Annotated in this window: 59 protein-coding genes, 4 pseudogenes and 1 riboswitch; of the genes and pseudogenes, 41 read left to right on the top strand and 22 right to left on the bottom strand. The window is 63.2% G+C overall.

The window, feature by feature from the left end; translation table 11 throughout:
• The first annotated feature begins 49 nt into the window (after positions 1-49).
• The 4 genes from FJ938_RS22980 to FJ938_RS22965 all read left to right on the top strand — a co-directional run bounded on the left by FJ938_RS22980 (position 50) and on the right by FJ938_RS22965 (position 2243).
• The gene (locus FJ938_RS22980; RefSeq protein ID WP_140611026.1) at positions 50-808 is read left to right on the top strand and encodes a F0F1 ATP synthase subunit A; all 759 of its coding nucleotides are present in this window, start codon (positions 50-52) and stop codon (positions 806-808) included.
• Between the two features lie 67 nt (positions 809-875).
• Positions 876-1100, top strand: coding sequence for a F0F1 ATP synthase subunit C (locus FJ938_RS22975; RefSeq protein WP_140611028.1), 225 nt, complete (start codon positions 876-878; stop codon positions 1098-1100).
• Positions 1101-1159: 59 nt separating this feature from the next.
• Positions 1160-1741: a F0F1 ATP synthase subunit B gene (locus FJ938_RS22970; protein WP_140611030.1), complete on the top strand. Its 582-nt coding sequence runs from the start codon at positions 1160-1162 to the stop codon at positions 1739-1741.
• 10 nt (positions 1742-1751) lie between these two features.
• Complete coding sequence (locus FJ938_RS22965) at positions 1752-2243, top strand: F0F1 ATP synthase subunit B (protein ID WP_140697714.1); 492 nt, start codon at positions 1752-1754, stop codon at positions 2241-2243.
• A gap of 144 nt (positions 2244-2387) precedes the next feature.
• On the opposite strand, the gene FJ938_RS22960 is transcribed toward FJ938_RS22965, so the two are convergent.
• On the bottom strand, positions 2388-3287 hold the full coding sequence (locus FJ938_RS22960) for an AraC family transcriptional regulator (RefSeq protein ID WP_246673469.1): 900 nt from the start codon (positions 3285-3287) through the stop codon (positions 2388-2390).
• Between FJ938_RS22960 and FJ938_RS22955 the strand changes: the two genes are divergently transcribed.
• Both FJ938_RS22955 and FJ938_RS22950 read left to right on the top strand, forming a co-directional pair.
• A complete protein-coding gene (locus FJ938_RS22955; protein ID WP_140697711.1) occupies positions 3286-3837 on the top strand; it encodes a carboxymuconolactone decarboxylase family protein in 552 nt (183 codons plus the stop codon). The genes FJ938_RS22960 and FJ938_RS22955 overlap by 2 nt on opposite strands.
• Positions 3838-3915: 78 nt before the next feature.
• Positions 3916-4302 (top strand): hypothetical protein, encoded by a 387-nt coding sequence (locus FJ938_RS22950; RefSeq protein ID WP_140697709.1) that lies wholly within the window; start codon positions 3916-3918, stop codon positions 4300-4302.
• 214 nt (positions 4303-4516) lie between these two features.
• On the opposite strand, the gene FJ938_RS22945 is transcribed toward FJ938_RS22950, so the two are convergent.
• Positions 4517-5212 carry a ribonuclease HII gene (locus FJ938_RS22945; RefSeq protein ID WP_140697706.1) on the bottom strand — a complete coding sequence of 232 codons (696 nt, stop codon included), beginning with the start codon at positions 5210-5212 and terminating at the stop codon, positions 4517-4519.
• Between the two features lie 153 nt (positions 5213-5365).
• Entirely contained in the window at positions 5366-6520 is a 1155-nt protein-coding gene (locus FJ938_RS22940; protein ID WP_140697703.1) for a PA0069 family radical SAM protein, read from the bottom strand.
• Between the two features lie 148 nt (positions 6521-6668).
• Between FJ938_RS22940 and FJ938_RS22935 the strand changes: the two genes are divergently transcribed.
• Positions 6669-7196, top strand: a complete 528-nt coding sequence (locus FJ938_RS22935; RefSeq protein ID WP_140697700.1) for a glycosyltransferase — start codon at positions 6669-6671, stop codon at positions 7194-7196.
• 112 nt (positions 7197-7308) lie between these two features.
• Here the strand turns inward: FJ938_RS22935 and moaB are convergent, their stop codons facing one another.
• From moaB to FJ938_RS22905, 6 genes are all read right to left on the bottom strand, one after another.
• Complete coding sequence (gene moaB / locus FJ938_RS22930; RefSeq protein WP_140611040.1) at positions 7309-7863, bottom strand: molybdenum cofactor biosynthesis protein B; 555 nt, start codon at positions 7861-7863, stop codon at positions 7309-7311.
• Between the two features lies 1 nt (position 7864).
• Complete coding sequence (locus FJ938_RS22925) at positions 7865-8752, bottom strand: 4-(cytidine 5'-diphospho)-2-C-methyl-D-erythritol kinase (RefSeq protein ID WP_140697697.1); 888 nt, start codon at positions 8750-8752, stop codon at positions 7865-7867.
• Positions 8753-8778: 26 nt separating this feature from the next.
• Positions 8779-8964 (bottom strand): hypothetical protein, encoded by a 186-nt coding sequence (locus FJ938_RS22920; RefSeq protein ID WP_140697695.1) that lies wholly within the window; start codon positions 8962-8964, stop codon positions 8779-8781.
• A 140-nt stretch (positions 8965-9104) separates the two neighbouring features.
• Positions 9105-9968: a S49 family peptidase gene (locus tag FJ938_RS22915; RefSeq protein WP_140611044.1), complete on the bottom strand. Its 864-nt coding sequence runs from the start codon at positions 9966-9968 to the stop codon at positions 9105-9107.
• Positions 9969-10046: 78 nt separating this feature from the next.
• Complete coding sequence (locus tag FJ938_RS22910) at positions 10047-10850, bottom strand: methyltransferase (protein ID WP_140697692.1); 804 nt, start codon at positions 10848-10850, stop codon at positions 10047-10049.
• Positions 10851-11075, bottom strand: coding sequence for a DUF2007 domain-containing protein (locus tag FJ938_RS22905; RefSeq protein ID WP_140611048.1), 225 nt, complete (start codon positions 11073-11075; stop codon positions 10851-10853).
• A 291-nt stretch (positions 11076-11366) separates the two neighbouring features.
• Between FJ938_RS22905 and FJ938_RS22900 the strand changes: the two genes are divergently transcribed.
• From FJ938_RS22900 to FJ938_RS22880, 5 genes are all read left to right on the top strand, one after another.
• Positions 11367-12383, top strand: a complete 1017-nt coding sequence (locus FJ938_RS22900) for a polyprenyl synthetase family protein (RefSeq protein WP_140697689.1) — start codon at positions 11367-11369, stop codon at positions 12381-12383.
• A gap of 103 nt (positions 12384-12486) precedes the next feature.
• Entirely contained in the window at positions 12487-13155 is a 669-nt protein-coding gene (locus FJ938_RS22895; RefSeq protein ID WP_140611052.1) for a GntR family transcriptional regulator, read from the top strand.
• Between the two features lie 190 nt (positions 13156-13345).
• Positions 13346-13939: a biotin transporter BioY gene (locus FJ938_RS22890; protein ID WP_140697685.1), complete on the top strand. Its 594-nt coding sequence runs from the start codon at positions 13346-13348 to the stop codon at positions 13937-13939.
• A gap of 38 nt (positions 13940-13977) precedes the next feature.
• Positions 13978-14427 (top strand): DUF1284 domain-containing protein, encoded by a 450-nt coding sequence (locus FJ938_RS22885; RefSeq protein WP_140697683.1) that lies wholly within the window; start codon positions 13978-13980, stop codon positions 14425-14427.
• 143 nt (positions 14428-14570) lie between these two features.
• Positions 14571-16346 carry a tetratricopeptide repeat protein gene (locus tag FJ938_RS22880; protein ID WP_140697734.1) on the top strand — a complete coding sequence of 592 codons (1776 nt, stop codon included), beginning with the start codon at positions 14571-14573 and terminating at the stop codon, positions 16344-16346.
• A 76-nt stretch (positions 16347-16422) separates the two neighbouring features.
• On the opposite strand, the gene FJ938_RS22875 is transcribed toward FJ938_RS22880, so the two are convergent.
• On the bottom strand, positions 16423-16884 hold the full coding sequence (locus FJ938_RS22875; protein WP_140611058.1) for a GNAT family N-acetyltransferase: 462 nt from the start codon (positions 16882-16884) through the stop codon (positions 16423-16425).
• A 257-nt stretch (positions 16885-17141) separates the two neighbouring features.
• Between FJ938_RS22875 and FJ938_RS22870 the strand changes: the two genes are divergently transcribed.
• On the top strand, positions 17142-18122 hold the full coding sequence (locus FJ938_RS22870; RefSeq protein WP_181169166.1) for a glycine--tRNA ligase subunit alpha: 981 nt from the start codon (positions 17142-17144) through the stop codon (positions 18120-18122).
• Here the strand turns inward: FJ938_RS22870 and FJ938_RS22865 are convergent.
• A complete protein-coding gene (locus FJ938_RS22865; RefSeq protein WP_140697680.1) occupies positions 18119-18298 on the bottom strand; it encodes a hypothetical protein in 180 nt (59 codons plus the stop codon). The two genes, FJ938_RS22870 and FJ938_RS22865, sit on opposite strands and share 4 nt — an antisense overlap.
• On the opposite strand from FJ938_RS22865, the pseudogene FJ938_RS30445 reads away from it, so the two are divergent.
• From FJ938_RS30445 to FJ938_RS22850, 4 genes and pseudogenes are all read left to right on the top strand, one after another.
• A pseudogene (locus FJ938_RS30445) lies at positions 18297-18716 on the top strand (DUF559 domain-containing protein); the annotation flags it as partial. The gene FJ938_RS22865 and the pseudogene FJ938_RS30445 sit on opposite strands and share 2 nt — an antisense overlap.
• 86 nt (positions 18717-18802) lie before the next feature.
• On the top strand, positions 18803-18919 hold the full coding sequence (locus tag FJ938_RS30085) for a hypothetical protein (RefSeq protein ID WP_246673470.1): 117 nt from the start codon (positions 18803-18805) through the stop codon (positions 18917-18919).
• 196 nt (positions 18920-19115) lie between these two features.
• Positions 19116-21425, top strand: coding sequence for a glycine--tRNA ligase subunit beta (gene glyS, locus FJ938_RS22855; protein ID WP_140697677.1), 2310 nt, complete (start codon positions 19116-19118; stop codon positions 21423-21425).
• A 107-nt stretch (positions 21426-21532) separates the two neighbouring features.
• Entirely contained in the window at positions 21533-21856 is a 324-nt protein-coding gene (locus FJ938_RS22850; protein ID WP_140697674.1) for an ATPase, read from the top strand.
• 75 nt (positions 21857-21931) lie between these two features.
• Here the strand turns inward: FJ938_RS22850 and FJ938_RS22845 are convergent, their stop codons facing one another.
• Together FJ938_RS22845 and FJ938_RS22840 are read right to left on the bottom strand one after the other, a co-directional pair.
• Positions 21932-22321, bottom strand: a complete 390-nt coding sequence (locus tag FJ938_RS22845; RefSeq protein ID WP_140697672.1) for a hypothetical protein — start codon at positions 22319-22321, stop codon at positions 21932-21934.
• Between the two features lie 126 nt (positions 22322-22447).
• Positions 22448-22990: a hypothetical protein gene (locus tag FJ938_RS22840; protein WP_246673468.1), complete on the bottom strand. Its 543-nt coding sequence runs from the start codon at positions 22988-22990 to the stop codon at positions 22448-22450.
• Between the two features lie 78 nt (positions 22991-23068).
• Between FJ938_RS22840 and FJ938_RS22835 the strand changes: the two genes are divergently transcribed.
• From FJ938_RS22835 to FJ938_RS22825, 3 genes are all read left to right on the top strand, one after another.
• Positions 23069-24043, top strand: coding sequence for an L-threonylcarbamoyladenylate synthase (locus FJ938_RS22835; RefSeq protein WP_181169165.1), 975 nt, complete (start codon positions 23069-23071; stop codon positions 24041-24043).
• A 9-nt stretch (positions 24044-24052) separates the two neighbouring features.
• Positions 24053-25483, top strand: a complete 1431-nt coding sequence (locus FJ938_RS22830; protein ID WP_140697663.1) for an FAD-binding oxidoreductase — start codon at positions 24053-24055, stop codon at positions 25481-25483.
• A gap of 184 nt (positions 25484-25667) precedes the next feature.
• The gene (locus FJ938_RS22825; protein ID WP_140611076.1) at positions 25668-26234 is read left to right on the top strand and encodes a DUF6101 family protein; all 567 of its coding nucleotides are present in this window, start codon (positions 25668-25670) and stop codon (positions 26232-26234) included.
• A gap of 242 nt (positions 26235-26476) precedes the next feature.
• Here the strand turns inward: FJ938_RS22825 and ubiA are convergent, their stop codons facing one another.
• Positions 26477-27460, bottom strand: a complete 984-nt coding sequence (gene ubiA / locus FJ938_RS22820; protein WP_181165675.1) for a 4-hydroxybenzoate octaprenyltransferase — start codon at positions 27458-27460, stop codon at positions 26477-26479.
• A gap of 37 nt (positions 27461-27497) precedes the next feature.
• Between ubiA and FJ938_RS22815 the strand changes: the two are divergent.
• A pseudogene (locus FJ938_RS22815) lies at positions 27498-27665 on the top strand (phytanoyl-CoA dioxygenase); the annotation flags it as partial.
• A 157-nt stretch (positions 27666-27822) separates the two neighbouring features.
• Complete coding sequence (gene purD / locus FJ938_RS22810) at positions 27823-29100, top strand: phosphoribosylamine--glycine ligase (protein WP_140697660.1); 1278 nt, start codon at positions 27823-27825, stop codon at positions 29098-29100.
• 15 nt (positions 29101-29115) lie between these two features.
• Here purD and FJ938_RS22805 read toward each other — a convergent pair whose 3' ends face one another.
• Together FJ938_RS22805 and FJ938_RS22800 are read right to left on the bottom strand one after the other, a co-directional pair.
• A complete protein-coding gene (locus FJ938_RS22805) occupies positions 29116-30249 on the bottom strand; it encodes a glycoside hydrolase family 25 protein (RefSeq protein ID WP_181169164.1) in 1134 nt (377 codons plus the stop codon).
• A 210-nt stretch (positions 30250-30459) separates the two neighbouring features.
• The gene (locus FJ938_RS22800) at positions 30460-31902 is read right to left on the bottom strand and encodes a caspase family protein (RefSeq protein ID WP_140697654.1); all 1443 of its coding nucleotides are present in this window, start codon (positions 31900-31902) and stop codon (positions 30460-30462) included.
• A 420-nt stretch (positions 31903-32322) separates the two neighbouring features.
• On the opposite strand from FJ938_RS22800, the gene FJ938_RS22795 reads away from it, so the two are divergent.
• Entirely contained in the window at positions 32323-33429 is a 1107-nt protein-coding gene (locus FJ938_RS22795) for an autotransporter domain-containing protein (protein WP_140697651.1), read from the top strand.
• 58 nt (positions 33430-33487) lie between these two features.
• On the opposite strand, the pseudogene FJ938_RS30080 reads toward FJ938_RS22795, so the two are convergent.
• Positions 33488-33728 (bottom strand): annotated as a pseudogene (locus FJ938_RS30080) (hypothetical protein).
• A 206-nt stretch (positions 33729-33934) separates the two neighbouring features.
• On the opposite strand from FJ938_RS30080, the gene FJ938_RS22785 reads away from it, so the two are divergent.
• Positions 33935-35704 (top strand): acyl-CoA dehydrogenase family protein, encoded by a 1770-nt coding sequence (locus tag FJ938_RS22785; RefSeq protein WP_140697648.1) that lies wholly within the window; start codon positions 33935-33937, stop codon positions 35702-35704.
• Positions 35705-35731: 27 nt separating this feature from the next.
• The gene (locus FJ938_RS22780) at positions 35732-36484 is read left to right on the top strand and encodes a crotonase/enoyl-CoA hydratase family protein (RefSeq protein ID WP_140611090.1); all 753 of its coding nucleotides are present in this window, start codon (positions 35732-35734) and stop codon (positions 36482-36484) included.
• 9 nt (positions 36485-36493) lie between these two features.
• Here FJ938_RS22780 and pdxH read toward each other — a convergent pair whose 3' ends face one another.
• Positions 36494-37111, bottom strand: coding sequence for a pyridoxamine 5'-phosphate oxidase (pdxH, locus tag FJ938_RS22775; protein WP_140611092.1), 618 nt, complete (start codon positions 37109-37111; stop codon positions 36494-36496).
• Positions 37112-37151: 40 nt separating this feature from the next.
• Here pdxH and FJ938_RS22770 point away from each other — a divergent pair, with 40 nt between their 5' ends.
• The 4 genes from FJ938_RS22770 to FJ938_RS22755 all read left to right on the top strand — a co-directional run bounded on the left by FJ938_RS22770 (position 37152) and on the right by FJ938_RS22755 (position 40211).
• Positions 37152-37613 carry an RT0821/Lpp0805 family surface protein gene (locus FJ938_RS22770; protein ID WP_140611094.1) on the top strand — a complete coding sequence of 154 codons (462 nt, stop codon included), beginning with the start codon at positions 37152-37154 and terminating at the stop codon, positions 37611-37613.
• Positions 37614-37713: 100 nt separating this feature from the next.
• Positions 37714-38646, top strand: a complete 933-nt coding sequence (locus FJ938_RS22765; RefSeq protein ID WP_140697645.1) for a DnaJ C-terminal domain-containing protein — start codon at positions 37714-37716, stop codon at positions 38644-38646.
• A gap of 107 nt (positions 38647-38753) precedes the next feature.
• Positions 38754-39572: an enoyl-ACP reductase FabI gene (gene fabI / locus FJ938_RS22760; protein WP_140611098.1), complete on the top strand. Its 819-nt coding sequence runs from the start codon at positions 38754-38756 to the stop codon at positions 39570-39572.
• A gap of 51 nt (positions 39573-39623) precedes the next feature.
• Positions 39624-40211, top strand: a complete 588-nt coding sequence (locus FJ938_RS22755) for a histidine phosphatase family protein (protein ID WP_140611100.1) — start codon at positions 39624-39626, stop codon at positions 40209-40211.
• Between the two features lie 78 nt (positions 40212-40289).
• On the opposite strand, the gene FJ938_RS22750 is transcribed toward FJ938_RS22755, so the two are convergent.
• Both FJ938_RS22750 and FJ938_RS22745 read right to left on the bottom strand, forming a co-directional pair.
• Positions 40290-41009, bottom strand: coding sequence for a carbonic anhydrase (locus FJ938_RS22750; RefSeq protein WP_140697642.1), 720 nt, complete (start codon positions 41007-41009; stop codon positions 40290-40292).
• Between the two features lie 232 nt (positions 41010-41241).
• Positions 41242-41496, bottom strand: a complete 255-nt coding sequence (locus FJ938_RS22745) for a DUF1344 domain-containing protein (RefSeq protein ID WP_140611134.1) — start codon at positions 41494-41496, stop codon at positions 41242-41244.
• 183 nt (positions 41497-41679) lie between these two features.
• Between FJ938_RS22745 and aroC the strand changes: the two genes are divergently transcribed.
• The 3 genes from aroC to FJ938_RS22730 all read left to right on the top strand — a co-directional run bounded on the left by aroC (position 41680) and on the right by FJ938_RS22730 (position 45364).
• Positions 41680-42801, top strand: a complete 1122-nt coding sequence (gene aroC / locus FJ938_RS22740) for a chorismate synthase (RefSeq protein WP_140697639.1) — start codon at positions 41680-41682, stop codon at positions 42799-42801.
• Positions 42802-42887: 86 nt separating this feature from the next.
• On the top strand, positions 42888-43988 hold the full coding sequence (ribB, locus tag FJ938_RS22735) for a 3,4-dihydroxy-2-butanone-4-phosphate synthase (protein ID WP_140611106.1): 1101 nt from the start codon (positions 42888-42890) through the stop codon (positions 43986-43988).
• Between the two features lie 392 nt (positions 43989-44380).
• On the top strand, positions 44381-45364 hold the full coding sequence (locus FJ938_RS22730) for a hypothetical protein (protein WP_246673466.1): 984 nt from the start codon (positions 44381-44383) through the stop codon (positions 45362-45364).
• 164 nt (positions 45365-45528) lie between these two features.
• Here FJ938_RS22730 and bluB read toward each other — a convergent pair.
• Positions 45529-46038, bottom strand: a pseudogene (gene bluB, locus FJ938_RS30075) (5,6-dimethylbenzimidazole synthase); the annotation flags it as partial.
• Positions 46039-46158: 120 nt separating this feature from the next.
• Positions 46159-46341: riboswitch (cobalamin riboswitch) on the bottom strand.
• 178 nt (positions 46342-46519) lie between these two features.
• Here bluB and FJ938_RS22720 point away from each other — a divergent pair.
• From FJ938_RS22720 to FJ938_RS22695, 6 genes are all read left to right on the top strand, one after another.
• Entirely contained in the window at positions 46520-47446 is a 927-nt protein-coding gene (locus FJ938_RS22720) for a histone deacetylase family protein (protein ID WP_140697633.1), read from the top strand.
• Between the two features lie 3 nt (positions 47447-47449).
• Positions 47450-47701: an exodeoxyribonuclease VII small subunit gene (locus FJ938_RS22715; protein ID WP_013532792.1), complete on the top strand. Its 252-nt coding sequence runs from the start codon at positions 47450-47452 to the stop codon at positions 47699-47701.
• A 111-nt stretch (positions 47702-47812) separates the two neighbouring features.
• Positions 47813-48079 (top strand): DUF2277 domain-containing protein, encoded by a 267-nt coding sequence (locus FJ938_RS22710; RefSeq protein ID WP_140611136.1) that lies wholly within the window; start codon positions 47813-47815, stop codon positions 48077-48079.
• Positions 48080-48118: 39 nt separating this feature from the next.
• Positions 48119-49039, top strand: coding sequence for a pirin family protein (locus FJ938_RS22705; RefSeq protein ID WP_140697630.1), 921 nt, complete (start codon positions 48119-48121; stop codon positions 49037-49039).
• An 87-nt stretch (positions 49040-49126) separates the two neighbouring features.
• Positions 49127-51040: a 1-deoxy-D-xylulose-5-phosphate synthase gene (dxs, locus tag FJ938_RS22700; protein ID WP_140697627.1), complete on the top strand. Its 1914-nt coding sequence runs from the start codon at positions 49127-49129 to the stop codon at positions 51038-51040.
• A gap of 148 nt (positions 51041-51188) precedes the next feature.
• Entirely contained in the window at positions 51189-51476 is a 288-nt protein-coding gene (locus FJ938_RS22695; RefSeq protein WP_140697624.1) for a hypothetical protein, read from the top strand.
• 58 nt (positions 51477-51534) lie between these two features.
• Here FJ938_RS22695 and FJ938_RS22690 read toward each other — a convergent pair whose 3' ends face one another.
• Positions 51535-51936, bottom strand: a complete 402-nt coding sequence (locus tag FJ938_RS22690) for a GFA family protein (protein ID WP_140697621.1) — start codon at positions 51934-51936, stop codon at positions 51535-51537.
• 152 nt (positions 51937-52088) lie between these two features.
• Between FJ938_RS22690 and FJ938_RS22685 the strand changes: the two genes are divergently transcribed.
• From FJ938_RS22685 to FJ938_RS22675, 3 genes are all read left to right on the top strand, one after another.
• Positions 52089-52853 (top strand): TlyA family RNA methyltransferase, encoded by a 765-nt coding sequence (locus FJ938_RS22685; protein ID WP_140697618.1) that lies wholly within the window; start codon positions 52089-52091, stop codon positions 52851-52853.
• On the top strand, positions 52850-54091 hold the full coding sequence (locus FJ938_RS22680; RefSeq protein ID WP_140697615.1) for a class I SAM-dependent RNA methyltransferase: 1242 nt from the start codon (positions 52850-52852) through the stop codon (positions 54089-54091). Before FJ938_RS22685 ends, FJ938_RS22680 begins: the two co-directional genes overlap by 4 nt.
• 194 nt (positions 54092-54285) lie before the next feature.
• A partial coding sequence (locus FJ938_RS22675; protein ID WP_181169163.1) for a caspase domain-containing protein occupies positions 54286-55553 on the top strand: 1268 nt, incomplete at its 3' end.

Genomic DNA, 55553 nt, shown 5'->3' with positions numbered 1-55553 from the left:
CTCGCGGCAATGGTAATTTGGCCGTACGCGGCATTGACGGGGTTAGAACGTGGCAGCTGACAAGGTCGATCCGATCCACCAGTTCCATATCATCAAGCTGATTCCGATTAATATCGGCGGCTACGACCTGTCCTTCACCAATTCGGCGCTGTTCATGGTCGCGACCGTGTTCGTGGCGGCGGCGTTCTTGTTCCTGACGACGTCGAGCAGGAGCCTGGTTCCCGGCCGGCTGCAGTCGGTCTCCGAAATGGCCTATGAATTCGTCGGCAACATGTTGCGCGATGCCGCCGGCACGCAGGGCATGAAGTTCTTCCCGTTCGTGTTCTCGCTGTTCATGTTCGTGCTGGTCGCCAATCTGCTCGGCCTGTTCCCCTATTTCTTCACCGTTACCAGCCATATCATCGTGACCTTCGGCCTGGCCATCCTGGTGATTGGCACCGTCATCGTCTACGGCTTCATGAAGCATGGCCTTGGCTTCCTGAAGCTGTTCGTGCCGAAGGGCGTGCCCCTCGTGATGATGGTGCTTGTTGTTCCGATCGAGGTGATTTCCTTCGTATCGCGCCCGGTCAGCCTCTCGGTTCGTCTGTTCGCGAACATGCTCGCAGGTCACATCACGCTGAAGGTGTTTTCGGGATTTGTCGTCAGCCTGAGCGCGCTGGGTGCGCTTGGCGTTGCGGGTTCGATCTTGCCGCTGGCCATGGCAGTGGCGTTGACGGCGCTGGAGCTGCTCGTGGCGCTCTTGCAGGCCTATGTCTTTGCGGTGCTGACCTGCATGTATCTGAACGACGCCCTGCATCCTTCGCACTAATTCGAGTTTCCGGCATGGCTGCCGGATGGAATCGCAACGGAATTTTAGATCCAAAGGAGTTGAACAAATGGACGTGGAAGCAGCAAAGTACATCGGCGCCGGCATCGCTTGCTTGGGCATGGGTGGCGCGGGTATTGGCCTGGGCAACATCTTCGGCAGCTATCTCTCGGGCGCGCTGCGCAATCCGTCGGCAGCCGATGGCCAGTTCGGCCGTCTGATCTTCGGTTTTGCCGTGACCGAAGCTCTGGGCATTTTCTCCCTTCTCATCGCGCTTCTGGCCCTGTTCAAGTAAGCCTTGCGCCATCTGGCCCAACGCCACGGCGTTCGGGGCTTGAATTTCGGGGATAGTCCATGTTCGTGACATCTGCCTTTGCGCAAGAGTCCGCGCCTGCCACCACGGAAGGCGACACGCATTCCGGTACCGGCGTGCCTGCGGAAGCACACGGCGCGTTCCCGCCATTCGATCCTGCGACGTTCCCGTCGCAGCTTCTGTGGCTGGCGATCACGTTCGGGCTGTTCTACCTCTTCCTGAAGAGGGTGGTGATGCCGCGTGTCGGCGGCATCATCGACGTCCGCAATGACCGCATCAGTCAGGATCTCGACCATGCGGCCAGGTTGAAGGGCGAGGCCGACGCTGCCGTCGCTGCTTACGAGCAGGAACTGGCGGAAGCCAAGAAGAACGCCAACTCGATCGGTCAGCAGGCCAACGATGCGGCCAAGGCGGAAGCCGAGACCGCTCGCAAGAAGATCGAGGCCGCCCTCGATGCGAAGCTTGGCGAGGCCGAGGCGCGCATTTCTTCCATCAAGGCCAACGCCATGAAGGAAGTCGGCACCATTGCCGAGGATACCGCTTCGGCAATTGTCGAGGCACTTGTCGGCGGCAAGGCCAGCAAGGCCGAGATCGCGGCCGCGGTCAAATCCGTGGCCCGGTGAGGAGCGCATCATGGACGCTACATCTCTCGCAACGCTTTGGGCCACGATTGCCCTCGTCATTTTCGTGGCCATTGCCATCTACATCAAGGTGCCCGGGCTGATCGCCAAGGCCCTTGATGCGCGCGCCGCCAGGATCAGCAGCGAGCTCGACGAGGCACGCAAGCTGCGTGACGAGGCCCAGCAATTGCTCGGCCAGTACCAGAAGAAGCGCAAGGAAGCAGAGCAGGAGGCTGCCGCCATCGTCGCGGCCGCCAAGCGCGAAGCCGAACTGCTCGCCGCCGAGGCGCACAAGAAGACCGAGGACTATGTCGCCCGGCGCACCGCGCTGGCCGAACAGAAGATCGGTCAGGCCGAGCGTGAGGCGATCGGCGAAGTGCGTGCCAGCGCCGTCGACATCGCCGTCGAGGCCGCCCGCGCGCTGCTCGCCGCCAAGGTCGACGTCAAGGCCGGGGCCGACCTGTTCAAGGCTTCGCTCGCGGATGTGAAGGCCAAGCTGAACTGAGCGGTTCTTGAACCGCAGACATGAAGCCGCCCGGGCAACCTGGCGGCTTTTTTGTTGTGCGCGGATAATCTCCCCCGTTCCGACCGCGAGATCGACTGCGAGGAGGCAATGGAGTCGCCGCCTTCGAAGGTTTCGGCGAGCGTCCTACTGTGGTTGGCTAATATCGCGCGGCGGGTGCCCGGTGACTCGGCTGAACACCCGCGAGAAGGCGGCCGCGCTGTCGTAGCCGACCTGTGCTGCGACGGTCTTGACAGGTTTGCCCTTACCAAGAAGCTGGCGCGCGATCGTGATGCGCCAGACCGTCAGGTATTCAATCGGTGGCCGACCGATCAGCTTCCGAAAATGCTCGGCGAAACGCGTGCGTGACATGCCTGCGACTTCGGCGAGCTCCTCGAGCTTCCAGTGCTTCTTCGGCGCTTCGTGTATGGCCGTCAGCGCTTTGACGAGACGTGGGTCGGCGAGCCCGGCGAGAACGCCGGTTGAGACAACGCCGCATTCGATGACGTGTCGCACGATCAGGATCAGGAGATACTCGAAGAGCCGGTCGAGCGCCGTCTGGCGGCCACCGCCTTCCGCGAACGCTTCGCCGACCAGCAGGTCACAAACCGGCCGCAGCGCCGGATGCTCTGCGAGCGGCAGGACCACGCAGTCTGGCAGGCCAAGTGCAATGGGATTGCCCTCCGCACCCCCGAGTTCGACGGTTGCGCAGACGAGGTCGGCCCCGCGCATGGAATCAACCGCGAAGTCATGGGTCCGCCCACGCGGAAAAAACAGCAGGGTTGGCTCAAGGAATTCGAGATCGGCCTCTCCGCTTCGGCTGACCCTGAGCTCGCCAGCCTTGAGCATGTGCAGATGACCCACACCAGTGAATTGCAGCGCTTGGCAGAGCGTCCCGGTGAAGAACGTCTGAGCGGTTGGCGTGACATGGGTAAAGAGGGCGGCCAACGGGTCCATTGGAACGATCAGCAAAGTTATTGGCACCGAAGAGTACCTGGAGTGCTGCATATAGGAGTGGCGTGCAATCAACACAAGGAACTCTGACATGCCCCGTATCGCTCCTATCGACACTGCCCATGCCGACGCTGCCGTCCAGACCACGCTGGCGGGAGTCAAAGCCAAAATCGGCATGGTGCCGAATCTTTTTTCCACCTTCGCCCAATCGCCCGCCGTGCTGAACGGCTACCTCGCTTTGTCCGATGCCCTTGGCAAGGGTGTGCTCACGGCGAAGCAACGCGAGATCATTTCGCTCGCTGTCGGGCAGGCGAATGAATGCTCTTATTGTCTCTCAGCCCATACGCTGATGGGCAAGGGCGCAGGCTTGTCCCCGGAAGGTATTCGCAAAGCCCGCGAGGGCAGCGCTGAAACCGCGCTGGACACGGCCGTTGTCTCATTGGCGCGTCGTCTCATCGACGTGCGGGGGCAGGTCCTGGATGGGGATCTTGTCGCAGCGCGTTCGGCCGGTCTCGGCGATGCGCACATCGTCGAGATCGTCGCAAATGTCGCCATCAATGTGTTGACCAACTACACCAACAACGTCGCGTTGACGGAGATCGATTTCCCCAAGGTCGACGTCGAACTGCGCTCTGCCGCCTGACCCGATGGGCGCGGCGCACAACCGGTCCGGCGCCGCGCCCGTTTGCCCCAAAACCTTCAAACGCAATCGGAGAGTGTCATGAATTTTCGTTTCGTCACAAAGACCGTTCATGCCTTCCTCGACTATCCCGTTGCGCTGAGCCTGGCGGCCACGCCGTTCCTGCTCGGACTTGGCCGCGGCAATCAGCCGGCGCTCTGGGTGTCGGTCGCAGCCGGCGTGGCCGCGTTCATCCTGACCCTGTTCACCGATCACAGGACCGGTGTGTTCCGTGTGCTGCCATATTGGCTGCATTTGGCGGTTGACCGTCTCGTCGGAATTGTCTTCGTCGCAGTGCCCTTCGCGCTCGGCCTCCAGGGTCTGGACGCCTTCTACTACTGGGCAAACGGCGCTGCGGTTCTCCTGGTCACCCTCCTATTCAACGCTCCCAAGGGTGAGAATCGCGCGATGGGGACGGTGCACACCTGAAAGCTGGTGGGAAATCACTGGACAGCGGCCGAGTTGTCTTGGGCCGTTGCTGCTGTGACAAGGTCGGCGCTAAGCCTAAGCCTTGGCGGTACATCCTATGAAATCGCGACCCCTGCCGGTCAGCGCCGGTCGATCCCGTTATTGGCTAAGCGAAACCAGAAGCAGCCATTCGGCTGTGCGTTATGCGGGAAGTGACCGATAGCGGACTAAGTGTTTAATCCAACCCAGCGAGGACCTCTTCTTCAATGACCTCGGCACCGCCCAGCCTGAATGGCGCGAACGATACGCGGTGAAGTCGCGCGACCGGGCCATGCGCCTCGATCGCCGTGCGATGCCGGGCCGTGGCGTAGCCCATATGGACCTCGAACCCGTATCGTTCGTGGTGGTGGCCGCAGCCGCACATCATGCGGTCGCGCATCACCTTGGCAACGATGGAAGCGGCCGCGATCGACTGCGAGCGCTGATCGCCCTTGATCAGCGCGCGCCCGTCGCACGGCAGTCCCGGCGGCACGTCGCGTCCGTCGGCGAGCGCGAGCTTGGGTTTTACCGGCAGGCCGACCAGGGCACGGCGCATCGCTTCCAGGCTCGCCTTGAGGATGTTGCTGTTGTCGATGCCTTCAGCGCTGATCGACGCCATCGAAACCCCAAGCGCCGAACCGATGATACGCAGGAAAAGCGCTTCGCGCTGCAAATGGCTCAGCCGTTTGGAATCATCTAGCCCTTCGGGGATATTGACGGGATCGAGCACCACCGCGGCGGCGACGACCGGCCCGGCCAGCGGGCCACGGCCGGCCTCATCCATCCCCGCGACCGGCCACAGGCCGTCGGCCATCGCCTTCGTCTCGAAGGAGAAATCGGGCTTCTCGACGATTTCGAAGAGAAGCGGAGAATCGGAACGCGCGCGAGCCATGTTGCGGCGAGGTTCGCATCGGCTCCGATTCTCCGCAAGTCCCTCCGGGTCGGGTGGGGCGCCGGACCGGGAGGGCACCGTCTGCAGGCCGGGGCAGGCCGGACGGGATTTTTTGCTTGGCAGCAATGAAACTGCCGCAGCGCTTTGGGATCTTCAGAGCAGCATCAACTGCTCCTGGTCCTTTCCGGCAGCGACGAATTGGTCGGTCCGCAGGGTGCGCCGTTCGGCGTTGAGTCCGAGTCGTTTGGCGGTGATCTCGAAGCGGCGGCCGATCTGCCAGGCATAGGGTCCGGCGCCCTTCATGCGCTTGCCCCATTCCGAATCATAGTCCTTGCCGTCACGCATCGAGCGGATCAGCGACATCACGTGGCGATAGCGGTCGGGATAGTGGCGCAGCAGCCAGTCCTTGAAGATCGGGCTGACTTCCAGCGGCAGGCGCAGCACGACATAGCCCGCCTCGCGCGCGCCGGCGGCACGCGCCGAATCGAGGATCCGTTCCATTTCCTGGTCGGTAAGACCGGGGATGATCGGCGCCACCATCACCGAAGTTGGAATGCCGGCATCCGAAAGCTGCCTGATCGCTTCTAGCCGCTTGGACGGCGTTGACGCCCGCGGCTCCATGGTCCTGGCCAGCATGCGATCCATTGTCGTCACCGACAGCGCCACCTTGGCGAGCCCACGTTCGGCCATGCGCGACAAGATATCGATGTCGCGCGTCACCAGAGCGGACTTGGTGACGATGCCGACCGGATGGCCGCGCGCTTCCAGCACTTCGAGGATCTCGCGCATGATCCGGTACTGCTTCTCGATCGGCTGGTAGGGGTCGGTGTTGGTGCCGATGGCGATGGTGCGCGGCTGGTAGCCATCCTTAGACAGTTCCTTGTCGAGCAAGCGTGCCGCATCCGGCTTGGCGAACAGCTTGGATTCGAAATCCAGGCCAGGCGACAGGCCCATGAACGCGTGTGTCGGTCGCGCGAAGCAATAGACGCAGCCATGCTCGCAGCCGCGATAAGGGTTGATTGACCGGTCGAAGGAGATATCGGGCGATTCATTGCGGGTGATGATGGTGCGCGGTTTTTCCACCTGCACCTCGGTCTTGAACGGGGGCAGTTCCTCCAGGGAACTCCAGCCATCATCGAAAACATGCCGGCTGACAGGTTCGAACCGGCCGGACGGATTGATGCCCGCCGACCGGCCGCGGTTGCGGTCCGGACGGATGCGCATGCCGCTCTGCTCGATCATCGCATTGGCCATCTCGGCTCTTCCTGCCCCAAAGGCGGCAATGTCGGCACGCATGATCGGTTCCATCTTTGCCCGCTCCCAAGGAGTGTCCATGTTGTGTCGAATCGCTCTGCTCATGAAATTATTCCTATTTCGCCTATGAGAACAAAGCAAGAACTTTCTATGTTGCGTTGCAAAACTGGCGCTGTGCGCGGGTTTCCGCTATTCGGCTGACATGCTCAGTGTTCTCATCGAAACCCGCAATGACGAGGAGGCTCTTGCCCGCACGCTCGGCTCGTTGATTGGCGGGGCGGTCGAGGGCGTGGTGCGCGAGGTCGTCGTCTGCGACACAGGTTCCACCGACCAGACGCATTATGTCGCCGAGCACGCCGGTTGCCAGTATGTGGCGAGCGGCGGCATCGCCGCCGGCATCCGGCAGGCCAAGGGTGATTGGCTGTTGCTGCTGGAACCGGGCTCACGGCTGGTGGAGGGCTGGATCGAGGCGGTCGTCGTCCACACGGCCAGGCAAACCATGGCGGCGCGCTTCTCACGCGCGCGGGGCAGCCGCGCGCCGTTCCTGGCCCGCGTCTTTTCGGGAAACCGGGCGCTCGCCGAAGGGCTGGTGATCAGCAAGCGTCAGGCCGCGTCCCTGTCGAAGAACGCCGGCAGCGCCGCGGCTCTTGCGCGCGGCCTGGCGACAAAGAAACTCGACGCCGAGATCTGGGTCGCCCCGGCCAAGCAGGAACACCGCTCTTCGAAGTGATATTTTGCAACGGCTGTTTCGCATTGCAGAAAATGTGACGCGGGTTAGCGGAGGCGCCGCTGCCGTTCCGTTTTTGGAAATGGCGCTTGGAAAGCCATTCAGCCTTTGGTTTTCATGGAGCGGCTTTTCCGCGCCGCAGATGCTCGTCCAGGCGCGGCATGATCTCGACGAAGTTGCAGGGCATGTGCCGATAGTCGAGTTGCGCCTTGAGGATGCCGTCCCAGGCGTCCTTGCAGGCGCCGGGCGAGCCCGGCAGCACGAAGACGAAGGTGGCGTTGACGACGCCGCCGGTCGCCCGGCTCTGGATCGTCGAGGTGCCGATCTTGTCGTAGGAGATGCGGTGGAACACTTCCGAAAAGCCGTCCATACGCTTTTCGAAGATCGGCTCCAGCGCCTCCGGCGTCACGTCTCGGCCGGTGAAGCCGGTGCCGCCGGTGGTGATGACGACGTCGATCCCCGTGTCCTTCGACCAGCCAAGCACCTTGTCACGGATTTTGTCACGGTCGTCGGTAACGATATCGCGGGCGGCCAGGATGTGGCCGGCCTCGGTGATGCGGTCTGCCAGCGTCTGGCCGGATTTGTCGTCGGCGAGGCCGCGCGTGTCCGAAACGGTCAGCACCGCGATGCGCACGGGAATGAAAGAACGGCCCTCGTCAGTCGTGGCCATCTCACTCAGCCTCCGATGTCATGCTGCGCGTTGCCGCGACGAACCAGTCGGGCTGGCGGCTTCGGATCTCGGCGGCCGCGCGCTTGGCGACATTGCCGGTCTCGAACAGGCCGAAACATGTCGCGCCCGATCCGGACATGCGCGAAAATCCTGATCCGGCCTTGTTCAGCCATGAAAGCGCCCTGCCTATGGCGGGCTGCATGGCAACGGCCGCCGGCTCGAGATCGTTGCGGGTGACCTCCAGCCAATTGCGCAGGCTGTGAAAATCGATGCTGCGCGGCAACGGCGGCAATGGCTCGTTGTCGCGATGGGAAAGCGCCGCGAAGACGTCCGCCGTCGGGAGCGGCACTCCAGGATTGACCAGCACCAGTCCCAGCGCTGAAAAGTCCGGCACCATCGACAGTTCGTCACCAATGCCGCGCGCCACCAGCGGCTTTGCCGCCAGGCACATCGGTATGTCGGCGCCAAGCGAGAGGCCGATCCGCGCCAGTTCGGCGCCATCGATGTCCAGGCTCCATGTCCGTGCCAGCCCGCGCAGGGCCGCCGCCGCGTCGCTCGATCCGCCGCCGACGCCGGAGGCGACCGGCAGGTTTTTCTCGAGCCTGATGACGACGGGCGGAGTTCTTTCGGATGCAGCCGATTTCCGCAAGGCATCGCGCGCCTTGAGTACGAGGTTGCTGTCGTCCAGGGGAACTGCCGGCGCATAACGGCCGGACACGATGAAATCGTCGCTGTCGGCGAGCGCGATCTCGACCCGGTCGCCAAAACGCGTGAACACTGCCAGGCTTTCTATCAGGTGATAACCGTCGGGGCGCCTGCCGGTGATATGCAGCGCCAGATTGATTTTGGCATGCGCATGCCAGGTGCGCGAACCGATGTCGGTGTCCACGGCGTCAGTCGTATGGGGGATGATGTTCAGTCCTTGGCCAGCCGGTATTCGCCGGTCTTCGGATCCTTGACCAGCGTTCCCATCGCGCCGTTGGCCGCCTGCTTTTCGGTGCGCCGCACCTTGGCCGTCACGCGTTCGGCTTCCCTGACGAAAGTGCGGTAGCCGAAATAGGCGGCGACGGCAACGACGGTGAAGAAAATGATCTGCGGCATGTCAAAACTCCTCCCACGCTGGGCCGGCGAATGCGACCGGTCGGGTCGGTTATGCATGTTGTCCAAAAGTGTGTTCGGTTTCGGGAAGACAACAATGCATTAGACTTCAAGCCTTCATGCTAGACGGTTTTACCGGCTTTTCAAAGCCCGAAGCGAGCCCACAATGCGCGCTCTTCCGCCGCATCGATGACGCCGCTGGCGGCCGCGGCGGCGATGTCAGGCGCCGAAAAGCCCTTGCTTGAGCCGAACAGGCCGAAGCGGCCGAGGAAACCATGCGGCGCCGACACCAGTCTGAGTTGCGTCTTCGTCCCGAACCGGGTCTTCAGCACCGTGCGCATGTCGCCGAGCGCGTCGACGAGGCCAAGCTCAAGACCCCTTTTGCCGGTCCAGAACAGGCCGGTGAACAGGTCCGGATCGTCCTTCAGCCTGGTACCGCGCCGCTCCTTGACGAGATCGATGAACGTGCCGTGCACCTCGAGTTGCAGTGCCTTCAGCCGCTCGACGTCTTCCTTCTTCTCGGGCTTGAACGGATCGAGCACCGCCTTGTTCTGGCCGGCGGTGTAGACACGGCGCTCGACGCCGATCTTCTTCATCAGCTCCGGAAAGCCGAACGAGGCCGAGACGACCCCGATGGAGCCGACGATGGAGGACGGATCGGCGAAGATCTCGTCGCCGGCGACCGCGATCATATAGCCGCCCGAGGCCGCGACGTCCTCGACGAAGACCAGCACCTTCTTGTTCTTTTCGTTCGCCAGGTCGCGAATGCGCTTGAAGATCAGCCGCGACTGCACTGGCGAGCCGCCGGGCGAATTGATCGAGATGGCGACTGCCGGCGCGTCGAACGAAAAGGCCTTCTCGATGAGGCCAGCGGTGGAGGCCAGCGACAGGCTCGGCCGGAACGGACCGCCACCGGCCATGATGGTGCCATGCAGCCGGATGACCGGAATGGTGACGACGGTGGAGCGCCAGGATTTCGGCAGCAGTCGGTTGAAAAGACGTTTCACGAGAGGACGGTCTCCGGTCGATGGTTGCAGGCATGTAGGGATTTCCCGGCCAACGGCAATGTGGCGGCCAGGAATAGCTCAATCTCCAAACAGCGAGGCGAGACCATTGGTGATCATTTCGCTGCGCTCGTCAGGGCCGTTGCCCGACTGCGCGTGAAGCATCAGCGGCGGGCGGATGGCGAGTTTTCCGCGCGCGCCAAGCGATGCGCGCACGACGATGCGGATCGCAGTCGCGTCGGGGCGAGGGTGCACGGCCAGCATCTCGGCGTCGCCGAAACGGCCGGCGATCGCATCGAGAATGGCGCCGAGCTGTTCGGGTCGCGCGATGACGGCAAGCCCGCCGCGCGGCCTGACCACCGCCGCCGCGCTGCGGATCCAGCTTTCGAACAAGCCGTCTTCCATGACATGGGCTTCCTTCCGCAGGCGCTCTGGCGTGGCGCGGTCCCGTGCGGCGTTGAAGGGCGGGTTCATTATGACGAAGTCGAAATCATTGTCGGCGAGGCCGGCGGCGGCCCGGGCGCGGCCCGACACCGTGACATCGGCGACAAGCACGGCTGCGCGATCGCTGAGATGCGCATTGCCGGGATGGGCAAGCGTGGCTGAGGCGAATGCCGCCATTTCCGGCGCACGTTCGACAAGCACGGCCGCCGCCGCACCCGGGCAGCGCGACAGCACCGCGAGGCCGGCGGCTCCGGCGCCGGCGCCGAAATCGGCGAGGCGTCCGCCAAAGGCGGACGGCACGGAGGCCGCCAGCATCATCGCATCCATGCCGGCGCGGTGGCCGCCATGCTTGGGCTGCACGAGCCAGAACCGGCCGCGATGGAAGGCGTCGACCGTATGGGCCGGTGTGTCCGGGGCGAGGGCGGCTGGCGCGGCCGACATCTATTTTCCGCGAATCTCGTTGGCGATGCCGGCGTCCCTCAGGATGCGCCGCGCGGCGTCGGCCTGCTCGGCGTCGACCATGACGCGCCGCGGCAGGATGCCCAGAGAACCGTCCAGCACGCTCATGTTCTGGTCGGCGACGAAGCAGCCGATGCCGGCATCGCGCATCAGCGATTCGACAAAGGAGATGATGACGGCGTCGTTGGTGCGGATGAGCTCTATCATCGGGTGAAACTCTCAGTTTGCGGCGCTGATGTAAACGGGGACGTGGATTCCCGGCATTTCCAGCACCCTGACTTACCTCTGAGCGACGGCATGGTCGCGGCCCCACCCTATCGACCGCTTGCTGTCCAACCTCGCATCCTCGGCAGAGCCTCGCGCCCTGCGGTACCGGTTGACACGCTGTCATCGCCGCCGCGCCAATTCGCCACTTGCCGTGGCCATGTCCGCCGCCCTAGAGTCACACTGGAACCAAGGGTGCCGTCGCACGCGTTATACCAAGGCGGGAGAGTTGTCGTGGGTGTCGTTCTCAACATGGAAAATGGGAAGCGGGAACCCGCCTCCATCAAGGATCTGATCGATCTAACGGCGGGCGATATGGGGCGCGTCAACGAATTGATCCTGTCCAAGGCCGGCTCCGACGTCGAGATGATCCCGGAGGTCGCCAACCACCTGATCTCGTCCGGCGGCAAGCGGCTGCGGCCGATGCTGACGCTGGCCGCCGCGCAGATGTTCGGCTATGCCGGCGAAGGCCACGTCAAGCTCGCCACCTCGGTCGAGTTCATGCACACGGCCACGCTTCTGCACGACGACGTCGTCGACGAGAGCGGCATGCGGCGCGGCAAGAAGACCGCCCGCATGATCTGGGGTAACCAGGCGAGCGTTCTGGTCGGCGACTTCCTGCTCGGCCAGGCCTTCCGCATGATGGTCGATGTCGGCTCGCTCGAAGCGCTCGACATCCTGTCGAGCGCCGCCTCGATCATAGCCGAGGGCGAGGTCATGCAGTTGGCGGCGGCCAAGAATCTAGAGACGACCGAGGACGAGCACTTCGCCGTGATCAAGGCCAAGACCGCCGCGCTGTTTTCGGCCGCTGCCGAGGTTGGACCGGTCATTGCCCTGGCGACCCGCAATGATCGCGCCGCACTTCGCTCCTACGGCATGAATCTCGGGCTCGCCTTCCAGCTCATCGACGACGCGCTGGACTATGGCGGCACCAGCAAGGACCTGGGCAAGAATGTCGGCGACGATTTCCGCGAGGGCAAGGTGACCTTGCCGGTCATTCTCGCCTACCGGCGCGGCACCAAGGCCGAGCGCACCTTCTGGAAACGCGCCATCGAGGACAATGTCGTCGATGACGCCGGCCTGGAAAAGGCGATCGGCCTGATGACCCGACACGGCGCCATCGCCGATACGATCGGGCGCGCCCGCCATTTCGGCGAGATCGCCCGCGACGCGCTGGCGCCGCTGGAAGAGACGCCGCAGAAATCGGCGCTGATCGACGTCATCGATTTCTGCATCAGCCGGGTGAACTGAGCGGCGTTTCTCCGGAGTTTCCCCGGCATTGTGTTGGGAGAATGTCGGCAACAACGGTCTCGCCGTCTCGACAAGCTGCCATGTCGCAAATTATCTATAAAACATGGCAAAGGGCACGGACGACACCATAGCGGTGCGCATCAGCAAGGCGCTCGCGGACCGCATCATCTCGGGCGCGATCGAGCCTGGTGCCCGGCTGCGCCAGGATCATGTCGCCGAGGAATTCCACACCAGCCATGTTCCGGTACGCGAGGCCTTTCGCCGCCTGGAGGCGCAGGGGCTCGCCGTCAGCGAGCCGCGCCGCGGGGTGCGCGTCGCCGCCTTTGATCTCGGCGAGGTCAAGGAGGTCGCTGAAATGCGGGCAGCACTCGAAGTGCTGGCGCTGCGCCATGCCGCGCCGCATCTGACGTCGGCCATTCTCGATCTCGCCGAGGAAGCCACCAAGGCCGGTGACAAATCCCGCGACGTCAGGTCATGGGAGGAAGCCAACCGCGCCTTTCATCGGCTGATCCTGGCGCCATGCGCCATGCCGCGGCTGCTCGCCACCATCGACGACCTGCACGCCGCGAGCGCCCGCTTCCTGTTCGCGGCATGGCGATCGGAGTGGGAGACGCGCACCGACCAGGACCACCGGGCAATACTGACCGCCTTGCGGCAGGGAAACACCGAATCGGCCGCTGCGACGCTGGGGCGGCATGTCCAATGGATTGGCCGCAAGCCGGTCAGGACGGCCTCGGGAGCGACGCGCGAAGCTTTCGCGATCGTGGGTTGATGCATGTCGCCCGCAAGGGGCCTCGGTTTTTGGCCGAGCGACATCCATAAAACAAGGACCTGAAGCGCGTCGTGACGTGCTTCAGACAGTCTTTGCCGTGGAGAGGCTTGCTATCTCCGGAGAAATGTGGATTCGACAATAGATCAAAAGTCGAAATTATCTATAATTTCCATCGGTCGAAGGAATCCCCATGACAGACATCGCATTCACGTCCCGTAAGCCATTCTTCAGCCCACTCCGGCTCCAGGACCGCTCCCTTGGCTGGCAGGCCGGCGCCGTGGTGCTCGGCACGCTGTTCCTGGCGCTGTCCTCCTACATCGAGGTGCCGATGGTGCCTGTCCCCGTGACCATGCAGACCTTCGCCGTGACGCTCATCGGCGCGCTCTATGGCTGGCGGCTTGGCGCGCTCACCATAGCGGCATGGCTGGTCGAAGGCGCGGCCGGCTTTCCCGTCCTGGCCGGAGGCGCTGCCGGTTTGCAGCATTTCGTCGGGCCGACCGGCGGCTATCTCTTCGCGTTCCCGGTCACCGGCGCGCTGGTCGGCTGGCTGGCCGAGCGTGGCTGGAACGGCAATAGGGTGGTGCTTGCCTTCGCCGCCATGCTGCTCGGCAACCTTGTCTGCCTTGCGCTCGGCACGGCCTGGCTTGCCGTCATGATCGGTGCCGGGAAGGCCATCACTTTCGGCTTCCTGCCGTTCATCGTCGGCGGGTTGTTGAAGTCGGCGCTCGGTGCGGCGACGCTCATGGCGCTTCGCGGCGGCAAGGCGAAGCCGGTCAATCCGTGAAGATCGGGCCATGAAGATCGGGCCATGACGATCAGGCCATGACAATCAGGCTGCGCGCCCATCACCTCCTTTGCCTGCTCACCTATGTAGGCAAGGGATACAGCCCCGCCTTCACCGCCAATTACGACGGGATCGCGGAGCGCCTGAACTGGGGCGAGGACATCCTCCTCGTTTCCGGTCCAGACGATATCTGCGCTCCATTGCTTGACGAGCCTGAACCGCACTGCCTGGGCGACAGCGCGGCCGCACGCGACCAGCTGGCCGCGCAGGACGTGGAGGAACTGCTGGCCCGGTCAATCCATGCCGGCATCCGCCTCGATCTCGATGCCACCATGCTGATACGGATGCGGCAGGCATTTTCGACCGGCCTCGTGCGCACGGCGTGCGGCGGCTGCGAATGGAGCGGGCTGTGCGGCACCATCGCCGCCGGCGGTTATCCCGATACGCGGCTGCAGCGGCCCGTTGACGCGCAAGATTGTCCCTTCTAGCCATGGTTTGTTAATCGGGTGACCCGATTGTGAATTTCATGTGGATTGAAGCGCGACCCCAAAAAGGCCATGCTTTGCCTGGAAAGATCGAGTCTACGTCGATCCCGCTGACGCGGAGATGGCGCCTGGCTGAAAGGGATATGATGCAGCAAGGACGTGCGCGCTGGCTGACAAGGCTGGCAATTGTGACCGGCATGGCGATTTCGGCTTTGCCGGCCTATGCCAAGCAATCCACTGAACCGGTCAAGATCTCGTCGTTCTCCGGCGCCTATCTGGCTGCCAGGATCGCCGAAGGCGACAACGACCTCGATAGCGCCATCGCCTACTACAAGCAGGCTCTGGCCTTTAACCCGGGCGACACCGGCCTGCAGCAAAGCCTGATGCTGTCGCTGGTCGCGCAAGGACGCTTCGACGAATCCCTGGTCTATGCCGACAAGCTCAAGGAAGTGCCCGATGTCGAGCGCTTCTCGCGCCTGGCGCTGGCCGTCGATTCCTTCCACAAGAAGGATTTCACCAAAGCGCAGTACTGGCTCAAGCTATCGCTGGAATCCGATCTGGACCGGCTGATTTCAGGCGTTATGTCCGGTTGGGCGCAGCAAGGCGCCGGTGAGACCGCCGACGCGATGGCATCGATCGACAAGCTGCAGGGACCGGACTGGTTCGGCCTGTTCAAGTCCTTCCACCGCGCACTGATCGCCGACGCCTCCAACATGCCCGAAAAGGCCGAGGCGATCTATACCGCGACGTTGCAGGATACCGCCGCCGGCGGTGCGGCTCCCGAAACCTGGATGCGCAATGCGCAGGCCTATGCCTCGTTCCTGGCCCGCAAGGGCGACAAGGCCAAGGCGATCTCGGTGCTCAACCAGGCCGAGGCGTTTTCGCCGGGCAAGCTGGAAATCGTCGCCTTGCGTGACAGGATTGCCAAGGGCGACAAGATTGCGCCCTTCGTTTCCGGCCCGTCCGACGGTGCCTCCGAGATCCTGCTCGATCTCGCCACCGCGCTCAATCGTGGCGGCGGCGAGCCGTTCGTTCGTCTCTACCTGCAATATGCTCTCGCCTTGAAGCCCGACAGCGATGCGGCGCTTGTGCAGCTTGCCGCGGTCGCCGAGCAATTGAAGGACGGCGAGGGCGCCATCGCGCTTTATCGGCGGATCCCCGATTCTTCGCCGCTGAAGGAGCTTTCGGACCTGCAACTCGGCCTCAACCTTGCCGATCTCGGCCGCCATGACGAGGCGATCACGCATCTCAAGGCATTCGTCGATGCCCATCCCACCGACATGCGCGCCTATCTGGCGCTTGGCGGGGTCTATTCCTCGAAGGATGATTTCCGCTCGGCCGCCAATCTCTACGACAAGGCTGTCGAGGTGCTGAAGACGCCGACGGCGGCCAACTGGAACATCTTCTACCAGCGCGGCATCGCCTATGAGCGCCTGAAGGAATGGCCGAAGGCCGAGCCGAATTTCCGCAAGGCGCTGGAGTTGCAGCCGGATCAGCCGCAGGTGCTCAACTATCTCGGCTATTCCTGGGTCGACATGAATACGAACCTGAAGGAAGGCCTGGCGATGATCCAGAAGGCCGTCGATCTCAGGCCGAGCGACGGTTATATCGTGGATTCGCTGGGCTGGGCTTATTTCCGGCTCGGCAGGTTCGATGACGCGGTGCGCGAGATGGAGCGCGCCGTATCGCTGAAACCGGAAGATCCGGTGCTGAACGACCATCTCGGTGACGCCTACTGGCGCGTCGGCCGCAAGCTGGAGGCCACCTTCCAGTGGAACCAGGCCCGCGCCCTGAAGCCCGATCCCGATGTGCTGGCCGCCCTGCAGCAGAAATTGATGAAGGGCTTGCCGCCGATCGAGTCCAACACGGCGCAGGAAACCCCGAAGGTCAAGCCCGAGCCGGTGCCCGCCCCGAAGGGCTGAGATCGTCTTTTGAATGCGGACGGGGCTCTTTTCAGGGCCCCGTTTTCGTCTGGAAAGGTGTCGATACGCTGCTGTCTCAGAACAGCTTGCGATAGACAACAAAGCCGGACCGTTCGCCGACCTTGTCATAGAGCTTCATTGCCGTGTTGTTGGTTTCTTGCGTAAGCCAGTATACCCGGCCCGAACCGGCGGCTTGGGCGCGCTCATAGACGCCTTCGATCAGGGCGCGGCCGATGCCCTTTCCACGCGAGGCTTTCGAGGTGAAAAGGTCTTGCAGATAACAGTTCGGCGCGATCGCCGTCGTGCTGCGGTGGAGGAGATAGTGCACGAGGCCGAGAAGCCGTCCGTCGCTTTCGGCAACCAGGGCATGGACCGGCTCATAGGCATCGAAGAAGCGCGACCATGTCATCGCCGTGATCTCGCTTGCCAGCGCCGTCTCGGCCGAGCGGCCATAAAAGGCATTGTAGCCATCCCACAGCGGCAGCCATCGGTCGAAATCCCGCCGTGTGACGGGGCGGACGATGATGGAACTGGGCATGGCTGAACCTGTGTCGCTGTTGTGAGGGATCGAACAGACCTCAGGCTCTCCGAGCCGGCAATGGGCCAGTCCCCTGCAAAACCTTCACTATCATGCGGTACACTCACGCCGGCCTGCATCCGAAACGCCTTGCTTGACGCTTCGCCGCCATGTCTCTAGGACGGGCCGGCAAGAGCATGATCCCAAAAAGTGGGTACCGGTTTTTGGGAAAGATCATGCTCGAACAAATAGATAGAGCCCGTCCCGATTGCGTCGGGATGGAACAGGCTCTAGCCGTTGCTGTCGAGGCCACCGTGACCATTGAAATCCCCGCCCACATGCACCCCAGCCGTTCGTTCCAGGGGCTGATCCTGACCCTGCACAACTACTGGGCCGCCTATGGTTGCGTCATCCTCCAGCCTTACGACATGGAAGTGGGCGCTGGCACGTTTCATCCGGCAACGACGCTGCGCGCGCTTGGCCCCCGGCGCTGGAACGCCGCCTATGTCCAGCCCTCGCGCCGTCCCAAGGATGGCCGCTATGGCGAGAACCCGAACCGGCTGCAGCATTATTATCAGTATCAGGTGATCCTGAAGCCGAACCCGCCGAACCTGCAGGAACTCTATCTCGGCTCGCTGGCGGCGATCGGCGTTGACCCGCTGCTGCACGACATCCGCTTCGTCGAAGACGACTGGGAAAGCCCGACACTGGGCGCCTGGGGGCTCGGCTGGGAATGCTGGTGCGACGGCATGGAAGTGTCGCAGTTCACCTATTTCCAGCAGGTCTGCGGCATCGAATGTGCGCCGGTGGCGGGCGAACTGACCTACGGGCTCGAGCGCCTGGCCATGTATGTGCAGGGTGTAGACAATGTCTACGATCTCAACTTCAACGGCCGTGAAGGCGCCGACAAGGTGACGTATGGCGACGTCTTCCTGCAAGCCGAGCAGGAATATTCGCGCCACAATTTCGAATACGCCAATACGGCGATGCTGCTCAGGCACTTCGAGGATGCCGAGGCCGAGTGCAAGGCGCTGCTCGATGCCGGCGCCCCGGCTTCGAACGACAATCTGCCGATGCACAGGATGGTCTTCCCCGCCTACGACCAGTGCATCAAGGCCAGCCACGTCTTCAACCTGCTCGATGCGCGTGGCGTGATCTCGGTCACCGAGCGGCAGAGCTACATCCTGCGGGTGCGCAACCTGGCGAAGGCCTGCGGCGAGGCATTTTTGAAGACGCAGGCAGGTGGGTTGGCGGCTTAGCCAACTGCTTTCGGGAATACGGCGGAGATCCTGATCGGCGCCACGTTCTGACCGCTTGCGCTGTCGATCGTCCGCAATGCTTGCCGCACGCCCGGCATCGAGAAAGCGCCATGGACCTGCGCGCCGAAACAGGCGCTGAGCGCGAGGATCTGCAGAAGTCTGGATGCCGTTTTCATGGTCGTTCAGCCAATAGTTTCCTGCCTGAGCGTGGGTCGCTTCAGCGCTGCGTTCGGTTCATGGAAATCTTTGATCCAAGGACGGGTCGAACCACCTTGCTCCGACAGTGCGGGCAAAATTTCTGGAAAGGGTGATAGCGGGCAGCCGAGTTGCTATGCGCTCTTTACCTCCCCCTGGATGGGGGAGGTCGCCGCGAAGCGGCGGGTGGGGGTGACAGCGCGATTTCCCATGCCAAAACTCGATCGGTTCAAGCTGCGTTCCGCTCAACGGCTTCGTGCGGCAATGACCGACGAGGAACGCATCCTGTGGCGACATCTATGGCGCATTCCAGTCGAAGGCACCCATTTCCGCAGACAGGCGTCGGTCGGTATCTACTTCCCCGATTTCATCTCACACCGGCTAAAGCTGATCGTCGAAGTGGACGGCGCCCACCACAGCTTCGATGATCAGCAGCGCCATGACGAGCATCGAACAAATGGTTCGAGAGTCAGGGTTATCGCGTCATCCGCTTCTGGAACCACGAAATCAAAAACGAACTGGATTCCGTGCTCGATACGATTTATGCGGCGGTGGAAGAACGAAAATCACACCTTGGCCCGCGAGACGCCGAAGGCGCTTGAGGCTGAGACGCCGCCACCCCACCCCGGCGCTAACGCGCCGACCCTCCCCATCAAGGGGAGGGTGAGGAGCCACCCCGATGCCCGACCTGCTTCTAGAACTTCGTTCCGAGGAAATCCCGGCCCAGCCGCGCGCCCGCAGCGCCGAAGGCGCGAGGATGCGCAAACAGGAAAACGGCATGCGGGTGGAGAGACTGTGATGCCGGATCTTTTGCTCGAACTTCGTTCCGAGGAAATCCCGGCCCGCATGCAGCGCAAGGCGGCAGGGGATCTCAGGAAGATGCTGACCGACGGGCTGGTCGAGGCGGGCCTGATCTATGAGGCGGCGCGCGAGTATTGGACGCCGCGGCGGCTGACCCTCGACATCCGTGGCCTCACCGCGCGCTCGAAAGATATTCAAGAGGAGATCAAGGGGCCGTCGACCACGGCGCCTGAACAGGCGGTGCAGGGATTCCTGCGCAAGGCGGGGCTGGCTTCGATCGCCGAGGCGCATGTCCATTCCGATCCGAAGAAGGGCGATTTCTATGTCGCCCACATTTCGAAGCCGGGCAGGGCGGCCGAAGAAATCATCGCCGAACTGGTGCCGGGTATCATCCGCAATTTCCCCTGGCCGAAATCGATGCGCTGGGGGCCGGCCTCGGCCAAGCCGGGTTCGCTGCGCTGGGTGCGGCCGCTGCAATCCATCCTGTGCTCCTTCGGCCCGGAGACCGAGGAACCGGTCGTGGTCGATTTCGAGATCGACGGCATCCGCTCCGGCAACGTGACCTACGGCCATCGCTTCCTCGCGCCGGGCCAAATCACCGTGCGTCGCTTCGATGACTATGTGAGCAAGCTGGAAGCCGCGAAGGTCGTTCTCGATGCCGACCGGCGCAAGGAGATCATCCTCGCCGACGCCCGCAATCTTGCCTTCGCCAACGGGCTCGACCTTGTCGAGGACGAAGGCTTGCTTGAAGAGGTGTCCGGGCTGGTCGAATGGCCTGTCGTGCTGATGGGCGAGTTCGAGGAGGCTTTCCTGGCCATTCCGGCCGAGGTGATCCGGCTGACTATCCGCGCCAACCAGAAATGCTTTGTGACGCGGCCGCAAGGCGCCGGCGATGCGCTATCCAACCGCTTCATCCTCACCGCCAACATCGAGGCCAAGGACGGTGGCAAGGAGATTGCCCACGGTAACGGCAAGGTGGTGCGCGCCCGTCTCTCGGACGCGCTCTATTTCTGGACGACCGACCAGGGCGATCTGCCTGATCTCGGCGAGCTCGACGCATCGGCGAAGAAGTTCGGCCTCGACCTGAAAAAACCGCTCGACCAGCGCATGGCCCGGCTCGACCATCTCGGCGTCACCTTCCACGCCAAGCTCGGCACGCAGGGCGAACGGGTGGGACGCATCATGCGGCTGGCGGAAGAACTGGCGCCGATGGTGGCGAAGTTGATCTCCCCCCTTGAGGGGGAGATGGCCGGCAGGCCAGAGGGGGTCGCTTCGCATGAAGCGCCTGCGTCCTCTGTCGGCGATAAGGCGTCGCTCCCCGTCGGACCGACCTCCTCTGTCGCCTTCGGCGACATCTCGCCCTCGAGGGTGGAGATGTCCGCGCTCGCACGCCGCGCTGCCGTCCTGGCCAAAGCCGATCTCACCACCGAAGTGGTTGGCGAATTCCCCGAACTGCAGGGCGCCATGGGCCGCAAATACGCGCTGCTACAAGGCGAGCATCCATCCGTGGCTGCCGCCATCGAGGAACATTACAAGCCGCAAGGCCCGTCTGATTATGTGCCGAGCGATCCGGTGTCGGTGGCTGTCGCGCTGGCCGACAAGCTGGATACGTTGGTCGGCTTCTGGGCCATCGATGAAAAGCCGACGGGGTCGAAGGACCCCTATGCCTTGCGTCGCGCTGCACTGGGCGTGGTCAGGATTTTGGTCGAAAACCGAATTCAATTGCGGCTGGCTTCCCTTTTCGCGAGCGCTGGCGCACGTTATTCAGGAAGTGGGGCGGATCAGATAAGCGACCTCCTCGCCTTCTTCCACGATCGCCTGACGGTTTATCTTCGCGACCAGGGCGCCCGCCACGACCTCATCGACGCGGTGATCACCCCGCAGTCCGACGACCTCCTGCAGATCGTCCGCCGCGTCGAAGCGTTGGGTTCGTTCCTCGACAGCGAGGACGGCAGGAATCTGCTCGCCGGCACCAAGCGTGCGGCCAACATCCTGGCCGCCGAGGAGAAGAAGAAAACGCTCGTAGCCGAAACCGTTGAGCCGGCACTGTTCAGGGAAGAGGCCGAGAAATCGCTGTTTGCGGCGGTGAATCAAGCTGAGAAGCAAGCCGGCGAAGCGATTCAAAATGAAGATTTTTCGGCTGCCATGCTGGCGCTTAGCGCGTTACGCGAACCCGTTGATTCATTCTTCGAGCATGTTCTCGTGAATGATGAGGATCAGGCGGTGCGCGCCAACCGCCTGGCGCTGCTCGCTCGCATCCGCGAGGCCACCGGCAAAGTCGCGGATTTCTCGAAAATCGCTGGTTAAGAGCCCGGAAAATATCTTCCGGCCGGCCGTTCGAGCCGGCTTACAGTCATATGACGATGATCTCTCCATGGCAAAAGGGACATGTTCCCAACCCAACGGAGGCTTCCATGAATTCCGATCACGACATCGAAGTGACAGAAGAAACCTCGGCTCCCGCCGAGGCGCTTGAATCCGCTTCCGAAAGCGATCGCGCCGACGCCGCTGCGATCGAAGCCGCCGATCATTCTGACGAGGACAGCGACGAGGAAGATGGCGACGACGAAGAGTCTGACGACGCCGAAGCCGCCACACCGTCGGGTGACGACGAAGAAGAGGACGAGGACGAAGACGACACCGAGGGCGCGGTGAAGCCCGAAGGCGGCGACGACGAGAGCGAAGAAGAATCCGAAGACGGCGAGTCGGAAGACGACGACAAGGAAGAAGCCGCCTGAGATTCCAGTACGGCCTGTCGGGAAGAAAGGGCGGCGCATCGGCGTCGTCCTTTTGTCTCCCAAACGCTGGTTTGATCAGTTTTCCAGGATGCTGACGCGCACGCTGTTTTCGTAGACGTCGACCTGGACCAGCGGTTCGCCATCGACGATGGCGCGCTTGGTCGAGGAACTCATCGCGCCGGGACGCTCCAGCATGCGCTGCAGATCCGCGCGTTGATCGTTGGTCCTGAACCAGGCGTCACTCTCATCGCCGCTGTCGCGACGATGGAATTTGTGCCAGTTGGCGCGGTCCTGCCGCACCATCTGCGCCGCGTTGTCCAATGCATAGCCGTCGCTTGCCTGATGATCGCGATCGGAAATACGCGCCACATAGGATCCGAGCATCTCATCCGCATGGGCCGCGCCGGCGCTCAGAAATGACGCGAACAAAAGCCCCGCCGCGTTGATGGTTCTGGACTTTCTCATGATCAACCCCCTTTGAAACGAAGAAATCCCGCCCGCCAGACCCGCCTGGCCAAAGCGCAGTCGGCAGCGGGCGCCGAAGCGTCATCAAGCTGTCAACGTCTTGGCACGTCCGCTGGCCGCTGGCGGCTACTTGACCTTGCCGACCCCCGAGGCGGGTGGCGTCGGTGCGGCCGCCGGTGCGATTGGCTTCTTCTGCGTGCCCGACGCCGGAGCGGCCGAGGCGGTTGCCTTGGCAGGCGTGGGCGCAGGAGTGGCCGCAGCCGGTGCCTTGCCCTGTGCGGGCGTCGAGAACGCGCTGCCGACGACCCCGCCACGAATGATCATCGGACTTTGCTTGAAACCGTGCGGCGCTTCGGGCTCGTTGGGAATCGCGGCCACCTTCTCATAGGTGACGTCGGGCTCGCCGAGCGCAACGACGGACACCACATCGCTCGCCTTGGTGTCGGTCGCCTTCAGGGTAAGGATGGACGGCGTCGAAGTCGGCGCGCCGGGAAAAACCAGTGAGGAGGCCTGAGACTCGCAGCTCAACGCCGCCAGGGTGATCCCCAGCAGGATACGCATAGACACGATGGATCGCTCCCTTTGCCCCAGTAGCCGCGATGATAGCGCGCCGGGATTGATGCCGGCTTTCGTGGAAACATAGCATTTTAGGGATTGATAATTCGCCAAGACCCATTCTTGCCTGACAGCCGGCTTGCCCAACACCCGCCATCGTACTACGCACCCCTCAACTGTGAGGTGACGAGAGTGGCTGAAATACTTGCCGCCGGCGAAGCGTTGGAGCGGGCGCTGGCTTTGCTTCAGGGCGGCGATGTCGTCGCCATCCCGACCGAAACCGTCTACGGGCTCGCCGGCGACGCCACCAATGGCATCGGCGTGGCGCGCATCTTCGAGGCCAAGGGGCGGCCGCGTTTCAATCCGCTGATCGCCCATGTCGCCGACATGGCGATGGCCGAGCGCATCGCCGTATTCGATCCGCTGTCCAGGAAATTGGCGTTTGCCTTCTGGCCGGGCCCGCTGACCCTGGTGCTGCCGCAGCGGCCTGGCAATGGCATTCATCCGCTGGTCACGGCCGGGCTCGATACGATCGCCTTGCGCATGCCGAGGGGCTTTGGCGGCGATCTCATCGCAAAACTCGGCCGGCCGCTCGCCGCACCCAGCGCCAATTCATCCGGCAAGATCAGCGCCACGACTGCGCAAGCAGTGGCGGCGGACCTCGGCGCGCGCATCAAGCTGGTGGTCGATGGTGGCGCGACGCCAGTGGGGTTGGAATCGACCATCCTCAAGCCCGAAGACGGGAGATTGCGACTACTTCGTCCCGGCGGCATTGCCGCCGGGGAGATCGAGACGGAGATCGGCATGGAGCTGTTGCGTGGTGGTGCGGCCGGCGTCGAGGCACCGGGCATGCTTGCCTCGCACTATGCGCCGGGTGCGGCTGTTAGGCTCAATGCCGGCAAAGTTGGCAAGGACGAAGCGTTGCTTGCTTTCGGTCGCCAACGGGCTGAAGGCTGGCACCATGCCGCCGCATTCCGAAACCTCTCCGAAACGGCTGACCTGCGCGAAGCAGCGAGCAATCTTTTCGCCTACATGCAGGACCTCGACCGCAGCGGCGCACGCATCATCGCGGTCGAGAAGGTGCCCTCCGATGGGCTCGGTGAAGCCATCAACGACCGGCTGTCTCGTGCCGCCGCCCCTCGTGACAACACAGAGCCCACACCATAATTTTCCCACATGACCGAAACCGCAAAGACACTTGATCCCGCTCTCATCGATCGCTTCGCGGCGATCGTCGGTGCCAAATATGCGCTGCGCGACCAGCAGGACATCGCGCCTTATCTCATCGAGCGGCGCGGGCTCTGGCATGGCGCGACGGCGCTTGTGCTGCGGCCGGGCAGCGTCGACGAGGTCAGCCGGATCATGCGGCTGGCGACCGAGACAGGAACGCCCATCGTGCCGCAAAGCGGCAACACCGGGCTGGTCGGCGCCCAGGTGCCGGACAGCTCCGGCCGCGAGGTCATCCTGTCGCTATCGCGGTTGAACCGCATCCGCGAGATCGATGTCCTGTCCAACACCGTGACGGTCGAGGCCGGTGTCATCCTGCAGACATTGCAGGAGGCGGCGGATGCCGCCGACAGGCTGTTTCCGCTGTCGCTAGCCGCGCAGGGCTCCTGCCAGATCGGCGGCAACCTCTCTTCCAACGCCGGCGGCACCGGCGTGCTTGCCTATGGCAATGCGCGCGAACTCTGCCTCGGCGTCGAGGTGGTGCTGCCGACCGGCGAGGTGTTCGACGATTTGCGCAAGCTCAAGAAGGACAACACCGGCTACGACCTGAAGAACCTGTTCGTCGGCGCCGAAGGCACGCTCGGTGTCATCACCGCCGCCGTGCTTAAACTGTTTCCCAAGCCGAAGGGACGCGAGGTCGCGTTCGTCGGCCTGTCGTCGCCGCAAGCAGCGCTTTCCCTGTTCAGCCTGGCCATGGACCGCGCCGGGGCCGCGCTCACCGCTTTCGAACTGATCGGCAAGCGGCCATACGACTTCACGCTGGCGCATGCACAGGGTGTGACGCGGCCGCTGATGGAGGATTGGCCATGGTATGTGCTGATGCAGATTTCATCGGGCCGCTCGCCGGAAGATGCGCGGGCGTTGATCGAGGATGTGCTCTCGGCGGGCCTCGATCAGGACTTCGTCGGTGATGCCGTCATCGCGGCGAGCCTTGGGCAAGGCGACGCCTTCTGGAATTTCCGCGAGCTGCTGCCTGAAGCGCAGAAGCCGGAAGGCGCCTCGATCAAGCACGACATCTCCGTGCCGATCGCGTCCATCCCGCGCTTCATCGAGGAGGCCGCCGGCGCGGTGGCGTCGGTGAGTGCCGGTGCCCGCGTGGTCTGCTTCGGGCATATGGGCGACGGCAACCTGCACTATAACATCTCGCGGCCCGTCGACGGCGACGACGAGGCGTTTCTCGCCCTCTACCATCCCATGAACAAGGCGGTGCATGACGTCGTGCGCAGCCTGCACGGTTCGATCTCGGCCGAGCACGGCATCGGCCAGTTGAAGCGCGACGAACTGATCGCCACCGCACCGCCGGTGGCGATCGATCTGATGCGCCGGGTAAAGGCGGCCTTCGATCCGGTCGGCATCATGAATCCCGGTAAGGTTATCTGATCCTTTCAACATCTTGTGGTCGGTGGCATTCCGATAACCATCCCTGAGATCAGCAAAATTTAACCGACTTTCTTAAGCGCGGCGGTAAGGAGCCCACGCTACTGTTTCCCCATAACGAGGCCGGGAAAACTGGCCCGGAGAGAACCGGACACCGGCTCTCAGGAGACAGACAGGAAGGCACTCTATGAACACTGGACTGAAGCCAGTCTGGGCGGGACGCAACATGCGCCTCGACCCATTCCGACTGCCGCAGGTGGTCAGCTACGCGACGCGCGATGACTATGGCGACGTGACGTTCACCATCGACCATCGTGGCGCCGTGATCCGCCGCATGCTCGAGATGAGCGGCGTGCCGGCGATCATCGCTCTGCCTGCCAACGCGTTCCGCGGCGTGGCCGCCCGCGCGATGGAGGATCCGGATGGCAATGTCACGGTGACCCTTGAACTCCTGCACAACGATCCGATGTTGTCGGTGCCGCTGCTGGTGGCCGACGACCTCGACGATGTCGCGGCCGACTGGCGCGCCTGGGCCGATGCCTACCGCCTGCCGATGCTCTTGATTGAATCGGACGGCGTGGCCCGCACCCTGGAAGAATCGCTCGGCGCCGCCATCAAGACGCTGCCGCCGCAGGATCGCCGCAAGGGTCGCGTTTCCAACACGCGCCGCCCGCGCTTCCTCGCCCGCCGCAGGGCTGGCGACCTTGGCCTCAGGCTGGTCATCGACGGCCAGGAGATCATTTCTCGGGAGTAACTTCGCCTTGCACAGTTGGCGAAACCATCAATGACAGCCTCCTTCTCCCCGTCACTATACGGGGAGAAGTGCCCGGCAGGGCGATGAGGGGCGGCGCTGACTTGGCGTTGTCCACCTCAAAACCTGATCTGACGGACGCCCTATATCGCTGCTAAATTCATTTTGCTCCAAGGTTGGCGCTGCCCCTCATCCGGCTGCCGCCACCTTCTCCCCGTATAGTGACGGGGAGAAGTCAGAAGCCGCTAGACCAGCGGCTTGAGCGCCACCCATAGCGCGCCGCCGATCAGGCCGAGGAAGATCAGCCAGCCGACCTGGTTGTTGGACCGGAACAGCCGCAGGCACTGGTCCGGATCGTTGATGTCCAGGACCGCGATCTGCCGGGCCATATGGGCGCCGGCGGCGATCAGCCCGGCCAGCGCCACCACCGGTGCCTGCGCCGACGCGAAGGCGACGGCGAAGCAGATCAGCGTGCCGCCGTAGAGCCCCGCCAGCCACGCTTTGGTGTTGTCGCCGAACAACCGCGCCGTCGAGCGCACGCCGACAATGGCGTCGTCTTCCTTGTCCTGGTGCGCATAGATCGTGTCGTAGCCGATCACCCACAGGATCGAGCCGATATAGAGCATGATGGCGGGTCCATCGAGATCGCCGAACTCGACCGCCCATCCCATCAGCGCGCCCCAGGAAAAGGCAAGGCCGAGAAACAATTGCGGCCAGTTGGTTATCCGCTTCATGAATGGATAGACGGCGACGATGGCCAACGAACAGACGCCGAGCAGGATGGCGAAGCTGTTGAACTGGACGAGCACGGCAAGGCCGACCAGGGCCTGCAGCACGAGAAACAGCCAGGCCCGCCGGCGGGTGGTCTGGCCCGATGGTAACGGGCGCGAACGGGTGCGTTCGACCTGGTTGTCGATACCCTCGTCGACGATGTCGTTATAGGTGCAGCCAGCGCCGCGCATCGCGATGGCGCCGACCAGGAACAGCACGAGATACAATGGCGCGGGCAGCAGCGAGAGCAGCGGGTCGCCAGGCCGCGGATAGGCGCTGGCCGCCAGCGCCGCCGACCACCAGCACGGCCATAAGAGCAGCTGCCAGCCGATCGGCCTGTCCCATCGCGCAAGCTGCGCATAGGGCCAAACTTGGCGCGGCAGCACCCGGTAGACCCAATGGCCGTTCGGTGCATCGGCGACACGGCCCTGGGCCGCTTTCGACTGGATAGGTTCCATGTCCATGGAGTGGCAGCAGCCGCGGAAACCGTCAAGCGGCAACCTGACCGCGGCACGGCGCCGGGCGCTGTCGCTGCGCTGGGTCGGCGACGATGCCCATTATGTCGAGCGGCCGGGCCGCATGTCGCCGCCCTATTATGGCCACGGCATGCAGCCAGGCCAAAAACTGCGCGAGGACTGGTTTCCGGTCGTCTTTCCCGGCTGAAGCGAGCGCCAGAAGATCGGCGGCGTTGCCCGCCACCGGTTGTCGGCGGGGGTAACGTTCCCGTGCGCAAATCCCGGCAAAGCGCCCGGATGTCTTGACCCGTCGTCCAGAGAGCAATAGCGGGTTCTCTTGGAACAGTCGGTATCAAGAGGTGGCCATGAACGTTCTTCTTCTCGGCTCCGGCGGCCGCGAACATGCGCTCGCCTGGAAGATTGCCGCGTCGCCTCTGCTGGCCAAGCTCTATGCGGCCCCCGGCAATCCGGGCATCGGCAGTGAGGCCGAACTGGTGAAGCTGGACATTGCGGACCACGCCGCCATTGCCGCTTTCTGCAAGGACAAGAACATCGACCTTGTCGTGGTCGGGCCGGAAGGGCCGCTTGTCGCCGGCATCGCGGACGATCTGCGCGCCGAAAATATCCGCGTCTTCGGGCCTTCGAAGGCCGCCGCACGGCTGGAAGGCTCGAAGGGTTTTACCAAGGATCTCTGCGCCCGATATAACATCCCGACCGCCTCCTATGGCCGTTTCAGCGATCTCGCCTCCGCCAAGTCCTATGTCGAAAAGACTGGCGCGCCGATCGTCATCAAGGCCGACGGGCTGGCCGCCGGCAAGGGGGTCACTGTCGCCATGACGCTGGACGAGGCGCGGGCGGCCCTCGATGCCTGTTTCGAGGGTTCCTTCGGCGCAGCCGGCGCCGAGGTGGTGATCGAGGAATTCATGACCGGCGAGGAAGCGAGCTTCTTCTGCCTTTGCGACGGCACCACTGCGTTGCCCTTCGGCAGCGCGCAGGATCACAAGCGCGTCGGCGATGGCGACGTCGGTCCTAACACCGGCGGCATGGGCGCCTATTCGCCGGCCCCGGTGATGACGCCGGAGATGGTGGAGCGCACCATGCGCGAAATCATCGAGCCGACCATGCGCGGCATGGCGGAACTCGGCGCGCCCTTCACCGGCATTCTCTTCGCCGGCCTGATGATCACGGATAACGGGCCGAAGCTGATCGAATACAACACCCGCTTCGGCGATCCGGAATGCCAGGTGCTGATGATGCGGCTGAAGGACGATCTGCTGGTGCTGCTCAACGCCGCGACCGACGGCCAGCTTGCGCATATGTCGGTGCGCTGGCGCGACGAGGCGGCGCTCACCGTGGTGATGGCGGCGAGAGGCTATCCCGGCACGCCGGAAAAAGGCTCCGTCATCCGCGGTGTCGAGGACGCCGCGGGCGAAGGTGTCCAGATATTCCATGCCGGTACGGCCATCAACGGCGGTGCGCTGGTTGCCAATGGCGGCCGCGTCCTCAATGTCACGGCGACCGGCGCCACGGTCGGTGAGGCGCAGACGCGAGCCTATGCCGCGCTCGACCGGATCGACTGGCCGGACGGATTCTGCCGCCGCGACATCGGCTGGCAGGCGGTGGCGCGCGAGCGGGCGGGTTGACGTCCAGATGACAGCTTACTGCTGGCCGTGAGTGAGCTCGGTCGAAGCGGTGCTGACCGGGTCGGCGGCGGCAAACGCGGCGTCTAATTGCGCGGGTGAGCGCTGTCCGATCCGCTTCCAGGCGACATATTCGACGATGCCGAAGCCTGGCCGTCGCGGCACCGTCTTCACGACAGGCATGCGGAACCCGTCGCGGAATTTTGACCAGCGCGAGCCGAGCACCGCGACCATTTCCTCCAATGTCGGCGGCGTCGCCACATCGGCATAAATGATGGTGGCCTTGCCGGCCAACGCCGCTTCCCTCGAGAGCGGCACCGGTACGCTGGCAAGATAGTCGGACGGCACGTCGATCAGCCCGCCGAAGGGCCACTGCTGGCGCAATGTGACGGCATCCGTCGGCACGACGTTGACGTCGATGTCGTCGGGCGTGCCGGCAACTCTGTAGGGGCAACGGAAGCGGCCGCAATTGGCCTGCGCCGAGAACTGCCAGAGCGCGTAGCCCCGCCAGTTGCCCATCGGAAAATGCACGTCGATGTCAGGCTTGTAGCGCGCGTACCAGAGCGGCAGCCGCGACAGGAGCCGGTATTTGTAGCGGTTGTCGGCGATGAACTGGGCGGTCTTGCCGTTGGTGTAGAGCACCGGGAATCGTCCAACGCGCCGATGCACCTGGCGCACGAATTCCTCGGCATCGTCGAGCGACATCCATTGCGAGGGATCGTTGCCTTCGAGGTCGAGAGCCATGAGATCGTCGGGCGCAGGATCGGCGAAATCGAGGAAATTGTTGGCCTGCTCGACCGGATTGCCGGGGCGGGCGAGGTGATAGGCACCCCATTTCAGTCCGAGCGCCTTGGCGACGACCCTGCGCGTCTGGAACAGTTCGCGTGTCACCGCGTGGCGTTTCCACAACGCTTTGCACAGCTTCACCTCGGTATCGCCGCCGGAGCAGAAATAGGGCGGCGGCATGCCGTCGGAAGCCTTGTTGATGAAGGCGACGATGCGCTTGTCGGTGGCAAGTTGTGCCCAGTCGATGGAATTGTATTCGTAGGCGTCGACGACCAGCGCGCGGTCGGCGTTCTTCCACGGCTCGGAGAAGTCCGAGGCCTTGGCCGCCATCGACAGCGCCACGGTCGCCGCGAAAGCCAGAGGCATCAGTGCGTGTCGCCAGAAAATATACAGAGGTTTTAGAGAAGCGGCATGCCCAGGGAAAAAGGGTTTGACGAGCGTTGGCACAGCGCTCTTTGAACGGCGATGGAAACGCCTTGGCAATTTCAAAACAGGGAATCCCCGTTGATCAAAGGCAAATCCTGAACCGTCATGGTTAAGGAATGCTTCTCGATGCTGGGAACACCCCGTGCCAGATTAGAACACACCGCCAATACCAATTCCGCCACTGATGTCGGGAGGGGGGGCGGCGGGACGCGACGATGGCGAACGCGAGGGCGTGGAGGTCTTTCGGCTCGCCGCTCCCTTTTTGCGCAGCGGAGCGGCGTCCGACGCGACCTTCGCCGGCTTGACCTTCACGATGACCGGATCTTTGCAGACACGGCCGGAGTGCAAGAAGAGATCGCCCAGAAGTTCAACCGTTGGCTCGGTCGCCGACGCGGCCCGCTTGGTGTTCCTGTAGTAATTGTTGAGAGCTTGGACCGACTGCTTGCCCCAGTCCCCATCGGCTGTCATGCGATAGCAGCCCAAGCGGCGCAATTCCGTCTGGATGTTGCGTGCGAGGTCGGTCGCTTTCGCAGGGCCCGGCTCACCTGCCGATGTGCCGACGATCAACGTTTCAAGACCGGAAACCACGCTTTGCCGGGCTCCTTCAAGGCTGGCAAGCTGCGTACCTGCCGGTTCCGGCGAAGCGCCGGGCGGGACTGAAATTTCGGCCGATCGCAATGTTTGTCCCACGATAAGCACGGCGGTCTGTAGGTCGTTGGAAGCAAGCTCGACCTGCAGTTTTTTCTTGGCGGCCGGATCCGAGAGAATGCGAGACAGGCTGGCGCTCAACTGAGCCGGGTCGAGCTCTTGTTGCTCGGTGAAATAGAACTGCTCACGAAGGTTCGACTGGTCCCATGGAACCTGACGACCTGCGGTGAGTGCCTCGGTCTCGTTGCGAACGCGGATCATCATATCCGAGATGCTGAGCCCGGGAATCTCCACATTCCTCAACAGGGCTGTGGTAAAGGGGCTGTTGTCGCCCGAGCCATCGGCCGTGATGTTGCCTGGCTGGGTCGCGAAGGCAACAAACGTGTTTTCGCCCACTTCGACCTGGGCAAGGCCATCCATGACGCTGGCGCCTTTGCCGACCGGGTTGTTCCGGCAAGCGTCAAGAAAAATAAATGTCTGCCTCTCCCGGTTGGAAAATTTTGCGATCACGTCGTTTAGCCTGATCGCGCCCGCGGTCAGTTTTTCCAGGGTTTCGGGATCGGGTGTATCGACAGGCAGGAGATAGTTCTCTCCCTGCAACTGAACGCCGTGACCGGCATAGAAGATCACCACAGCGCTGGCGGTTGCGAGTTTGCTGTCGGCCCTGTCAAAGAGCTTGGCAAACCCGTCCGACGAAAGATCGAGCCCCGTCAGCACGTCGAAATTCAGCCTTTTCAGACTTTCGGAGAGTTGTGTGGCGTCGTTTACCGCATTGGTCAAATGTTGAAGGCGGGTGCTTCGGTAATGCGAATTGCCAATGACGATGGCAAGCCGCTGGCTTGGCTTTGACGCAAGCACTTCCTCGACCGCGGCTTGGGCACCCATCGAGCCGAAAAACACGACCAGCAGAACTGCAGCAAAGTGCCGGAAGAAACTGTAGGTCATGTCACGGGCTCGTTTCAGCTGCGACAACGTTCGCGCCGTCGAAGTGTCCGTCCGGCTGATGCGCCGTCCCCTCGGACGGCGGAAACCCGTATCTCCGAAGACTACTGAATTTTACACCACAAACCGCCTCAAAGAAAGGGCGAGGGTCTCGCGACCGCGTTTGATCGGCCGAGCGGGGCGGCGCGAACCATCGTCTTACACGTGCTTCAAAAGTCTCGCTTGGCAAGCACCCCAGCCGCGCCGGCATGCGGAAGCCGATTCGATGCGAAACCATATCTTCCCAGGGCATAACCTGTCATAATCGTCATAGTGCGATCGCAGTATGCTGAGCGCGCACGCTGAAGCCGGACGGATATTTTGAATATCGTCGGCGAATTGCATCCCTGATTATTATTGTCTTACTTGTAATAAAGAGGGGAAATGACAATGATAGCAAGGAAATGGCATTTTGACCCGGTCAACGCGATTGCGCTCTCGATCGGTGCTATGTTCGTCCTCCTGCCTTCGAAGGCAGCCGCCTGCATTTTCGTTGGTGAGGGAACTGTTCTGTCAGGGCAGTGCTATCTCAACGGCATAGCCAATGGCGCGGTTGTCGACACGTCCCTGGATGCGCTTTTGGGTGTTGTCGATAACGCAATCGAGTCAGATGTCGGCCTTGCGAACGGCCCCCCGCAAACTCTGTCGGCGCCGTTCGGCGTCTTCGCTTCCGGCCAGTTGGCGCACACGGAGCACGACGGCTTCACGATTTCACGGGGACCGATCGTGACCACCGGACCGGACTTCGACGTTGACGAATTTTCCGCTGCGGTCAGCGTGGACTTCAACGCTGCAAAGCATTTCGGTTTCGACAATGAGCACGGACTAAACTTGGGTCTGTTTGGCGGTTATGCATCGGCCAAGGTAGACGCCAATGCGCTCGGTTTCTTTCCTCCTAACGGCGAAGCCACCAACAGAAGCGGTATGTTCGGCGGTTATGGGCTCTATCGTCGCGGCACCAGCTATATGCTTGTGGCTGCATCGGCGTTCCTCGGCAACACCGATGTCGAAAGTACAGGCCTCGGCTCCGGCACGTATGACACACAAGGCTACGCCGTAACGGGGTCGATCGGCCACATCTTCAACTTGACCGATCGGGTGCGCTTCGATCTGCGTGGTGGATTGCTTGGTGTTAGTTTCACCGGCGACGAATACACGGACAGTTCTGGCGTTTCGTACGGAAAAAGCCGCCTGTCCTTTGGCGCAATCAAGTTCGAACCTGGAGTTTATGCCGATTATCAACTCGGAAACGGTATGGTGATCAGCCCTTACGCGCGAGCCGATCTGCAGCAGCGCTTCGGCTATTCAAACACCGCGAGCGTGTCCGGTATCGAGAGTAACTTCGAAGATGCGGACTTCTCGGCGGCGGTGTCGGCAGGCTTCAATCTGAAAATGTCCCAATCGACCACCGTCAGCAGTGAGATTCGGGGCAAGTGGTCCCAAGACAGCTCGACCGTCAGTGGCAAGCTGGGCGTAAAGATCGCCTTCTGAACATAGACGACAGGATGGTCATTTCCGTGGCCGGCAACGCAAGATGCTTGGCGGACGATTATCTGGCTAGCGCCGGACCCGGCGGAAATTCAATCGGGTCGGACGCGGGCTCCTGCTGCAGCGTGCGTTCGGCGGCGCGCTTGTGGTGGTGGGCCAACGAGCGTTGCGGCGAGCACAATATGCCGCGATCCGACCCGTAGGCCGCACCATGTTCCCGCCTGCCCTCATGGTACCAGACCCGGTGCGCGATAGGGCAGGCCGCATTCGATGCAGCGGTAAGCGTCGGGTCTGGCGAGCATGAGATGTTCCGGTCGGCTGGTTCTGGTCTCGCCGGTCGACTTGATCCGGCTTCGACGGAATTTAGGCCAGCGCGATTGCAAAATCCGCGTGACAAAGTTTGACGTTTACGTAAAAAGAAGATGGGAGACCGCCCAAAGGCGGATGGTTTTGCGGCGGTACTGGCTCTAGGGTCGGCGAGGCCGATGCATCAGGAGGATCGAGCGGCATGTATCGGGCACCGGTCGAGGACATCGCGTTCACGCTGAAGCACGTGGCCGGCATGAAGCCAGCGCTCGATGCCGGCACGTTCGGCGATCTCGGCGAGGATCTGGTCGATGCCGTTCTTGGCGAGGCCGGCCGTTTCGCCACCGAGGAGGTGGCACCCCTCTACAAGATCGGCGACGAACAAGGTGCCGTGCTGAAGGACGCTGCCGTCACGATGCCGCCGGGCTGGAAGGAACTCTATCGCCGTTGGATCGACGGCGGCTGGAACGCGCTGTCCGGACCTGAGGAATATGGCGGACAGGCGCTGCCGACCATGCTCGGTGTCGCCGCGCTCGAAATGTGGAATTCCGCCGCCATGGCCTTTGGCATCGGCCCGACGCTGACCATGGGCGCCGTCGAAGCGCTGGACAAGCATGCTTCCGAAGAGCTCAAGGCGAAATATCTCGCAAAGCTCGTCTCCGGCGAATGGATGGGCACGATGAACCTGACCGAGCCGCAGGCCGGCTCGGACCTCAACGCGCTCCGCGCTCGCGCCGAGCCCGCCGGCGACGGCACCTACCGCATCTTCGGCCAGAAGATCTTCATCACCTATGGCGAGCACGACTTCACCGACAACATCATCCATCTGGTGCTGGCGCGGTTGCCGGATGCTCCCGCCGGCACGCGCGGCATCTCGCTGTTCCTGGTGCCGAAATTCCTGATCGAAGAGGATGGCTCGCTCGGTGCCCGCAACGACGTCTTCTGTTCCGGCCTCGAGCACAAGCTCGGCATCCATGCTTCGCCGACCTGCACCATGATCTATGGCGATGGTTTCCAGGGCGCCAAACCTGGCGCCATCGGCTGGCTGATCGGCGAAGAGAATAAGGGCCTGGCCTGCATGTTCACCATGATGAACAATGCGCGTCTGGCCGTCGGCATGCAGGGGGTAGCCGTCGCGGAAGCCGCCACCCAGAAGGCGATCGCCTATGCCAATGAGCGCCGCCAGGGCAAGGCATCAGATTATGCCGGGTCCGGCATGGCGCCGATCGTCCATCACCCCGACGTGCAGCGCAACCTCTTGACGATGCGGGCGCTGACCCAGGTCGCGCGCGCCATCAGCTATTCCTGCGCGCACGCCATCGACCGCGCCCGCGTCGCCGAGGGCGAGGCTGCCGCCAACTGGCGCGACCGCGCCAATCTACTGACGCCCCTTGCGAAAGCCTTTTCGACCGATGTCGGCGTCGAGGTCGCCTCGCTTGGTGTCCAGGTGCATGGCGGCATGGGCTTCATCGAGGAGACGGGCGCGGCAGCGCTCTATCGCGATGCGCGCATCGCGCCGATCTACGAAGGCACCAACGGCATCCAGGCAATCGACCTCGTGTCGCGAAAACTGCCGCTCGGCGGGGGCGAACATGTGCATTTCTACATCGGCGAGCTGAAAGCAGTCGCCGATGCGGTCCGCACCTCCAACATCGAGGGCTTTGGCCGCACCGCGGACAATCTCGACCGGGCGCTTGCCGATCTCGACGAGGCGACGCGCTTCCTGCAGGAACTGTTGGCCAACGGCTCAACTGACGCGGCGCTTGCCGGCGCCACGCCCTATCTCAGGCTGATCTCATTCGCCGCCGGCGGCGCCTATCTGGCGCAAGGCGGGCTTGCCGACCGTGGCCGCATCGCCCTTTGCCGCTTCTTTGCCGAAAACCTGCTTGGCGAAACGCGCGCCTTGAAGGAGCGCGTCATCAATGGTGCCGAAAGCCTGGCCGCTGCCGGCAAGTCGCTGATATCGACCTGAAACATTCCAACGCTCGAAGGGACCATCGTGACAGACCATATCCTCGTTGAGCGCCAGGGCGCCGTCCAGATCATCCGCATGAACCGCCCGGACAAGAAGAACGCGCTGACGCGCGCCATGTATGCGAAAATGTCGGCGGCTCTTGCCGAAGGCGACGTCGATCCGGCGATCCGCGTCCATGTCTTTCTCGGTGTGCCCGGCGCTTTCTCTTCCGGCAACGACCTTGCCGATTTCATGATTGTCGCCACAGGCGGCGACGGCGGCACGGAAGTCTGGGATTTCCTGATGGCGCTGGCCAGGGTCGAGAAGCCCATCGTTTCCGGTGTCGACGGCATCGCGGTTGGCATCGGCACCACGATCAACCTGCATTGCGACCTGACCTTCGCCACGTCGCGCACCCTGTTCAGGACGCCCTTCGTCGATCTCGGCCTGGTGCCCGAGGCTGGGTCCAGCCTGTTGGCGCCGCGCATCCTGGGGCAGCAAGGCGCTTTCGCCCTGCTCGGCCTCGGCGAGGGTTTTTCGGCCGAGCGGGCGAAGGCTGCCGGGTTGATCTACGATGTGGTCGAGGAGAGCGCCCTGGAGGCCTCGGCCCTGGCTGCCGCTCGCCAGATCGCCGCCAAGCCGCCGCAGGCGCTGAAGATCGCGCGTGACCTGATGCGCGGCTCGCGCGACGACCTCGTCGCCCGCATCGGCGTGGAAAGCGCGCATTTTCGCGAGCGGCTGAAATCCGATGAGGCGCGCGAGGCGCTCACCGCGTTCATGACCAGAAAGAAGGGTTGAGGGCCCTTTTCAGGGATAAAGCCGCGTCTTATCCCAACCACCCTTGGCGTTGCGCGAAAAGACCATCCGGTCATGCAGCCTGAACGGCTTGTCCTGCCAGAACTCGATGGTCTTCGGCACGATGCGGAAGCCCGACCAGTGCTTCGGGCGGGGGATCTCGCCGATGGCGTAACGGGCCGTGTATTCGGCGACGGCTTTCTCCAAGGCGAAGCGGCTTTCCAGCGGCCGCGACTGTTTCGAGGCCCAGGCGCCGATGCGGCTGCCGCGCGGCCGCGTCGCGTAATAGGCGTCGGCCTCGGCATCGGTGACGATCTCCACCGGACCGCGCACGCGCACCTGGCGGCGCAGCGATTTCCAATGGAAACACATCGCCGCCTTCATGCTGCCCAGAATTTCCTGGCCCTTGGCGCTTTCGAAATTCGTGTAGAACACAAAGCCGCTTTCATCGAACCCCTTGAGCAGCACCATCCGCACATCCGGCATGCCCTCGGTATCGACGGTTGCCAGCGCTACGCCGTTGGCATCGTTGACTTCGCTTTTCGTGGCGTCCTCCAGCCATGCGGCAAAGAGGCGAAACGGCTCGGCCGCATCGGTAAAGTCACTGGTTGTTAACTCTGTGTCACTCATAGTTTTTCTCAAATTGTCACTAAGCCGGGGAGGTTGCCGATTGTCGCGTATCGCGCAAGCTTTTGACAGCAGGCAATGGGGCGTTATCGCTTCGGCCAGCGCGAAAGCCGCGATCGTCTCAATCGCCCTGCCGCTTGCCGGCTGTGGCGCGGGTGGCTTCAGCCTGGAGAAGGCCGAGGTCGACCGCTCGATCCTGACCAGCGGCACATCGACTTTGGCCAAGCCGGCCGATTCGGATCGCGACTCCGACCAGACGACGATCGGCAATGCGGTGTCTTCCGCCGACATCGTACAGCTCGGCGGCCAGGCCGTGCCATGGGCGAATGCCGGCACCGGGTCGCGCGGCTCCATCATTGAGCTGGCGGAATTGAAGGACAGGGGCCAGACCTGCCGTCGCTTCAAGGCTTCGCGCGAAAGCTTTGATGGCGTTGCCATGTTCGAGGGCGAACTCTGCCTCGCCGGCGCCGGCGGCTGGCGCATGCAGGGCTTCAAGGCGCTCTGATTTTCCGCCTTTGATATGACGGTCCGCTACTGGAATTTCTTCCTATGCGAGCGCATATAGGGGGCAAGTATGGACTCACTCCTTCCCCAGGGCAGAAAGCATGCGCGACCCGTATGAGGTGCTGGGCGTTGCAAAGAACGCATCGGCCAAGGACATAAAATCGGCGTATCGGAAACTCGCCAAGAAACATCATCCGGACCAGAATCCGAATGATCCCAAGGCGAAGGACCGTTTTGCCGCGGCCAATCAGGCCTATGAGATCGTCGGCGACGAGAAGACACGCGCCGCTTTCGATCGCGGCGAGATCGACGCCGACGGCAAGCCGCGCTTCCAGGGCTTTGAAGGCGCCGCAGGTGGCGGCGACCCCTTTGCCGGGTTCCGTCGCCAGCAGCAGGGGCCCGGCGGTTCGCGATTCGAGTTCCGCTCCGGGCGGCCAGGCGGTGATCCGTTCGACGGCAACAGCGACATCTTCAGCCAGATTTTCGGCGACGCCTTTTCGGGCGCGCGCGGCGCCGGCATGGGCGACCGCCGCCAGCCGGCCACCGCTGCCGATCTGAACGTCACGCTCGACATCACCATCGAGGAAGCGGCGAACGCCGAAAAGGTGACGGCGATGTTCCCGGATGGCCGCAAGGTGGCGGTCAAACTGCCGGTCTTCGTCGAGGATGGCCAGACCATTCGGTTGAAAGGGCAAGGCGAGCAGGGGCCGGGCCAGCCCGGCGACGCGCTGGTCAAGATACATATCCGCCTGCATCCGCGTTACCGTATCGAGGGCCGCGACCTGCATGCCGATCTGCCGGTGTCGCTGGCGGATGCGGTGCTGGGCGCCAAGGTGCCGGTCGAGACGCCGACAGGCAGGCTCGCGGTCAATGTTCCCGCCTGGTCGAGTTCGGACAAGGTGCTGCGACTCAAGGGCAGGGGCCTGCCGGAAAAAGCCGGCGGTCACGGCGATCTCTACGCTCATGTGCGCATCATGCTGCCGGAGGGTGGTGACAGCGCTCTGGAAGCGATGCTGCGTGGCCAAAAAGGCTGATCGGCGACTTTTGTCCCCCGAACTGTCCGGTTTGAGCGCTTGAAGGGGCCCTGTGCCTGTGCGATAGGGCTCTCCACAAAGCAGATACTCTTGCGGAGAGCACGCACATGGCGGGTGGACAGGGCCTGATGGCCGGCAAGCGCGGCCTGATTCTGGGCGTCGCGAACAACAGGTCGATCGCTTTCGGCATCGCCAAGGCATGCGCCGACCATGGCGCCGAGATCGCGCTGACCTATCAGGGCGAGGCGTTCAAAAAGCGTGTCGAACCGTTGGCGGCGGAACTGGGCGCCTATGTGGCCGGCCATTGCGATGTCACCGATCCGGCCAGCCTCGACGAGGTCTTCGCCAATGTCGCCAAGCATTGGGGCAAGCTCGATTTCCTCGTCCATGCCATCGCCTTCTCCGATAAGGACGAACTGACCGGCCGCTATGTCGAGACGACGCGCGACAACTTCCTGCGCACCATGGACATTTCGGTGTTTTCCTTCACCACCATCGCCAAGCGCGCCGAGGCGCTGATGACCGAGGGCGGATCACTGCTGACGCTCACCTATTACGGCGCCGAGAAGGTGATGCCGCACTACAATGTCATGGGCGTTGCCAAGGCCGCTCTCGAGGCCAGCGTGCGTTACCTTGCCGTCGATCTCGGCGCCAAGAAGATCCGCGTCAACGCAATCTCGGCCGGCCCGATCAAGACGCTGGCCGCATCCGGCATCGGCGACTTCCGCTACATCCTGAAGTGGAACGAATACAATTCACCACTGAAGCAGACGGTCACGCAGGAAGAGGTCGGCGATTCCGGCGTCTATTTCCTGTCCGACCTGTCGCGTGGCGTGACCGGCGAAGTGCATCACGTCGATTCCGGCTATCACGTGGTCGGCATGAAGGCGGTCGACGCGCCTGATATTTCGACGGTCAAGGAATAGCTTTCCCGCCAATCCTCCGCCCAGGCCCAGGCCTCACCTCCGGAAGACCTGATGTACCCGCTGGTTTACATCGTGCGCCACGGCCAGACCGCGTGGAACGCCGAGGCCCGGCTTCAGGGTCAGGCCGACACCGATCTCAATGAGCTCGGCCGCCAACAGGCCACCGGAAACGGGAATCGGTTGGCCGGCCTCGTCCACAAGCCGGAGGATTTCGATTTCATCGCCAGCCCGATGAGGCGGACGCGCGAAACGATGGAGCGCATCCGCGTCGCGATGAAGCTCGATCCGCTCGCCTATCGAACCGATCCCGATCTCGTTGAAGTCAATTTCGGCGATTGGCAGGGGTTCACCTTTGCCGAGCTCGAGACACGCTATCCCCGTGCGAAGAAGACTCGCGCTTTGGATAAATGGAACTTCCAGCCGCCCGGCGAAGGTGCCGAGAGCTACCAGATGCTGCTTGAACGGGTGAAGCCCCGATTCGACGCGCTCGACCACAACACGATCTGCGTGACGCATGGCGGCGTCATGCGCACCTTGTTTCGCTTCGTGCTTGAGATGCCCGAGGACGAGGCCGCGAACCTGGAGATACCGCACGATCGCGTGCTCCGGCTGCAGGGTGAATGCCTGGAGTGGCTGTAGCTGTCCTGGTTATGGTTATTTATTCGAGGTTGGCCCGCGAGGCTCCAACTCCTGAGCGCGGTCGCCCGGATGAACGTATCATTCGAGGTAGGTCACCACACCCGTTTTAAGATCATAGATCGCCGCGACGATCTTCAGCTTCCCGGTCCCGGTGAGACCGGCCAAGAGCTTGCTTGAAACGGCAAGGCGCCTCGCGGTCCGCCTTGCGCTCTCCTTAGCCGTGTTGTCGACAAAATCGCCCGCCTCGCTCCGCACCGCGATTGCCGCCGGCAAGATCGGCTCGATCATCGGACCGATCGCGCCCGGATAAGTGGCGTTCTTGGTGACCACGTCGCAAGCCGCCTTGACCGCACCGCAGCTTGTGTGCGCGAGGACGACGATCAACGGCGAACCGAGTACCTCCGCGCCATATTCGACCGTGCCGAGCGTCGCGGTGTCGACGAGGTTGCCAGCATTCCGGGCGACGAACAGTTCTCCAACGCCGTGGCCGCCGAAGATCAGCTCCGGCGGAACGCGACTGTCGGCGCAACTGATGACAGTGGCCCAAGGCGCCTGGTGTGTAGCGACAGCATTCCGCTGCGCGGCAAGGTCAATCGAGCAGAGTTCCGGATGGCTGACATAGCGTTCGTTGCCGGACTTCAACGCGACCAACGCTTCATCGGGGGGCAGTGGCGTCGCAGTGCCCTCGGCCGCGCGCGCCGGCCAGACCGCTCCGCCAAAACCGGTCGCGACGAGCCCCGCGCCGACCTTGAGGAAATCCCTCCGGCGGATCCCTTCGCCCTCGCAGTCGCTGCACATTGCCCTGCTCCCGCCGCCGATCCAGCCGATGGCTGGATCCGTGAGCTGAGACTGCTACCAACGAGTTGCATTAGCAAGTGCTAACTCTCGCCCGGTCCATCCAGGCTACCTGGAAACGGCATGAGGTCACGATTCCAAGCTTTCGGCTCGGATAGGGGCTGAACGGAAGATCAAGATAAAGCTCGATTCCGAGCCTGTCGGAATGGATCCGGCCGTGCGCAGCCGGAGGCTCCTATTCGGTGTCCGGCAATTCCATGTCGGTGACGACGTTCTCGCCATTGGTCACGTCATAGGCAATGACGACGTCCATGCCCGGCTTCAGCGAGTCGAGATCGGTCTCGGCGTTCAGCTTGTAGGATTTGCCGTCATCCAGCGTCAGGGTCAGCGCGTCCTTGTCGATCTTCTTGATCAAGCCTTCGGTCTGCCCGGCGAAAGCGGCGGTGGAAAGCAGGAGTATGGCGGCAACAGCGCCAATCAGGGTACGCATCATCGTCCTCTTTGGTCATTGCGCCGGCACGGTGGCGGCGGATCCTCAACGGCGAATGGAGCAGAGCAGAAACCAACCGAATGTGTCAAAACTAAATCCGCCAGATCACAGTTTGACCCCTGTGGAAAACGCCAATAGAAGGCAGACTTCAGTCGGCTTCGATGCCGGGCAGGGCACTTTTCCATGTCTCACAATACGTTCGGCCATCTTTTCCGCGTCACCACCTGGGGCGAAAGCCATGGCGCAGCGCTCGGCTGCGTGGTGGATGGCTGTCCGCCGGGTATCCGCTTCACGCGCGACGAAATCCAGGCCGAACTCGACAAGCGCCGGCCCGGCCAGTCGCGTTTCGTCACCCAGCGCCGTGAGCCCGACGAAGTGAAGGTGCTGTCCGGTTTCGTGCTCGACGAGGACAGCGAGACGATGATCACCACCGGCACGCCGGTTTCGATGCTGATCGAAAATGTCGACCAGCGCTCGAAGGACTATGGCGAGATTGCCCGCCAATACCGGCCGGGCCATGCCGACTACACCTATGACGTCAAATACGGCATACGCGACTATCGCGGCGGCGGCCGTTCCTCGGCCCGCGAGACCGCGGCGCGCGTGGCGGCCGGCGCACTCGCGCGTAAGGTGGTGCCGGGCATGGTGGTGCGCGGCGCGCTGGTGTCGATGGGCGAAAAGTCGATCGATCGCGCCAACTGGAACTGGAATTTTATTGGCGACCCGGAAAATCCGTTCTTCACCCCCGATCCAGCCTCTATTCCCGTTTTCACGCAGTATCTCGACGGCATCCGCAAATCGGGTTCCTCGGTCGGCGCGGTGATCGAGATCGTCGCCGATGGCGTCCCCCCAGGGCTCGGCGCGCCGATCTACGCCAAGCTCGACCAGGACATTGCCTCCGGGCTGATGTCGATCAACGCCGTCAAGGGCGTCGAGATCGGCAACGGCTTCGAGGCCGCGCGCATCACCGGTGAACAGAATGCCGACGAGATGCGCATGGGCAACGATGGCAAGCCGGTGTTCCTGTCCAACAATGCCGGTGGTATCCTCGGCGGCATCTCTACCGGCCAGGCGATCGTCGCCCGCTTCGCCGTCAAGCCGACCTCCTCGATCCTGACGCCGCGAAAGTCTATCGACAAAGACGGCAACGACGTCGAGGTGATGACCAAGGGCCGGCACGATCCCTGCGTCGGTATTCGCGCCGTGCCGATCGGCGAGGCCATGGTTGCCTGCGCCATAGCCGATCATTATCTGCGCCATCGAGGACAGACAGGGCAGGGAATAGGCAGGAGCAGTAGGCAGTAGGCAGCCTGCCTGCCCAACATATTTTCCTTTTCCCTACTGCCTTACTGCCCTATTCCCTACTGCCCTGCGAACGAAGCGAGCGCTCCATGCCTTACGACCAGAAGAAGATCGTCGAAGCCATCCGTGCCTTTGAACGCGGCGAGATCGTCGTCGTCATGGACGATGACGGGCGCGAGAATGAGGGTGACCTGATCGTCGCCGCCGTCCACTGCACGCCCGAGAAAATGGCCTTCATCGTGCGCAACACGTCGGGCATCGTCTGCACGCCGATGCCGCGCGAGGAAGCCAAGCGGCTCAATCTTGCGCCGATGGTGGCCGACAATGATTCAGCCCACACCACCGCCTTCACCGTCAGCGTCGATTTCAAGCACGGCACCACAACAGGCATTTCGGCCGACGACCGCACGCTGACCGTGCGCAACCTCGCTAACGGCAATGTCGGCGCCTCCGATTTCGTCCGTCCCGGCCACATCTTCCCGCTGATCGCGCGCGAAGGCGGCGTGCTGATGCGTTCGGGCCATACCGAGGCGGCGGTCGATCTGTGCAAACTCGCCGGCCTGCCGCCGATCGGTGTCATTTCGGAACTGGTCAATGACGACGGCACCGTCAAGCGTGGCCCACAGGTCGCGGCCTTCGCCGAGGAGCATGGCCTCCAGCAGGTTTCGGTCGCCGATCTCATCGCCTACCGGCAACGCAAAGAAACGCTGGTCGAACGCGTGGCTTGCTCGGAGATCGACACGCTCGGCGGCAAGGCGCAGGTCTTCACCTATACGTTGCCCTGGGACACGATGCATCATGTCGCGGTGGTCTTCGGCGATATCCGCGACGGCGAGGACGTTCCGGTGCGGTTGCATTCCGAAGACGTGGTGACCGACGTCTTCGGCACCAGCCATCGGCTCGACGGCATCATGAAGGCGATGGGCGAGCGTAAGCGCGGTGTCATCGTCTATCTGCGCGAAGGCTCGGTCGGTGTCGCCCATCAGGAGCGCAAGCGCCCTGCATCAGGTGACCGCGAGGATCACGAAGAGGCGCGCCGGCGCGAAAACGAATGGCGCGAAATCGGCCTAGGTGCGCAGATCCTGAAGGATCTCGGCATTTCCTCGATCAACCTGATCGCCTCGCGCGAGCGCCATTATGTTGGTTTGGAGGGTTTTGGCATCCATATCGCCAAGACCGAGATTTTGTAGTCCACCGAGGGATCGACGCGGCGGAAAGGTCCTGCTGGCAGGTCGCCTGCGTTGGCGATTGACTGAAGCGTCCGCTTGCCTCGTCATCCTATGGCGAAGCAAGGAGCGAAGCGACGCGGCTCAGACCATAGGATCCATGCCGCGACTTCGACGCGTTGCCACGGTCCAGAATTCTGCTCCGCTGTGATCTTCGATCAAGGTTACGGCATGGATCCTCGGGTCTGCGCTCCGCTTCGCGTCGCTCCGCCCGTGGATGACGACGTCGCGGAAGCCTCGGCCAATTCCGAACGTTTGCGAAACGAGCGGCTGCTCGCTTCTTCTCGTCGCCCCCCGGTTGACAATCTTCGGGGTGAGCGCATCCTCCCAGCCCTCTCTGAGGGGAGATTCGGGGCATGTGGGATTTCAATATCGGCAGGTCGGTGTCCATCACGATGCGGACCTGGCCTTTCATTGTTTTTCGCATGATCGTCTATTTCGGTATCACTCTGGCCTATATCCTGGCGACTGGCACGGGCGCCTCCGTCGGCTATGGCGTCGGCCATATCTCCACCGATCCCGACGGGCCGTTGTCCTTTGCTCTATGGGGCGGCGTCGTCGGCTTTGGCGCCGTCTCGATCGCCGTCTACTGGATCCGCGAATACATTCTCTACGTCGTCAAGGCCGGCCATATCGCCGTCATGGTCCATCTGATCGACGGCCAAGATGTGCCCGGCGGCCAGAACCAGATCGCCTATGCCAGGAAAGTGGTGACGCAGCGCTTCGCCGAGGCCAATATCCTTTTTGTCGTCGACCAACTGGTCAAGGGCGCCATTCGCGCCATCACCGGGCTGCTCGGCGGCATCGCCGCCTTCCTCCCCATTCCCGGTTTGAGCGGGCTGGTCAGCTTCATTAACACCGTAATCCGCCTGTCATTGACCTATGTCGACGAGATCATCCTCGGCTACAACATCCGCATCGACTCGTCCTCGCCGTTCGAAACCGCACGCCAAGGCGTGGTGCTCTACGCCCAGAACGGCAAGATCATGGTCAAGAACGCCGTCTGGCTGGCGATCATCATGTGGGGCGTGTCGTTTGTCATCTTCCTGCTGATGCTGGCCCCGGCCGGCGCCATTCTTTTCCTCATGCCCGGGCAGCTTGCCGGCTGGGCCTTCGTGCTCGCCATCGTCTTTGCCTGGGCCTTCAAGGCAGCCTTCATCGAGCCCTTCGCCATCGCCTGCCTGATGCAGGTCTACTTCAAGACCATCGCCGGCCAGGTGCCAGATCCGGCTTGGGACGCTCGGCTGGCCGAGGCATCGTCGAAGTTCAGGGACCTCAAGGACAAGGCGCTCTCCTCCTTCGGTGGTTCGCGCTGGGACACGGCCGGCGCGACACGCTGATCGGCCGGGCTGGCGGGCGTGCCGGCGACGGTATAGAGGCTCGACACCGCTGATTTGAGCGGCGTCTCGCCCTGGCCGCAAAACGTCTCGCTCATGATCAATTCGGGCAGCGGCAATCGCCGGCCCCAGCCATGTGTCTCGAGGTCCGGCTTGGGCGCGAACTCGGAAACACGGCCGACGCAGAGGTAGGCGATCGGCGTCACGTGCTCGGGAATGGCCAACAGCCGCTTCAACGCCTCAGGCTCGATGATGCTGACCCAGCCGACGCCGATGCCTTCGGCCCGTGCCGCCAGCCAGAAATTCTGCACCGCGCAGACCGTGCTGTAGAGATCCATCTCCGGATTGTGCCAACGCCCCAGCGGCGAACCTTTCGAGCGCTGGCGGTCGCAGGTGATGCAGATGTTGAGCGCGCTTTCGCAGATGCCTTCCAGCTTGAGCTTGCGGTAGAGCGCTTGTCGCTCTTCCTCGATTGCTGGCAGTTCCTGTTCACGCGCGGCCAGGAGCAGGTCACGTACCTTCTCCCGGCGCCCGGCACCGCGAATGACGATGAAGTTCCACGGCTGCATGAACCCGACCGATGGCGCGTGATGGGCTGCAAGCAGCAGCCGAGCCAGCACCTCGTCGTCGATGGTCTCGGGAGTAAAATGGCTGCGAACATCGCGCCTGGTGAACATGGCTCGGTAGACGGCGTCGCGCGCCATCTGGTCAAATCCATCGCCCACAGGAGCGGTCATGGCTTCCGGCATCGCTTGTCCCCTTGCGACTTCAAATCAATGCCGCCCGCCTGACCATGCGGGTGACGATGCCTGCCAGGCCGGTCTTCTGGCTCGGGATCAACCCGCGTCCGGTGCCTTCCCGTCATCGACAGTGGCATTTACCGACGCGGTCCCCCTTACAGCGTTGGGCACGCCACGGAATTCAACCGTGTTCCCGATTCTCCCGCCAGAGCATTTGCAGCCAAGTGGATTCACTTGGCGTCGCATAATGCGGCTGAAACAAACAGACCGGCGGGCACCAGGCAGTGGTGGCGACCTTACGCCGAAGCCCCGGCCGCGCCAATCCCCGCAGCGACGCGAATGGACGCAGACGTGATTTTCCCCAGCGATCAAGCCGCAACGCATGGCCATTGCCGCGTCGGGGCACTAGATAGGGACCATGGCCACCCGTCTCTACACGCACCCTATCTTCCTTGAGCACATCACGCCGCCCGGCCACCCCGAGCGGCCGGACCGCTTGCGCGCCATCGAGCGCGTGCTCGACGACGAAGCCTTTGCCGCGCTCGACCGCGTGAAGGCGCCGGAAGGAGATGAAGCCACTATCCTCTATGCACATCCGGCCGATTTCGTCGCGCGTGTGCGCGCCGCCATCCCCGAAGAGGGCATCGCCCGCGTCGATGCCGACACCACCGCCAGTCCGAAGAGCTGGCAGGCGGTGATCACCGCGATCGGTGCCGCCAACGCGGCCGTCGACGACGTCTTCACTGGCCGGGCCGACAATGCCTTCGTCGCTGCCCGCCCGCCCGGCCACCATGCCGAGAAAACCACCGCCATGGGCTTTTGCTTCTTCAATACGGCGGCCATCGCGGCGCGTTATGCGCAAAAAAAGCATGGCGCCGAGCGGGTCGCCGTCGTCGACTGGGACGTGCATCACGGCAACGGCACACAGGATATCTTCTGGGACGATCCGTCGGTGCTCTACTGCTCGACGCATCAGATGCCGCTCTATCCCGGCACCGGTGCGAAGAACGAAACTGGGGCCGGCAACATCGTCAACGCGCCTCTGGCGCCGCAGACCGGCAGCGAGGTGTTTCGCGATGCCTTCCTGTCGCGGATCCTGCCGGCGCTCGACAAATTCGCGCCCGATCTGATCATCATTTCGGCCGGCTTCGACGCGCACCACCGCGACCCGCTGGCCGAGATCAATCTGACCGAGGATGATTTCGACTGGGCGACGGGCCAGCTGATGCAACGCGCCGCGCGTCACGGCGACAACCGGCTCGTCAGCCTGCTCGAGGGCGGCTACGATCTGCAGGGATTGGCATTTTCGGTCGCGGCCCATGTCGCGCGGCTGATGAAAGGATGAATGATGGCTGGTGAGACCAATGAAGACGTCAAGGCGATGAGCTTCGAGCAGGCACTCGATGCGCTGGAGAAGATCGTCGATGACCTGGAGCGTGGCGACGTGCCGCTCGATCAGTCAATCCGGATCTATGAACGCGGTGAGGCGCTGAAGGCGCATTGCGACCGGTTGCTGAAGGCTGCGGAGGACAAGGTCGAGAAGATCAGGCTGTCGCGCGATGGAAAGCCGGTCGGAACGGAGCCGCTCGATGCGGACTGAGGCACGGTCGCGATGACGGTCTTGTCTCGCCGGTTTTTGGACACGATCATGATTGAGGATCAAGCTCGTCCCGATTGGAACGGCTCCAGGACAAGAGGAGAAACGGAAGCGATGTGCAGAAACATCAAGACCCTGTTCAATTTTGACCCGCCGGCAACCAACGATGAAGTTCGCGACGCGGCACTTCAGTTTGTCCGCAAGCTGAGCGGCACGACGCGGCCTTCGAAGCAGAACCAGCATGCGTTCGACCATGCGGTGGAGGCCATCGCGGCATCGGCGCGGGAACTGCTCGATTCTCTCGAAACAAACCAGCATCCGCGCAACCGCGAAGAGGTGGCGGCCAAACTTCGGGCAAAGGCGGCGCTCCGTTTTGCCTGATGCGGCCAAGGCGGTCTGGACCGCTGACAAGGAGAGTTCATGAGCTTCTTCCCGGGGAAGGACCCTGAAGCCGGCGATGCCTTTGCCAGCGATCAGATCGAACTGATGGTCATCCCGAACGCCAAGGACATTGGCGGCTTCGAGGTGCGCCGAGCCTTGCCAACCGCCAAGAGGCGTCTGGTCGGCCCATTCATCTTCTTCGACCGCATGGGGCCGGCGATCCTGCGCGCGGGCCAGGCGCTCGATGTCCGTCCCCATCCCCATATCGGCCTGTCGACGGTCACCTATCTGTTTGACGGCAAGATCCGGCATCGCGATTCGCTGGGCACCGAAATGGTCATCCAGCCCGGCGACGTGAACCTGATGACCGCCGGCCGCGGCATCGTGCATTCCGAGCGCACGCCGGAGGAATTGCGCGGCGCGCCAATGTCGATTTCGGGCCTGCAGACATGGCTTGCCTTGCCAGACGACAAGGAGGAAGTGGCGCCGGTGTTCGAGAACACGGCTGTCTTGCGGCTTCCCGAGATCGATGCCGAAGGCGTCAGCGGCCGCGTTGTCATCGGTGATTTCCAGGGACTGCGCTCCCCTGTTAGGGCCGATTCCGAAACGCTCTACGCCGACCTGCGCCTGGCGCCGGGCGCCAGCGTGAAAATCCCGGCCGACGCCGAGGAGCGCGCCATCTACACGCTGCAAGGCGAAGTCTCGATTGCAGGCGATGTGTTTCCGGCGGAGCGGCTGCTGGTGTTCCGGCCTGGTGACGAGATCATCGTATCGTCGCAAACCGGTGCGCATTTCATGCTTTTCGGCGGCGCCTCGCTTGGCTCGAAGCGCTACATCTGGTGGAATTTCGTCTCCTCGTCCAAGGAGCGCATCGAACAGGCCAAGCAGGAATGGAAGACAGGCCGCTTCGATATCGTTCCAGGAGATGACAAGGAATTCATCCCGCTGCCTGAAGGCTAGATCTCAGCCCGATCCGCGTCACCGACACGCATTTACTTTCGCCGGCTGGCAGCCTATCCCGCCGATGAACAGAAAGCCTGAGCACCCGTGAACGCAACGCCGCATACGCCGCTTCTTGACAAGGTCCGCATCCCGGCGGATTTGCGCGCGCTGGACGAGAGCGATCTGCCGCAACTGGCGTCCGAGCTTCGCGCCGAACTCGTCGATGCCGTATCCCACACCGGCGGCCATCTCGGCGCCGGCCTTGGGGTGGTCGAACTGACCGTGGCGCTGCATTATGTCTTCAACACGCCGGATGACCGGCTGATCTGGGATGTCGGCCACCAGGCCTACCCGCACAAGATCCTGACCGGCCGCCGCGACCGCATCCGCACCCTGCGCCAGGAAGGCGGCCTGTCCGGCTTCACCCGACGCGCCGAAAGCGAATACGATCCCTTCGGCGCCGCCCATTCCTCGACATCGATCTCGGCCGGCCTCGGCATGGCCGCCGCCCGCGACCTCGCCGGTGGCCGCAACAACGTCATCGCCGTCATTGGCGACGGCGCCATGTCGGCCGGCATGGCCTATGAGGCGATGAACAATGCCGGCGCGCTCGATGCCCGCCTTATCGTCATCCTCAACGACAACGACATGTCGATCGCGCCGCCGACCGGTGCCATGAGTGCCTATCTGGCGCGGCTCGCCTCGGGCAAGGCCTATGTCGGCCTGCGCGATTTCGGCAAGAAGCTGACCTCTTATCTCGGCAAGCGCGCCGATCGCGCCATCACCAGGGCGGTCGAGCATGCGCGCGGCTATGTCACCGGCGGCACGCTGTTCGAGGAACTCGGCTTCTATCACATCGGCCCGATCGACGGTCACAATCTCGAGCATCTGATCCCGGTGCTGAAGAACGTCCGCGACAATGGCGAGGGCCCGGTGCTGATCCATGTCGTGACCCAGAAGGGCAAGGGCTACGCACCCGCGGAAGCCGCCGCCGATAAGTATCATGGCGTCAACAAGTTCGACGTCATCACCGGCGCGCAGGCCAAGGCGCCGGCCAACGCGCCGGCCTACACCAAAGTGTTCGCCGAAAGCCTGATCCAGGAGGCGCGCGAGGATGACCGCGTCGTCGCCGTCACCGCAGCTATGCCGACCGGCACCGGCCTTGACCTGTTCGGCGAAGTGTTCCCGTCCAGGACGTTCGATGTCGGCATCGCAGAGCAGCATGCAGTGACCTTCGCGGCCGGTCTCGCAACCGAAGGCTACAAGCCGTTCGCGGCGATTTATTCGACCTTCCTGCAGCGCGCCTATGATCAGGTGGTCCACGACGTCGCGATCCAGAAACTACCGGTGCGTTTCCCGATCGACCGTGCCGGCTTCGTCGGCGCCGATGGCGCCACCCATTGCGGCGCTTTCGACACCACCTTCCTGGCAAGCCTGCCGGGCTTTGTCGTGATGGCGGCCGCCGACGAAGCGGAGTTGCGCCACATGGTGCGCACCGCTTCCAGCTACGATGATGGCCCGATCGCCTTCCGCTATCCGCGCGGCAACGGTGTCGGCGTCGACATGCCGGAACGCGGCTCGGTTCTCGAACTTGGCAAAGGCCGCATCGTCAGGGAAGGCACCAAGGTGGCGCTGCTGTCGTTCGGCACGCGCTTGCAGGATTGCCTTGCCGCTGCCGAGGAGCTCGGCGCCGCCGGGCTTTCCACCACCGTCGCCGATGCCCGCTTCGCCAAGCCGCTCGATGAGGATCTGATCCGGCGGCTAGCCCGCTCGCATGAGGTTCTGGTGACGGTGGAGGAGGGCGCTATTGGCGGGTTCGCCAGCCATGTGCTGCAGTTCCTCGCCCATGAAGGGCTTTTGGAAAGCGGCCTGAAGGTGCGCCCGCTGGTGTTGCCCGACGCGTTCACCGACCATGCCAAGCCGGAAAAGATGTATGCCGATGCCGGCCTTGACGCCGCCGGCATCGTGCGCACCGTGTTCACGGCGCTCGGGCATACGGTGCGCGCCCAGCGCGCCTGAATCAAAACCTCAAGCGCTTGAATCGGTTTGCCGGCTTGATTTTGTAACGCCTTGTTAACACTGCCGTTTGGCGTTTTGCTTACCGTGTCCCTTGGCCGTTTTTCAACGGCGCCCTGCTAGATCGACGTCAGGCCGGGAGATAGTTGGAATGAAGACGCTTCTGTGTGGCACGGCCCTTCTGGGCATCGTGGTCGCGCCGGCCGTCGCCGAGACGCGCTATGACCGTAATCTGGAAAAAGCGGCGCTGGGCATTGTCGCCGGCAAGATGGGCGATATCCGCGGCGGCTTCTCCTACAAGCAGGTGCCGCAGCTTGTGGTGCTGCCGGAGCCTGCAATCGCCGTTGCGACCGGGCATGCTCGTGAGCTGGCTTCGGGGAAACAGGACGACGGTTTGTCTCCAGCCGTCGAGCGCCAGGTTTCGCGCACCATTTTCTAGAGCAATTCCAGGAAAAGTGTGAAGCGGTTTTCCATCCGGAATTGCGTCAAGACAAAGCCTAGAACCACATATCGCGAACACAACGGCCGTCACGCGGCAGGTCTTCGTAAGTGTCGAACCCATCGAAATGGTCGATCGGCAACTCGGCGACAGTTTCCGGCGGCGCCAGCCGGACGTTGACGGCAATGCGTGTTCGGCCCGAGGCATCGGCGCGCAAGCCGCGCCACGCAAGCACACAGGCGCAGGTCGGGCAGAACAGGATTTCAAGCGACGGCGTGTCTTTTCCCGCGCGCGTATAGCTGGCCATCGGTCCCGCAACGCGAATGCGTTCGTCGACATAGTCATAGGCCCAAAGCGTGCCATAGCGGCGGCAAAGCGTACAGTTGCAGACTGTCACCGGGCCGGGATCGCCTTCCAGCGTCCAGCGGGTTGCGCCACAGTGGCAGGTTCCGATCAGCATTTTTCCTCCCGCCGTTCGGCATCACCATCGACCGTCATTTTGCCGGACCTCACGCGGTGCACGCAAGTCGCGAGGCTCGATTCGGTCGCCGCTCTCTCGTTGTCGTGCCCAATGTCCTTGCCTTCGCGATCGGCTTTCGTCAGAGAAGGCCGATGAATTCGCCTTTGCCAGCCAGCACACGCCAGCGGCTCGACGACCTGCTCGTCCAGCGCGGCCTGTTTGCCAGCCGATCTCGCGCCCGCGACGCGGTCGAGCGGGGCACGGTGACAGTTGACGGCGCCATTGCCCGCAAGCCTGGCCAGGCCGTTCGGCCGCAATGCGTCATATCGGTCGATGATCCGGCCCAGGGCTATGTCTCACGGGCAGCGCTGAAGTTGATCGCCGGGCTCGACCATTTCGGCCTCGACCCGGCCAGCCGGGAGGCGCTCGACATTGGCGCCTCGACCGGAGGTTTCACCCAGGTGCTGCTCGAACGCGGCGCGTCCCATGTCACGGCAATCGATGTCGGTCACGGCCAGATGCATCCCGACATCGCCGGGGATCCGCGCGTGACGGTGATCGAGGGGCTGAACGCTCGCGACCTGAGCGTCGCGGATCTTGCCGGCCATGTTCCGGATTTCATTGTCTCCGACGTCAGCTTCATCTCGTTGAAACTGGCGCTGCCGCCGGCGCTTGCCATTGCGAAGTCCGGTGCCGCCGCGATCTTTCTGGTCAAGCCGCAATTCGAGGCGGGTCGCGAGGCGATCGGCAAGGGCGGCCTGTTGAAAGACCCCTTCGATGCCGCCCGTGTCGCCGGCCTGTTACAGGATTGGCTCGACTCCATTCCAGGTTGGCGCTCGCTCGGCCTGCGTCCGTCGCCGATCGAAGGTGGCGACGGCAATCGCGAATTCCTGCTCGGTGGGATCAAGGATCGATGAGCGCGCGCTTCACAATCAGGAGACTGGGCGCCCAGGGCGACGGCATCGCCGAGACCGAAAGCGGCGATCTCTTCATCCCTTTCACGCTGCCCGGCGAGATCGTCACCGCCGCGCGTGAAAGAGACCGCGCCTCGCTGATGGCGGTGCTGGAAGCCTCGCCGTTGCGCATCGACCCCGCCTGCCGCCATTTCACCGAATGCGGCGGCTGTGCCCTCCAGCATTTCGAGGCCGAGGCCTATCGCCAGTGGAAACGCGAGAAGGTGGTGCACGCCCTGAAAGGCAAGGGCATCGAGTGCGGCATAGGCGAACTGGTCGCTTGCCCGCCGCACACGCGCCGCCGCGTTGTGCTTGCCGCCCGGCGCGCCGAAACAGGCATGCTGCTCGGCTTCAATCGTCACCTGTCGCCGGAAATCATCCCCATATCGGAATGCCCGATCTCGCTGCCCGGGATCGTCGCGGCGCTCGGACAGTTGAGGGCGCTGGCGGAATTGATATGCGCCACCACGAAATCGTTCCGGATGGCGGTTACCGTGACGGCTTCGGGCCTCGATGTCGCGGCACACGAATCCGGCAAGCTCGGCGAACACCAGCGCCGTATCGCCTCCAATTTTGTCATCGCACAAGGCTTCGCCAGATTGTCCGTCGATGACGAGATCATCATCGAACCAAGGAAGCCTGTCGTCATGTTCGGCGGTGTCGCCGTCGCCCTGCCGCCGGGCGCCTTCTTGCAGGCGACCGAGGCTGCCGAACGGACCATGGCCGAGATCGTCGGCGGACATCTGAAGCGTGCCAAGAAGGTCGCCGATCTCTTCGCCGGTTGCGGCAGCTTTGCCTTGCGGTTGGCGGCGAAGTCGGAGGTGCACGCGGTGGAAGGCGATGCGGCCGCACTCTCGGCGCTCGACCGGGCATCACGCTTCGCGACCGGCATCAAGCGGGTGACGGGCGAACGCCGCGATCTCTTCCGGCGCCCGCTGACGTTCAAGGAGTTGAACGCCTTCGACGGTCTTGTCTTCGACCCGCCCCGGGCCGGTGCCGAGGGTCAGTCGAAGCAGATCGCCCGCTCGGATGTTCCGTTCGTTGCCGCGGTTTCCTGCAATCCGGTGACGCTGGCTCGCGACCTGCGCATCCTTATCGACGGCGGCTACACGCCGACAAGCGTGACGCCGATCGATCAGTTCCTATGGTCGCCGCATGTCGAGGCCGTCGCCTTGCTGGAAAAGCCCAGGAAGCGCCGGTAGGCGGGCCTCGGTTCGGCTGCCGCGCGGACAGAACGCGATCACTTTTCCTTGAAGTCGCCGGTTGGGCTGCGCTCGATCCCAACCTGCCGGGATCGCGCCGCAAAGCCGCCTCTTTGCCCCCATTTAGTCCAGATTCGCTGGAGGAGGGGAAGGGCCTCGACAGCTTCGGTTGCTCTTACCCATGGTGGCCTGAAATGCGGATGCTCCAGAAATTCCTCAGTTCATTCGTCCTCTTGCTTGTCGTCGCCGCCTCGGCGACGGGCGCGCTCGCGCAACAGCAAAAACGCCTCGCTTTCGTCATCGGCAATGCCGCCTATCCGTCCGGCGCACTGGTGACACCCGCCAACGACGCCGGACTGATCGCGCAGACCTTGCAGGCTGCCGGTTTCGACGTGGTCGGCGCGCGTGATGTGGATCAGGAATCGCTGCGCGGCGCGCTGCGCGACTTCCTTGGCAAGGTCTCCGCCGCCGGACCCGACGCGGTCGTCTTCGTCTACCTCGCCGGCCAAGGTGTGCAGTTCGAAGGCGAGAACTACTTCTTGCCGGTCGATGCCCAGATCGCCAATCCAGCCGACGTCCCGCTCCAGGCGATGCGGCTCTCCGACGTCACCAAGTCGCTGGCTGGACTGCCGACGAAGGTCAACATCGTTGTGCTCGACGCGGCGCGACCGAATGCATTCCCGCAGATGAACCAACCGCTGGCCGGCGGTCTCGCGCTGGTCGATCCCGACCCGAACATGCTGATCGCCTTCAACGCCGCGCCGGGAACCGTCGCGCCGGAAGGCAAGGGCCCGTACGGCGCCTATGCCCAGGCGCTGGCCGAGATGATGCGCGAGGGCGGCCTGCCGCTCAGCGACGTGTTCGACCGCACGCGCCTGCGCGTCAACGAAGTAACGCAAGGGGCCGAAGTGCCGTGGAACGCCTCGAAGATCAGCGCGCCCTTCGTCTTCTTCGATCGTGCCCCGGATGCGCCCGCGCCGAAGGTTTCCGAGGCCGAATCCCAGGCCAACCGGACCAGGCAAATCCGCGACTTTGATGCCCACGACGCCTACGTGGCGGCGCTCGATCGCGACACCCTGCGCGGTTATGAGGATTTCGTCGGCGCCTATCCACACGATCCGATGGCCAAGCGCGTGCGCGCCATCATCGCGGCGCGGCGCGAGGCGATTACTTGGCGCGAAACCTGGCTGCGGGACACGCCGGAAGCCTACTGGTCCTATCTCCGGCGCTACCCGCATGGCCCGCATGCCTGGGACGCCCGCCGCCGGCTCGAGCATTTCGAGGCGGCCCTGGAGCCGCCGGAGGATTTCACCGTCTACGCCTATGACGTGCCGCCGCCGCCGGAGGAGGAAATCGTCTACGTCGACCGTCCCGTACTCTATTTCGACGACCCCGATTTCGATTTCGATCCGCCGCCGCCAGTCGCCGTGATCTTCCTGCCCCCGCCACCGCCGGATTTCGT

This window comes from Mesorhizobium sp. B2-4-14 (genome assembly GCF_006442155.1).
In the GTDB taxonomy this organism is placed as follows: Bacteria; Pseudomonadota; Alphaproteobacteria; order Rhizobiales; family Rhizobiaceae; genus Mesorhizobium.
The sequence above is the reverse complement of the archived record's forward strand: the minus strand, read 5'-3'. Positions and strand labels throughout refer to the sequence as shown.

Bases quoted from the DNA above. Each gene is read 5' to 3' on its own strand.
- FJ938_RS22975 (WP_140611028.1), top strand. From the start codon at position 876: ATGGACGTGGAAGCAGCAAAGTACATCGGCGCCGGCATCGCTTGCTTG.
- FJ938_RS22970 (WP_140611030.1), top strand. From the start codon at position 1,160: ATGTTCGTGACATCTGCCTTTGCGCAAGAGTCCGCGCCTGCCACCACG.
- FJ938_RS22965 (WP_140697714.1), top strand. From the start codon at position 1,752: ATGGACGCTACATCTCTCGCAACGCTTTGGGCCACGATTGCCCTCGTC.
- FJ938_RS22955 (WP_140697711.1), top strand. From the start codon at position 3,286: ATGCCCCGTATCGCTCCTATCGACACTGCCCATGCCGACGCTGCCGTC.
- FJ938_RS22960 (WP_246673469.1), bottom strand. From the start codon at position 3,287: ATGTCAGAGTTCCTTGTGTTGATTGCACGCCACTCCTATATGCAGCAC.
- FJ938_RS22950 (WP_140697709.1), top strand. From the start codon at position 3,916: ATGAATTTTCGTTTCGTCACAAAGACCGTTCATGCCTTCCTCGACTAT.
- FJ938_RS22945 (WP_140697706.1), bottom strand. From the start codon at position 5,212: ATGGCTCGCGCGCGTTCCGATTCTCCGCTTCTCTTCGAAATCGTCGAG.
- FJ938_RS22940 (WP_140697703.1), bottom strand. From the start codon at position 6,520: ATGGAACCGATCATGCGTGCCGACATTGCCGCCTTTGGGGCAGGAAGA.
- FJ938_RS22935 (WP_140697700.1), top strand. From the start codon at position 6,669: ATGCTCAGTGTTCTCATCGAAACCCGCAATGACGAGGAGGCTCTTGCC.
- moaB (WP_140611040.1), bottom strand. From the start codon at position 7,863: ATGGCCACGACTGACGAGGGCCGTTCTTTCATTCCCGTGCGCATCGCG.
- FJ938_RS22920 (WP_140697695.1), bottom strand. From the start codon at position 8,964: ATGCCGCAGATCATTTTCTTCACCGTCGTTGCCGTCGCCGCCTATTTC.
- FJ938_RS22910 (WP_140697692.1), bottom strand. From the start codon at position 10,850: ATGTCGGCCGCGCCAGCCGCCCTCGCCCCGGACACACCGGCCCATACG.
- FJ938_RS22905 (WP_140611048.1), bottom strand. From the start codon at position 11,075: ATGATAGAGCTCATCCGCACCAACGACGCCGTCATCATCTCCTTTGTC.
- FJ938_RS22895 (WP_140611052.1), top strand. From the start codon at position 12,487: ATGGCAAAGGGCACGGACGACACCATAGCGGTGCGCATCAGCAAGGCG.
- FJ938_RS22890 (WP_140697685.1), top strand. From the start codon at position 13,346: ATGACAGACATCGCATTCACGTCCCGTAAGCCATTCTTCAGCCCACTC.
- FJ938_RS22885 (WP_140697683.1), top strand. From the start codon at position 13,978: ATGACAATCAGGCTGCGCGCCCATCACCTCCTTTGCCTGCTCACCTAT.
- FJ938_RS22880 (WP_140697734.1), top strand. From the start codon at position 14,571: ATGCAGCAAGGACGTGCGCGCTGGCTGACAAGGCTGGCAATTGTGACC.
- FJ938_RS22875 (WP_140611058.1), bottom strand. From the start codon at position 16,884: ATGCCCAGTTCCATCATCGTCCGCCCCGTCACACGGCGGGATTTCGAC.
- FJ938_RS22870 (WP_181169166.1), top strand. From the start codon at position 17,142: ATGGAACAGGCTCTAGCCGTTGCTGTCGAGGCCACCGTGACCATTGAA.
- FJ938_RS22865 (WP_140697680.1), bottom strand. From the start codon at position 18,298: ATGAAAACGGCATCCAGACTTCTGCAGATCCTCGCGCTCAGCGCCTGT.
- glyS (WP_140697677.1), top strand. From the start codon at position 19,116: ATGCCGGATCTTTTGCTCGAACTTCGTTCCGAGGAAATCCCGGCCCGC.
- FJ938_RS22850 (WP_140697674.1), top strand. From the start codon at position 21,533: ATGAATTCCGATCACGACATCGAAGTGACAGAAGAAACCTCGGCTCCC.
- FJ938_RS22845 (WP_140697672.1), bottom strand. From the start codon at position 22,321: ATGAGAAAGTCCAGAACCATCAACGCGGCGGGGCTTTTGTTCGCGTCA.
- FJ938_RS22830 (WP_140697663.1), top strand. From the start codon at position 24,053: ATGACCGAAACCGCAAAGACACTTGATCCCGCTCTCATCGATCGCTTC.
- FJ938_RS22825 (WP_140611076.1), top strand. From the start codon at position 25,668: ATGAACACTGGACTGAAGCCAGTCTGGGCGGGACGCAACATGCGCCTC.
- ubiA (WP_181165675.1), bottom strand. From the start codon at position 27,460: ATGGAACCTATCCAGTCGAAAGCGGCCCAGGGCCGTGTCGCCGATGCA.
- purD (WP_140697660.1), top strand. From the start codon at position 27,823: ATGAACGTTCTTCTTCTCGGCTCCGGCGGCCGCGAACATGCGCTCGCC.
- FJ938_RS22805 (WP_181169164.1), bottom strand. From the start codon at position 30,249: ATGCCTCTGGCTTTCGCGGCGACCGTGGCGCTGTCGATGGCGGCCAAG.
- FJ938_RS22800 (WP_140697654.1), bottom strand. From the start codon at position 31,902: ATGACCTACAGTTTCTTCCGGCACTTTGCTGCAGTTCTGCTGGTCGTG.
- FJ938_RS22795 (WP_140697651.1), top strand. From the start codon at position 32,323: ATGACAATGATAGCAAGGAAATGGCATTTTGACCCGGTCAACGCGATT.
- FJ938_RS22785 (WP_140697648.1), top strand. From the start codon at position 33,935: ATGTATCGGGCACCGGTCGAGGACATCGCGTTCACGCTGAAGCACGTG.
- pdxH (WP_140611092.1), bottom strand. From the start codon at position 37,111: ATGAGTGACACAGAGTTAACAACCAGTGACTTTACCGATGCGGCCGAG.
- FJ938_RS22765 (WP_140697645.1), top strand. From the start codon at position 37,714: ATGCGCGACCCGTATGAGGTGCTGGGCGTTGCAAAGAACGCATCGGCC.
- fabI (WP_140611098.1), top strand. From the start codon at position 38,754: ATGGCGGGTGGACAGGGCCTGATGGCCGGCAAGCGCGGCCTGATTCTG.
- FJ938_RS22755 (WP_140611100.1), top strand. From the start codon at position 39,624: ATGTACCCGCTGGTTTACATCGTGCGCCACGGCCAGACCGCGTGGAAC.
- FJ938_RS22750 (WP_140697642.1), bottom strand. From the start codon at position 41,009: ATGTGCAGCGACTGCGAGGGCGAAGGGATCCGCCGGAGGGATTTCCTC.
- FJ938_RS22745 (WP_140611134.1), bottom strand. From the start codon at position 41,496: ATGCGTACCCTGATTGGCGCTGTTGCCGCCATACTCCTGCTTTCCACC.
- aroC (WP_140697639.1), top strand. From the start codon at position 41,680: ATGTCTCACAATACGTTCGGCCATCTTTTCCGCGTCACCACCTGGGGC.
- ribB (WP_140611106.1), top strand. From the start codon at position 42,888: ATGCCTTACGACCAGAAGAAGATCGTCGAAGCCATCCGTGCCTTTGAA.
- FJ938_RS22730 (WP_246673466.1), top strand. From the start codon at position 44,381: ATGTGGGATTTCAATATCGGCAGGTCGGTGTCCATCACGATGCGGACC.
- FJ938_RS22720 (WP_140697633.1), top strand. From the start codon at position 46,520: ATGGCCACCCGTCTCTACACGCACCCTATCTTCCTTGAGCACATCACG.
- FJ938_RS22715 (WP_013532792.1), top strand. From the start codon at position 47,450: ATGGCTGGTGAGACCAATGAAGACGTCAAGGCGATGAGCTTCGAGCAG.
- FJ938_RS22710 (WP_140611136.1), top strand. From the start codon at position 47,813: ATGTGCAGAAACATCAAGACCCTGTTCAATTTTGACCCGCCGGCAACC.
- FJ938_RS22705 (WP_140697630.1), top strand. From the start codon at position 48,119: ATGAGCTTCTTCCCGGGGAAGGACCCTGAAGCCGGCGATGCCTTTGCC.
- FJ938_RS22695 (WP_140697624.1), top strand. From the start codon at position 51,189: ATGAAGACGCTTCTGTGTGGCACGGCCCTTCTGGGCATCGTGGTCGCG.
- FJ938_RS22690 (WP_140697621.1), bottom strand. From the start codon at position 51,936: ATGCTGATCGGAACCTGCCACTGTGGCGCAACCCGCTGGACGCTGGAA.
- FJ938_RS22685 (WP_140697618.1), top strand. From the start codon at position 52,089: ATGAATTCGCCTTTGCCAGCCAGCACACGCCAGCGGCTCGACGACCTG.
- FJ938_RS22680 (WP_140697615.1), top strand. From the start codon at position 52,850: ATGAGCGCGCGCTTCACAATCAGGAGACTGGGCGCCCAGGGCGACGGC.